The sequence below is a fragment of the Altererythrobacter sp. MTPC7 genome (assembly GCF_042851395.1).
Lineage (GTDB): Bacteria > Pseudomonadota > Alphaproteobacteria > Sphingomonadales > Sphingomonadaceae > CAJXSN01.
The window spans coordinates 113,550-169,320 of sequence record NZ_BTGS01000008.1; the positions used below are offsets into that span (position 1 = coordinate 113,550).

The 55,771-nt window shown below is 64.4% G+C and carries 55 protein-coding genes and 1 tRNA gene (2 of these 56 only partly in view); 37 read left to right on the plus strand and 19 right to left on the minus strand.

The genetic code is table 11. The features are described 5' to 3' along the window. A protein-coding gene (locus ACGHJ7_RS08890; RefSeq protein WP_390476481.1) for an AI-2E family transporter crosses the window boundary here: on the plus strand, positions 1–295 show its end. It extends 896 nt beyond the left edge of the window; the window shows 295 of its 1,191 coding nt (coding positions 897–1,191); its start codon lies beyond the left edge, outside the window; the stop codon is at positions 293–295. Positions 296–404: 109 nt separating this feature from the next. Here the strand turns inward: ACGHJ7_RS08890 and ACGHJ7_RS08895 are convergent, their stop codons facing one another. Both ACGHJ7_RS08895 and ACGHJ7_RS08900 read right to left on the minus strand, forming a co-directional pair. Further along, the gene (locus ACGHJ7_RS08895; protein ID WP_390476483.1) at positions 405–1,019 is read right to left on the minus strand and encodes a superoxide dismutase; all 615 of its coding nucleotides are present in this window, start codon (positions 1,017–1,019) and stop codon (positions 405–407) included. Between the two features lie 96 nt (positions 1,020–1,115). After that, on the minus strand, positions 1,116–2,360 hold the full coding sequence (locus tag ACGHJ7_RS08900) for a dicarboxylate/amino acid:cation symporter (protein WP_390476618.1): 1,245 nt from the start codon (positions 2,358–2,360) through the stop codon (positions 1,116–1,118). 192 nt (positions 2,361–2,552) lie between these two features. On the opposite strand from ACGHJ7_RS08900, the gene glmM reads away from it, so the two are divergent. From glmM to thiD, 3 genes are read left to right on the plus strand one after another with little or no spacing between them, the layout of a single operon-like run. Further along, complete coding sequence (gene glmM / locus ACGHJ7_RS08905) at positions 2,553–3,890, plus strand: phosphoglucosamine mutase (protein ID WP_390476485.1); 1,338 nt, start codon at positions 2,553–2,555, stop codon at positions 3,888–3,890. After that, on the plus strand, positions 3,890–4,114 hold the full coding sequence (locus ACGHJ7_RS08910) for a DUF1272 domain-containing protein (RefSeq protein WP_390476487.1): 225 nt from the start codon (positions 3,890–3,892) through the stop codon (positions 4,112–4,114). Before glmM ends, ACGHJ7_RS08910 begins: the two co-directional genes overlap by 1 nt. After that, positions 4,111–4,950 carry a bifunctional hydroxymethylpyrimidine kinase/phosphomethylpyrimidine kinase gene (thiD, locus tag ACGHJ7_RS08915; protein ID WP_390476489.1) on the plus strand — a complete coding sequence of 280 codons (840 nt, stop codon included), beginning with the start codon at positions 4,111–4,113 and terminating at the stop codon, positions 4,948–4,950. Before ACGHJ7_RS08910 ends, thiD begins: the two co-directional genes overlap by 4 nt. Positions 4,951–4,986: 36 nt before the next feature. Here thiD and ACGHJ7_RS08920 read toward each other — a convergent pair whose 3' ends face one another. After that, positions 4,987–5,859, minus strand: a complete 873-nt coding sequence (locus ACGHJ7_RS08920) for an LOG family protein (protein ID WP_390476491.1) — start codon at positions 5,857–5,859, stop codon at positions 4,987–4,989. A gap of 179 nt (positions 5,860–6,038) precedes the next feature. Between ACGHJ7_RS08920 and ACGHJ7_RS08925 the strand changes: the two genes are divergently transcribed. Further along, positions 6,039–6,896, plus strand: coding sequence for a DMT family transporter (locus ACGHJ7_RS08925; RefSeq protein WP_390476492.1), 858 nt, complete (start codon positions 6,039–6,041; stop codon positions 6,894–6,896). 183 nt (positions 6,897–7,079) lie between these two features. Here the strand turns inward: ACGHJ7_RS08925 and ACGHJ7_RS08930 are convergent, their stop codons facing one another. Beyond that, positions 7,080–7,577, minus strand: a complete 498-nt coding sequence (locus ACGHJ7_RS08930) for a lactoylglutathione lyase family protein (protein ID WP_390476494.1) — start codon at positions 7,575–7,577, stop codon at positions 7,080–7,082. A 95-nt stretch (positions 7,578–7,672) separates the two neighbouring features. Here ACGHJ7_RS08930 and ACGHJ7_RS08935 point away from each other — a divergent pair, with 95 nt between their 5' ends. Beyond that, complete coding sequence (locus tag ACGHJ7_RS08935; RefSeq protein WP_390476495.1) at positions 7,673–8,593, plus strand: LysR family transcriptional regulator; 921 nt, start codon at positions 7,673–7,675, stop codon at positions 8,591–8,593. Here ACGHJ7_RS08935 and ACGHJ7_RS08940 read toward each other — a convergent pair. Beyond that, positions 8,580–8,653 (minus strand) — tRNA-Gln (locus ACGHJ7_RS08940). The two genes, ACGHJ7_RS08935 and ACGHJ7_RS08940, sit on opposite strands and share 14 nt — an antisense overlap. 220 nt (positions 8,654–8,873) lie before the next feature. On the opposite strand from ACGHJ7_RS08940, the gene ACGHJ7_RS08945 reads away from it, so the two are divergent. Then, positions 8,874–10,109: a Ppx/GppA phosphatase family protein gene (locus ACGHJ7_RS08945; RefSeq protein WP_390476497.1), complete on the plus strand. Its 1,236-nt coding sequence runs from the start codon at positions 8,874–8,876 to the stop codon at positions 10,107–10,109. Next, positions 10,106–10,771, plus strand: coding sequence for an RlmE family RNA methyltransferase (locus tag ACGHJ7_RS08950; protein WP_390476498.1), 666 nt, complete (start codon positions 10,106–10,108; stop codon positions 10,769–10,771). The genes ACGHJ7_RS08945 and ACGHJ7_RS08950 overlap by 4 nt, the downstream gene beginning before the upstream one ends. A gap of 37 nt (positions 10,772–10,808) precedes the next feature. Here the strand turns inward: ACGHJ7_RS08950 and ACGHJ7_RS08955 are convergent, their stop codons facing one another. Next, the gene (locus ACGHJ7_RS08955) at positions 10,809–11,501 is read right to left on the minus strand and encodes a c-type cytochrome (protein ID WP_390476500.1); all 693 of its coding nucleotides are present in this window, start codon (positions 11,499–11,501) and stop codon (positions 10,809–10,811) included. Between the two features lie 198 nt (positions 11,502–11,699). Between ACGHJ7_RS08955 and ACGHJ7_RS08960 the strand changes: the two genes are divergently transcribed. Continuing rightward, on the plus strand, positions 11,700–12,602 hold the full coding sequence (locus ACGHJ7_RS08960) for a prephenate dehydratase (protein WP_390476620.1): 903 nt from the start codon (positions 11,700–11,702) through the stop codon (positions 12,600–12,602). Positions 12,603–12,628: 26 nt separating this feature from the next. On the opposite strand, the gene ACGHJ7_RS08965 is transcribed toward ACGHJ7_RS08960, so the two are convergent. Beyond that, the gene (locus ACGHJ7_RS08965; protein WP_390476502.1) at positions 12,629–13,744 is read right to left on the minus strand and encodes an isoaspartyl peptidase/L-asparaginase family protein; all 1,116 of its coding nucleotides are present in this window, start codon (positions 13,742–13,744) and stop codon (positions 12,629–12,631) included. 136 nt (positions 13,745–13,880) lie between these two features. Here ACGHJ7_RS08965 and ACGHJ7_RS08970 point away from each other — a divergent pair, with 136 nt between their 5' ends. The 10 genes from ACGHJ7_RS08970 to ACGHJ7_RS09015 all read left to right on the plus strand — a co-directional run bounded on the left by ACGHJ7_RS08970 (position 13,881) and on the right by ACGHJ7_RS09015 (position 21,535). Further along, positions 13,881–15,047: a mechanosensitive ion channel gene (locus tag ACGHJ7_RS08970; protein WP_390476504.1), complete on the plus strand. Its 1,167-nt coding sequence runs from the start codon at positions 13,881–13,883 to the stop codon at positions 15,045–15,047. A gap of 58 nt (positions 15,048–15,105) precedes the next feature. After that, on the plus strand, positions 15,106–15,654 hold the full coding sequence (locus ACGHJ7_RS08975) for a GNAT family N-acetyltransferase (RefSeq protein ID WP_390476506.1): 549 nt from the start codon (positions 15,106–15,108) through the stop codon (positions 15,652–15,654). A gap of 24 nt (positions 15,655–15,678) precedes the next feature. Beyond that, positions 15,679–16,647 (plus strand): SDR family NAD(P)-dependent oxidoreductase, encoded by a 969-nt coding sequence (locus tag ACGHJ7_RS08980; protein ID WP_390476508.1) that lies wholly within the window; start codon positions 15,679–15,681, stop codon positions 16,645–16,647. 116 nt (positions 16,648–16,763) lie between these two features. Then, positions 16,764–17,294 (plus strand): sigma-70 family RNA polymerase sigma factor, encoded by a 531-nt coding sequence (locus ACGHJ7_RS08985; protein WP_390476510.1) that lies wholly within the window; start codon positions 16,764–16,766, stop codon positions 17,292–17,294. Continuing rightward, positions 17,291–17,938: an NrsF family protein gene (locus ACGHJ7_RS08990; protein ID WP_390476512.1), complete on the plus strand. Its 648-nt coding sequence runs from the start codon at positions 17,291–17,293 to the stop codon at positions 17,936–17,938. The genes ACGHJ7_RS08985 and ACGHJ7_RS08990 overlap by 4 nt, the downstream gene beginning before the upstream one ends. Before the next feature lie 65 nt (positions 17,939–18,003). Beyond that, positions 18,004–18,279: a hypothetical protein gene (locus ACGHJ7_RS08995; protein WP_390476514.1), complete on the plus strand. Its 276-nt coding sequence runs from the start codon at positions 18,004–18,006 to the stop codon at positions 18,277–18,279. A gap of 67 nt (positions 18,280–18,346) precedes the next feature. Next, entirely contained in the window at positions 18,347–19,495 is a 1,149-nt protein-coding gene (ispG, locus tag ACGHJ7_RS09000; protein ID WP_390476516.1) for a flavodoxin-dependent (E)-4-hydroxy-3-methylbut-2-enyl-diphosphate synthase, read from the plus strand. Between the two features lie 7 nt (positions 19,496–19,502). Then, positions 19,503–20,048, plus strand: a complete 546-nt coding sequence (locus ACGHJ7_RS09005; protein ID WP_390476518.1) for an inorganic diphosphatase — start codon at positions 19,503–19,505, stop codon at positions 20,046–20,048. Between the two features lie 7 nt (positions 20,049–20,055). Continuing rightward, the gene (locus ACGHJ7_RS09010) at positions 20,056–20,967 is read left to right on the plus strand and encodes a histone deacetylase (protein WP_390476520.1); all 912 of its coding nucleotides are present in this window, start codon (positions 20,056–20,058) and stop codon (positions 20,965–20,967) included. 34 nt (positions 20,968–21,001) lie between these two features. After that, positions 21,002–21,535, plus strand: coding sequence for a TIGR02281 family clan AA aspartic protease (locus ACGHJ7_RS09015; protein WP_390476522.1), 534 nt, complete (start codon positions 21,002–21,004; stop codon positions 21,533–21,535). A gap of 37 nt (positions 21,536–21,572) precedes the next feature. Here ACGHJ7_RS09015 and ACGHJ7_RS09020 read toward each other — a convergent pair whose 3' ends face one another. Beyond that, a complete protein-coding gene (locus ACGHJ7_RS09020) occupies positions 21,573–22,133 on the minus strand; it encodes a hypothetical protein (RefSeq protein WP_390476524.1) in 561 nt (186 codons plus the stop codon). Positions 22,134–22,168: 35 nt separating this feature from the next. On the opposite strand from ACGHJ7_RS09020, the gene ACGHJ7_RS09025 reads away from it, so the two are divergent. Beyond that, positions 22,169–22,843: a murein L,D-transpeptidase catalytic domain-containing protein gene (locus ACGHJ7_RS09025; RefSeq protein WP_390476526.1), complete on the plus strand. Its 675-nt coding sequence runs from the start codon at positions 22,169–22,171 to the stop codon at positions 22,841–22,843. Positions 22,844–22,949: 106 nt separating this feature from the next. On the opposite strand, the gene ACGHJ7_RS09030 is transcribed toward ACGHJ7_RS09025, so the two are convergent. Then, positions 22,950–24,350, minus strand: a complete 1,401-nt coding sequence (locus tag ACGHJ7_RS09030) for a L,D-transpeptidase family protein (protein ID WP_390476528.1) — start codon at positions 24,348–24,350, stop codon at positions 22,950–22,952. 159 nt (positions 24,351–24,509) lie between these two features. Here ACGHJ7_RS09030 and ACGHJ7_RS09035 point away from each other — a divergent pair, with 159 nt between their 5' ends. From ACGHJ7_RS09035 to ACGHJ7_RS09050, 4 genes are all read left to right on the plus strand, one after another. Beyond that, positions 24,510–25,382, plus strand: coding sequence for a DMT family transporter (locus ACGHJ7_RS09035; protein WP_390476530.1), 873 nt, complete (start codon positions 24,510–24,512; stop codon positions 25,380–25,382). A 125-nt stretch (positions 25,383–25,507) separates the two neighbouring features. Next, positions 25,508–28,183, plus strand: coding sequence for an aconitate hydratase AcnA (gene acnA / locus ACGHJ7_RS09040; protein WP_390476532.1), 2,676 nt, complete (start codon positions 25,508–25,510; stop codon positions 28,181–28,183). Positions 28,184–28,209: 26 nt separating this feature from the next. After that, positions 28,210–28,632, plus strand: a complete 423-nt coding sequence (locus tag ACGHJ7_RS09045; RefSeq protein WP_390476534.1) for a rhodanese-like domain-containing protein — start codon at positions 28,210–28,212, stop codon at positions 28,630–28,632. Positions 28,633–28,801: 169 nt separating this feature from the next. After that, positions 28,802–30,052, plus strand: a complete 1,251-nt coding sequence (locus tag ACGHJ7_RS09050; RefSeq protein ID WP_390476536.1) for a hypothetical protein — start codon at positions 28,802–28,804, stop codon at positions 30,050–30,052. Between the two features lie 602 nt (positions 30,053–30,654). Here the strand turns inward: ACGHJ7_RS09050 and ruvB are convergent. From ruvB to ruvA, 3 genes are read right to left on the minus strand one after another with little or no spacing between them, the layout of a single operon-like run. Beyond that, positions 30,655–31,707 (minus strand): Holliday junction branch migration DNA helicase RuvB, encoded by a 1,053-nt coding sequence (ruvB, locus tag ACGHJ7_RS09055; RefSeq protein WP_390476538.1) that lies wholly within the window; start codon positions 31,705–31,707, stop codon positions 30,655–30,657. Continuing rightward, complete coding sequence (locus tag ACGHJ7_RS09060; RefSeq protein WP_390476540.1) at positions 31,707–32,258, minus strand: DsrE family protein; 552 nt, start codon at positions 32,256–32,258, stop codon at positions 31,707–31,709. Before ACGHJ7_RS09060 ends, ruvB begins: the two co-directional genes overlap by 1 nt. 4 nt (positions 32,259–32,262) lie before the next feature. Continuing rightward, a complete protein-coding gene (ruvA, locus tag ACGHJ7_RS09065) occupies positions 32,263–32,859 on the minus strand; it encodes a Holliday junction branch migration protein RuvA (RefSeq protein ID WP_390476542.1) in 597 nt (198 codons plus the stop codon). 111 nt (positions 32,860–32,970) lie between these two features. Here ruvA and aroC point away from each other — a divergent pair, with 111 nt between their 5' ends. The 5 genes from aroC to ACGHJ7_RS09090 all read left to right on the plus strand — a co-directional run bounded on the left by aroC (position 32,971) and on the right by ACGHJ7_RS09090 (position 40,844). After that, complete coding sequence (gene aroC, locus ACGHJ7_RS09070; protein ID WP_390476543.1) at positions 32,971–34,053, plus strand: chorismate synthase; 1,083 nt, start codon at positions 32,971–32,973, stop codon at positions 34,051–34,053. Between the two features lie 466 nt (positions 34,054–34,519). Next, positions 34,520–35,086, plus strand: a complete 567-nt coding sequence (gene ahpC, locus ACGHJ7_RS09075; protein ID WP_390476545.1) for an alkyl hydroperoxide reductase subunit C — start codon at positions 34,520–34,522, stop codon at positions 35,084–35,086. A 100-nt stretch (positions 35,087–35,186) separates the two neighbouring features. Further along, positions 35,187–36,776: an alkyl hydroperoxide reductase subunit F gene (ahpF, locus tag ACGHJ7_RS09080; RefSeq protein WP_390476547.1), complete on the plus strand. Its 1,590-nt coding sequence runs from the start codon at positions 35,187–35,189 to the stop codon at positions 36,774–36,776. Between the two features lie 176 nt (positions 36,777–36,952). Further along, a complete protein-coding gene (gene katG / locus ACGHJ7_RS09085) occupies positions 36,953–39,154 on the plus strand; it encodes a catalase/peroxidase HPI (protein WP_390476549.1) in 2,202 nt (733 codons plus the stop codon). A 136-nt stretch (positions 39,155–39,290) separates the two neighbouring features. Continuing rightward, entirely contained in the window at positions 39,291–40,844 is a 1,554-nt protein-coding gene (locus ACGHJ7_RS09090) for a catalase (protein ID WP_390476551.1), read from the plus strand. Positions 40,845–40,848: 4 nt separating this feature from the next. Here ACGHJ7_RS09090 and ACGHJ7_RS09095 read toward each other — a convergent pair whose 3' ends face one another. Genes ACGHJ7_RS09095 through ACGHJ7_RS09105 form a run of 3 tightly spaced genes read right to left on the minus strand, consistent with a single transcriptional unit; the run spans position 40,849 to position 43,355 of the window. Continuing rightward, positions 40,849–41,439, minus strand: a complete 591-nt coding sequence (locus ACGHJ7_RS09095; protein WP_390476553.1) for a Smr/MutS family protein — start codon at positions 41,437–41,439, stop codon at positions 40,849–40,851. A gap of 10 nt (positions 41,440–41,449) precedes the next feature. Then, positions 41,450–42,646 carry a murein transglycosylase A gene (locus ACGHJ7_RS09100; protein WP_390476555.1) on the minus strand — a complete coding sequence of 399 codons (1,197 nt, stop codon included), beginning with the start codon at positions 42,644–42,646 and terminating at the stop codon, positions 41,450–41,452. Positions 42,647–42,698: 52 nt separating this feature from the next. Further along, a complete protein-coding gene (locus ACGHJ7_RS09105; protein WP_390476557.1) occupies positions 42,699–43,355 on the minus strand; it encodes a Tim44/TimA family putative adaptor protein in 657 nt (218 codons plus the stop codon). Positions 43,356–43,619: 264 nt separating this feature from the next. Here ACGHJ7_RS09105 and secB point away from each other — a divergent pair, with 264 nt between their 5' ends. From secB to ACGHJ7_RS09125, 4 genes are all read left to right on the plus strand, one after another. Beyond that, positions 43,620–44,159 (plus strand): protein-export chaperone SecB, encoded by a 540-nt coding sequence (gene secB, locus ACGHJ7_RS09110; RefSeq protein ID WP_390476559.1) that lies wholly within the window; start codon positions 43,620–43,622, stop codon positions 44,157–44,159. 59 nt (positions 44,160–44,218) lie between these two features. Continuing rightward, positions 44,219–45,790 carry a murein biosynthesis integral membrane protein MurJ gene (murJ, locus tag ACGHJ7_RS09115; RefSeq protein ID WP_390476561.1) on the plus strand — a complete coding sequence of 524 codons (1,572 nt, stop codon included), beginning with the start codon at positions 44,219–44,221 and terminating at the stop codon, positions 45,788–45,790. A gap of 41 nt (positions 45,791–45,831) precedes the next feature. After that, positions 45,832–46,863 carry a tryptophan--tRNA ligase gene (trpS, locus tag ACGHJ7_RS09120; RefSeq protein ID WP_390476563.1) on the plus strand — a complete coding sequence of 344 codons (1,032 nt, stop codon included), beginning with the start codon at positions 45,832–45,834 and terminating at the stop codon, positions 46,861–46,863. Positions 46,864–47,036: 173 nt separating this feature from the next. Further along, the gene (locus ACGHJ7_RS09125; RefSeq protein WP_390476565.1) at positions 47,037–47,735 is read left to right on the plus strand and encodes a DUF4136 domain-containing protein; all 699 of its coding nucleotides are present in this window, start codon (positions 47,037–47,039) and stop codon (positions 47,733–47,735) included. A gap of 108 nt (positions 47,736–47,843) precedes the next feature. Here the strand turns inward: ACGHJ7_RS09125 and dut are convergent, their stop codons facing one another. Together dut and ACGHJ7_RS09135 are read right to left on the minus strand one after the other, a co-directional pair. Beyond that, a complete protein-coding gene (gene dut, locus ACGHJ7_RS09130; protein WP_390476567.1) occupies positions 47,844–48,302 on the minus strand; it encodes a dUTP diphosphatase in 459 nt (152 codons plus the stop codon). Further along, positions 48,295–50,016: a bifunctional phosphopantothenoylcysteine decarboxylase/phosphopantothenate synthase gene (locus ACGHJ7_RS09135; protein ID WP_390476569.1), complete on the minus strand. Its 1,722-nt coding sequence runs from the start codon at positions 50,014–50,016 to the stop codon at positions 48,295–48,297. The genes dut and ACGHJ7_RS09135 overlap by 8 nt, the downstream gene beginning before the upstream one ends. Positions 50,017–50,186: 170 nt before the next feature. On the opposite strand from ACGHJ7_RS09135, the gene ACGHJ7_RS09140 reads away from it, so the two are divergent. Then, positions 50,187–50,606, plus strand: a complete 420-nt coding sequence (locus ACGHJ7_RS09140; protein WP_390476570.1) for a DUF4345 family protein — start codon at positions 50,187–50,189, stop codon at positions 50,604–50,606. Here ACGHJ7_RS09140 and ubiB read toward each other — a convergent pair. Together ubiB and ACGHJ7_RS09150 are read right to left on the minus strand one after the other, a co-directional pair. Next, positions 50,603–52,165, minus strand: coding sequence for a 2-polyprenylphenol 6-hydroxylase (gene ubiB, locus ACGHJ7_RS09145; protein WP_390476572.1), 1,563 nt, complete (start codon positions 52,163–52,165; stop codon positions 50,603–50,605). The two genes, ACGHJ7_RS09140 and ubiB, sit on opposite strands and share 4 nt — an antisense overlap. A gap of 4 nt (positions 52,166–52,169) precedes the next feature. After that, positions 52,170–52,913, minus strand: a complete 744-nt coding sequence (locus ACGHJ7_RS09150; RefSeq protein WP_390476573.1) for a class I SAM-dependent methyltransferase — start codon at positions 52,911–52,913, stop codon at positions 52,170–52,172. A gap of 76 nt (positions 52,914–52,989) precedes the next feature. Here ACGHJ7_RS09150 and mutM point away from each other — a divergent pair, with 76 nt between their 5' ends. The 3 genes from mutM to dnaA all read left to right on the plus strand — a co-directional run. Beyond that, the gene (gene mutM, locus ACGHJ7_RS09155; protein WP_390476575.1) at positions 52,990–53,805 is read left to right on the plus strand and encodes a bifunctional DNA-formamidopyrimidine glycosylase/DNA-(apurinic or apyrimidinic site) lyase; all 816 of its coding nucleotides are present in this window, start codon (positions 52,990–52,992) and stop codon (positions 53,803–53,805) included. Positions 53,806–53,973: 168 nt separating this feature from the next. Further along, entirely contained in the window at positions 53,974–54,234 is a 261-nt protein-coding gene (gene rpsT, locus ACGHJ7_RS09160; protein WP_390476577.1) for a 30S ribosomal protein S20, read from the plus strand. 425 nt (positions 54,235–54,659) lie between these two features. Continuing rightward, positions 54,660–55,771: the 5' portion of a chromosomal replication initiator protein DnaA gene (gene dnaA / locus ACGHJ7_RS09165; RefSeq protein ID WP_390476622.1), read on the plus strand. The gene runs 346 nt beyond the window's last position; the window shows 1,112 of its 1,458 coding nt (coding positions 1–1,112); the start codon lies at positions 54,660–54,662; its stop codon lies off the right edge, out of view.

The following is a 55,771-nucleotide window of genomic DNA, read 5'->3' on the forward strand; positions in this document are numbered from 1 at the left end:
GGCTGCCGCCTATCTCGTCCTTCATACGATCGAGGCAAACATCGTAACGCCGTCGATCCTGGGGGCGCGCTTTACCATGAACCCGGTGATGATCCTGATCGCCTTTTCCTATTTCAGCTGGATCTGGGGTGTGTTCGGTGCGCTGCTGTCCGTGCCGATCCTGCTGATGCTGACCGCGTTCTTCGACCATGTCGGCAGGCCCAACCTGGTCGGCTTCGTGTTCGGGGAACCGCTGTTCAATCACGACATCATGACATTGGGCGAGGAACAGCCGGTACAGGACAAACCCGCCTGACCGCTACCGCACGGCCGCGTTGGCGGTGCCAGACCCCAGCCTGCTACGCACATGAAAAAGCCCGCCCGGATCGTCTCCGGGCGGGCTTTTCTCGATCAGTGGACGAGATTTAGCTGTTGTAGCTCCAGGTCGAACCGCGCGTCAGGTTCTCCGAGGCGAAGCTCCAGTTGAGCTTGTTCTCGGTCACGGCCTTCAGATAGGCCGGACGCGCATTCTGGTGATCGAGATAATAGGCGTGTTCCCACAGGTCGATCACGAGGAGCGGATTGACGCCGTCCTTGTCGGCCAGCGTGTCGCCGTCATGCGTTTCCTCGATCGTCAGCTTGCCGCCCTTCTCCGCGAGCCAGACCCAACCACTGGCGAAGTGACCGGCACCGCGTTCCTGCAGCTGGCTCTTGAGTTCGTCGACCGAGCCGAAGCTGTCGTCGATCATCGACTTCAACTCGTCGGTCGGCTCGCCGCCGTCGGCAGCCATGGAGTGCCAGTAGAAGCCGTGGTTCCAGCTCTGCGCACTGTTGTTGAACAGGCCCTGGTCGCTGCCGCGTGCGGCGGAGATGACTTCGATCAGGCTCTTGTCCGCGTGGTCCGTGCCCTCGATCGCGGTATTGGTCTTGTCGATATAAGCCTTGTGATGCTTGCCATGATGATAGCTCAGCGTTTCGGCCGATACGGCCGGAGCCAGTGCGGTATCTTCATAAGGCAGCGGAGTTACTTCGAAAGCCATGGATGGTTCTCCCTTGGTTTGATGGGCCCGTGGACTGAACGGGGATGAAAGGTTCGGGATAGCAACGCTCCGGAAGGCCGGTGGTTGCAGGTGGTCTCAATTTTCCTGTTCCGATACGCCGGTCTCTCCAGCGCCGCGATCGGTTGCCGCCGTCACTGCGACATTCATGGTCACATTGGCCAGTGTTCGCATGATGTCGGGCAGCATTTCCACCGCGACCAGCAGCGCCAGCGGTTCGATCGGCACGCCCATGGCCAGTGCGATGGGGCCGATCGAGATGACGAAGCTGATGGAGCCGGGCAGGCTGACCGAACCGACGCTGATGATAAAGGCTACCGCGATGCCCGTGGCCAGGGTCAGCGGGGTCAGTTCGATACCCACCAGCGTCGCGACATAGATCGCGACCGCCATGTTCATCGCCGGGCTGGTCGCACGGAAAATGGCGACCGCCAGAGGAAGGACGAAATCGGCCGTGTCTTCCCTCAGACGCAGCCGCCACGCACTGTCGAGCATGGCGGGCAGGCTGGCGAGAGAGCTTTGCGTGCTGATGGCGACCGCCTGCGCGGGCAGCACGGCGCGGGCAAATCGCACAGGCCCGATGCGTCCGATCGTCACCGCGAGACCATAGGCCGCCAGCAGCACGATCCCGCCCATGGCCGAAACGGTCAGGATGTAATGGATCAGCGTGGCGAAGGCACCGTCCCCGCCTGCACGCAGGGCAACGCCGAATGCCAGCGCGAACACGCCCAGCGGGGCGAGCCACAGGACCCAGCCGATGATGACCAGCATGGCGTTGCCGAGCGCCCGGAAAAAGCGCAGCAACACTTCGCCCTGCCCGTCCGGCAGGCGGGTGATAGCAATCGCCAGCACCGCGAAAAACAGCGTGAGTGGCAGCATCGCCGTCTCTGCCGCGGCGGCGAAAAGGTTGGGCGCGACGAGCGAGGAAACGAAATCGCCGAGGCCCGGAACTTCCTGAGCCTCCATGGCTGCGCCGTTGGCCAGCAGCGCCGTCGCGGCTTCGGAGATCGGGAAGGCATCCAGGAGCAGCGGCATGAACACGGCGCTGGCAAGGCCGCTGAACACCAGCATCACGAAGACCCAGCCGAGCATTCGCCGCGCTGTCGCCCCGGCGCGTGCCGCTGCGATCATCTGGGCGATCCCCATGACCAGCAGCGAGGCGACGAGCGGGATGATGGTCATCTGCAGGCCGCGCAGCCAGAGCGTTCCGACAGGCGCGGCTACGGACGCGGCCGCATCCTCTATCCCGCTTCCCTGCACCAGCCCGCCCAGCACCAGGCCGGCGACCAGTCCGCCGAATGTCCACCAGACGGGCAGCGTGATCCGGACGAGGCCGCCATCCTCGCCGGTTCCGGCAGCGGCGGGGTCGGCACCGGTCGGGGCAGCCTGCGCATGGCCCTGCCTGTCGTTCGTGCTTGCCAAAACTGCCCCTTCCCTCTTTCCTTTGTGCCTCGTCCGCGTCACAGCGCGGCAAAGCCAATGGCGCATCTGGAACGGGCCTTTGCAGGGGAACGCATGACACGCAAATATTTCGGTACCGACGGCATTCGCGGGGAAACCAACAAAGGCGCGATGACCGCGACCACAGCCATGCGCGTGGCGCAGGCTGCGGGCAACCATTTCCGCCGCGGCGATCACCGGCACCGTGTCGTGATCGGCAAGGATACCCGCCTGTCGGGCTACATGATGGAAAGCGCGCTGGTCGCAGGCTTCACCAGCGTCGGGGTGGATGTCATCATGACCGGCCCCCTGCCGACCCCGGCAGTTGCGCTGCTGACGCGGGAAATGCGGGCCGATCTGGGAGTCATGATCTCGGCCAGCCACAATCCCTATCAGGACAACGGCATCAAGCTGTTCGGTCCCACCGGGTTCAAGCTGGACGACGATACCGAAATGGCGATCGAGGCGCTGATCGACGAACAGCCGGACCTGGTTCCCGCCGGCGAGATCGGGCGGGCGCGCCGCATCGATGACGCCCGCGGCCGCTACATCCACGCGATCAAGCAATCGGTGGCCGACGATATCCGATTCGATGATCTGAAGGTCGTGATCGACTGCGCCAATGGCGCATCCTACCAGGTTGCACCGTCCGCCATCTGGGAACTGGGCGCGGAAGTCGTCACGCTGGGCGTGTCGCCCAACGGCACCAACATCAATGACGGCGTCGGCTCCACATCGCTCGACGCGATCAAGGCGAAGGTGGTGGAAGTGGGCGCGGATATCGGCATCGCGCTCGACGGGGATGCCGACCGCCTCATCGTGATCGACGAGAAGGGCAAGGAAGTCGATGGCGACCAGTTGATGGCCCTCATCACCACCCGCATGGCCGAACGCGGCAATCTGAAGGGCGGCGGCCTGGTCGCCACCGTAATGAGCAATCTGGGCCTGGAACGCTACCTCGAAGACAAGGGGCTGACGCTGGAGCGGACCAAGGTCGGCGACCGCTACGTGCTGGAACGCATGCGCAGCGGCGGCTTCAATGTCGGCGGCGAACAGTCGGGCCACATGATCCTGCTCGACCACGCGACCACCGGCGACGGATCGGTCGCCGCCCTGCGCGTCCTTGCCAGCCTCGTGCGTTCCGGCAAGCGGGCGAGCGAATTGCTGCATCAGTTCGAACCGGTGCCGCAGCTGCTGAAGAACGTGCGCTATTCCGGCGGTTCTCCGCTGGACGACGCGGCAGTCAAGGAATGCATCGCCGATGCCGAGGCGGAACTCGCCGGCGCAGGACGTCTCGTCATTCGCGCATCGGGGACGGAACCGCTGATCCGCGTCATGGCGGAAGGCGACGATGCAGCGCAGGTCGAAAGCGTCGTCGACCGTATCTGCGACGCGGTGAAGGACGCAGCCTGATGCTGCAGATGCGCCCCGATTGCGAACGCTGCGGAACGGACCTTCCGGCGGACGGCCCGGGCGCGTTCATTTGCAGCTTCGAATGCACGTTCTGCGCGCCGTGCGCCGATACGCTCGACGACTTGTGCCCCAATTGCGGGGGCGAGCTGACCGATCGCCCCATCCGCAGCCGTGCCCTGCTGGCCGACTACCCCGCCAGCAGCGAAAGAAAGCACGGGGCATGAAGGTGCAGGGTCTTCCCCCGCCCCGCATCCTGAGCATCGCCGGATCGGACAGTTCGGGCGGCGCGGGCATTCAGGCGGACGTGAAAACGATCACGATGCTTGGCGGCTACGCCATGACCGCGATCACCGCAGTCACCGCCCAGAACTCGATCGGAGTACAGGGCATTACGCCGCTGGAAGGCGAATTCGTTGCTGCGCAGATCCGGTCCTGCATCGACGATATCGGGGTCGATGCAATCAAGATCGGGATGCTGCAGAATGCGGATATCATCAGTCACGTCGCCGCCGTCCTTGAGGGGCTATCCGGCGACCTGCCCGTCATCCTCGACCCGGTAATGGTCGCCACATCCGGTGCGCGCCTGCTGGAAAGCGATGCGATCGACGTGATGCGCGCACGCCTCTTCCCGCTCGCCACGATGCTGACACCCAATTTGCCGGAACTGGAGCTGCTGTCAGGCCGCAAGCTGCGCGATACCTCTCTGGCCCGGGAAGCGGCACAGGAACTGGCGACGGCCCATGGCTGCGCGGTCCTCGCCAAGGGTGGGCATACCGGAGACGAAGAGAAGGAAGGCGCGCAGGTGATCGACCTGCTTCAGATGGCGGACGGGTCCATGGCCAGCTTCACCGATGCGCGGATCTACAGCCGCAATACGCATGGCACAGGCTGCACTTTGTCGGCTGCCATCGCCACCCTGCTGGGTCACGGCCAGAACGTGGAACACAGCGTCCGGCTCGCCCGGCAATTCGTCCGCGAGGCGATCTGGAAGGCGCCCGATTTCGGTAGCGGGGCCGGGCCGCTAGGGCATCAGGCGGTGCGGCTGGCCGGAGAGCACTGAGCCGCCCGGGAGCGGCTTTCCTTCAAAGTTAGGGCGTCAGCGATTCAGGTCGTAGAACTGCGAGATATGCGCCCACGCCTCGTCGGCGGTCTCAACCCAGGTGATGAGATCGAGGTCCTTCCTGGAAATCGTCCCTTCCTCGGCAATCGCTTCGAAATCGACGACACGCGTCCAGAAATCCTTGCCGAACAGCAGGATCGGCATCGGTTTCATCTTGCCGGTCTGGATCAGCGTCAGGAGCTCGAAAAATTCGTCGAACGTGCCGAAGCCGCCGGGGAAGACCGCGACCGCGCGCGCACGCAAGAGGAAATGCATCTTGCGCAGCGCGAAATAATGGAAATTGAGCGACAGATACGGCGTGACATAGGGGTTGGGCGCCTGTTCGTGCGGCAGGACGATGTTCAGCCCGATGCTCTCCGCACCGGCATCGCTGGCGCCGCGATTGCCGGCCTCCATGATCGACGGCCCGCCCCCTGTGCAGACGACGAACTGGCGCTTGCCTTCTTCCACAATGGACTTCTCGCTCACCAGCTTGGCCAGCTTGTGCGCCTCGGCATAATATTTCGCCTTGTCGGCCAGCCGCTGCGCGACCTTCTGCTCGAATTCGTCGCCATCCTTTGCCGCCTCCAGCCGGGCTTCGGCCTGTTCCGGAGAGGGAATGCGCGCAGAGCCATACATGACCATCGTCGACCCGACCCCGGCCTCGTCCAGCAGCATTTCCGGCTTCAGCAGTTCGAGCTGGAAACGCACCGGCCGCAATTCCTCGCGCAGGAGGAACTCGTCATCCTGGAAGGCGAGGCGATAGGCCGGATGGCGCGTCTGCGGCGTATCGTCGGGGCACGATTCGGAAAACTTCGCTTCCTGTTCGGCACGGTAGAAGCGGCGGTCTTTCAGGTCTTTCTCGGTCATGAGGCTCCACTAGGGCGCGCTGGGGCGGTGGGCAAGCCGCGGGACGTGATGTGCCAAGCCCCCCCCCTTCTTTTCGAACCCCATCTGTCCCGCAACGCAATCCTTGGCGACAAGCGCCCGGCTGTATAGCGGAGCATGAGGCCAATCCCGCCTGCCCGTCGAACGGAGCGAACGGCACCTTGCCCCCGAAACCGACAACCCTTGCAGCGCTCGTCTCCCTTTCCCTCCTCGCCTTTGCCGCGAATTCGGTTCTGGCGCGCGCTGCGATCGACGGCGCCGGAATGGATGCACTCGTCTTCACAGCGCTCCGGCTCGCATCGGGGGCGCTCATCCTGTTGCCCCTCGTCATTCGGGGGCAAGGCCTGGCCGCCTTGCGCAACCCCGATCCGGTGGGCGTGGCATCCCTCGCCGTCTATGCGGGCGCATTCGCGCTCGCATACGTCATGCTGGGCACGGGGACCGGCGCGCTCATCCTGTTTGCCGCCGTGCAGGTAACGATACTGGCGCACGGGTTCTTAGAGGAGCGATGCCTGCGCGCGCTTGATGTGGCAGGCGTCGGTCTTGCCATGTCGGGACTGGTCGTGCTGGTCGGCGGAGATGCGTTGCAGGCTGGCTCTACAGAGGCGGTCCTGACCATGGCCCTCGCCGGTGTGGCATGGGGGCTCTACACCGTCCGGGGGCGCAAATCGCAGGCTCCCGCACTGGCGACTGCCGCCAATTTCGCATGGGCGGCGCTGCTTCTTGGCCTGCCGATATTCGCCTGGGCGTTTGTGTCGGGAAGTTTGGGAAGCATCAGCGCAGGGGGACTGACGCTTGCGATCTCGTCCGGCGCGCTGGCCTCGGGCATCGGGTACACGATATGGTATCGCACCATTCCCTATCTGAGCCATGCCACCACCGGCGCCGTCCAGCTCGCCACCCCCGCGGTCGCGGCACTGGGCGCTGCGGCTTTTCTTGCCGAACCCATCGGCTGGCGGCTTGCTGCGGGGGGCGCGATAATCCTCGGCGGGATCGCCCTCACCCTGCGGCAGCGCTAGGCCGCAATCGAAGTCGCGCCCGGCCTCTCGCTGAGGGTGAACAGCAATTACACCAATTACCTCGACGAAACGCCGGTCGACGAACCGTTTCGGAAATTTGCCTGGGAGCTGTCCACGTCCCGGTAAGGCAGCAATAAAGGGGCAGCCGTGATGGCTGCCCCTCCTTCCGGTGCTACGGCGACCTCAGGAATAGGCGCCGGCCGAATAGGTCAGTTCGTAACTGTGGCTGTAGATCTCGAAGACGATGCCGAACGGGTCTTCGACATAAACCATGCGATAAGGCTTCTCGCCCGGGAAATATTCCCGGATCGGCATGCGTTGCTTGCCGCCAGCCGCCACGATCTTTTCGACCAGGGTTTCCAAGTCGGGATCCTGCACGCAGAAATGGAACGTGCCATGGCGCTTGTGGTCGAGGTTTTCGTCGGGCGCATGGTTGTCCGGAAATTCGAAAATCTCGATGCCGATCCGGTCAGCCGTGACAAGATGCGCGATCTTCAGCCGCTTCCAGTCGGGGCCGAACACGTCGGTGCACATGATGCCGACCGGGCTGTCGTCCTCGGTAATCTCGGTCGGTTCCATGATGACGTAGAGACCGAGAACCTCGGTGTAGAATTTCACGGCAGCGTCGAGGTCGGGCACTGACAGGCCGATATGCGAAAAGGTCTTGGGGGATGTGGTCATGCTAGTCTCCGTTTCGTGTCTCGATGCCCCCGACATGGTCCGCACGTCCGATTGTTGGAAATTATCGATACCGATGCCAGTCATCACATTTCGTTATGACTCCACTTGGTTCCCGTTGGCTGCACACGTTTCGCGTTCTTTGCGAAGAAGGCCATTTCACGCGGGCATCGAAACGCCTGAACATGATGCAGCCCGGCGTATCGCAGCATCTTGCCAAGCTGGAGGGACAGGTCGGCCAGCAACTGGTTTACCGGGACGCCCCTTCCTTCACCCTGACCGATACCGGCGCGGCCTTGCGCGAGCTTGCGGATAGACGCTGGCGTGAGGAGCAGGCGCTGCGGGAAACCTTGACTGCGGGGCACGAGGAGGCAGGCGTTGTTCGCGTGGCATCGTCCGGCAGCTTTGCCATGCTTCTCTATCCGTCGCTGATCCAGTGGATGGGCGAAGCGCCGGACCTTCGCGCCGAGCTTACCGCCGCCCCGGTCGACCGGATCTGCGCCGGCGTGGTGGATGGAGAGTTCGACCTTGGCATCGTCACCGGGTCCTTCCGGCACCCGCGTATCGAGACCGCCGTGCTCGGCCACGAGCCACTGGACCTGCTGCTGCCCGCAGCCTGGCAAGGAAGATCGCCGGACTTCGGCGAACTCCAGTCGCTGGGTTTCGTCGATCATCCCGACGGGAAGGCTTTTGCCGACATCCTCTTCGAGGCGAATTTTCCGTCCGCCTATGCTGGGTCCGAAGCCATCGCCGTTCGCACCGCCATCAACCAGATCGGGCAGATACCGGAGGCCGTCGCGGCGGGGCTGGGCTACACCATCCTGCCACGCAGCGGTGTGGTCACCTTTCCCCGTGCCGACCGGCTGTTCGTGCCCACCATGCCGCGCCCAAGCAGCCTCCCGCTGCAGGCCATCTGTTTGAATGGGCGAACGCGCATCCCGCGCCTGGCCAAGCTGATGCGCCTGGTGCGGGACCAGGTAGACCTGTTCGATCAACTAGAGAGAATGGATGCCCCGTGAGGATTCGAACCTCAATTGACGGAGTCAGAGTCCGTAGTCTTACCATTAGACGACGGGGCATTACCGGTATGCAGGATCAGAATCACTGCATTCGCAGACCTTGCTGCGAGGCGCGGCATCTATGGGCGGTCGCAGCGTAGGTCAAGTCCTGTCGCCACCCGTCACCATCATGCGCAGGGGCGGCACGCTTGCCGACAGGGCCTAGCCACGCTAGCATCGTCGACAGGTCCTCGCAGGGCGTCTGCCCGGCGAGAGGAAAAATTGAAAGAGACATGCGTAGATGGCGGACCATATTCCGCCGGACAAAGCCAGCAGGGCGAGCGCAGGTGGGAAGATAAAGTCCGGCAGCGTAGCCGATTTTCGCTACAAGCCTTCCCCGCCGCCCGACCAGAAGCCACCAGAACCACCTGCAACAGGTGCGCCCGGCACCGGCGCGCACACTCGCGCTGCGGCAAATGTGCGAGGCGGCCCTCCATCCCTCCCTTCACGGCAGGCGAACGGCCGTACCGGTCGGCATCGCGGCAGGCAGGCCTATGCGGCACTGGACCTCGGAACAAATAATTGCCGATTGCTGATCGCGCGCCCCTCCGGCGAGAACTTCACGGTCATCGACGCCTTCAGCCGCGTTGTGAAGCTGGGCGAGGGACTGGCCGTGTCGGGGCAGCTATCCGACAAGGCCATGGACCGCGCGCTGGGTGCGTTGACGATTTGCGCCGACAAGCTTCGGCGCCGCAACGTCTTCCTCGCCAGGTCGGTCGCGACGGAGGCGTGCCGGCGGGCCAGCAACGGACAGGATTTCATCGACCGTGTAAGGAAAGAGACCGGCATCGTCCTCGACATCATCAGCGCTCAGGAAGAAGCGCGCCTTGCCGTGCTGGGCTGCCACGTACTGCTGGAGCAGGGTCACGGACCCGCGGTCATCTTCGACATCGGCGGCGGCTCGACCGAACTGGTGCTGATCGAACCGGGCGAGAACGTGCCGCGCATTCTCGACTGGCAGAGCGTGCCGTGGGGCGTCGTCTCGCTCAGCGACACCGTCCCGCGGCGCGGCGACGACGATGCCAGCCGGCTGGGCCGCTATGCACAGATGCGCCAGCTGGTCAGCGACAGCTTCGCACCGTTCGCAGAGCGCGTCGCCCCGTGGAGGCGCAAGGCCGATCCGCGCCTTCTGGGAACCAGCGGCACCGTCACGACACTGGCGAGCCTCCATCTGGAATTGCCGCAATACGACCGGCAGGCGGTCGACGGGTTGATCGTGCCATCGGATTCGATGCGCGAGATATGCCAGCGCCTTGCCGGGATGACCTGGGCCGAGCGGTCGGACCTGCCCTGCATCGGCCACGACCGCGCCGAACTGGTCGTTGCAGGCTGCGCCATTCTTGAGGCCATTCTCGACCTGTGGCCAACGGCGGAACTCGGTGTGGCCGACAGGGGCATTCGCGAAGGCATCCTGCGCAGCCTGATGGCCGCCGACCTGACGCCGCCGCAAACAGCCGACCAGGGGTCCGCAGAATGAGCAGGTCCGGCAGGGATCCCGACAAGCGCGTTCGCAAGACGCGGGGCCGCACCGAATCGAGCCGCCGCTGGCTGGAGCGGCAGTTGAACGACCCTTACGTAAAACAGGCGAAGGCCGACGGCTATCGCAGCCGCGCCGCCTACAAGCTGCTGGAACTGGACGAGCGTTTCGCCATTCTCTCGCGCGCAAAACGGGTCGTTGACCTCGGCATTGCTCCGGGCGGCTGGGCGCAGGTAGTGCGCAAGAAGCGTCCCAAGGCCGGCATCGTCGGTATCGACCTGCTGGAAACGGAGCCGCTCGACGGCGTCACGATTTTCCAGATGGATTTCATGGACGATGCCGCACCCCAGCGGCTGGAAGCGGCGCTGGAAGGCCCACCGGATCTCGTCATGTCGGACATGGCCGCCAATACCGTGGGCCACAAGCAGACCGACCATCTGCGCACGATGGGTCTTGTCGAGGCCGCGGCATGGTTCGCGATCGAGACGCTGGACGAAGGCGGGACCTTCCTGGCCAAGGTTCTGGCAGGCGGCACGGATACCGAGCTGCTATCCCTGCTCAAGAAGCATTTCACCAGCGTCAAGCACGCCAAGCCGCCCGCGAGCCGCAAGGGTTCTTCGGAATGGTATGTTGTGGCGCAGGGGTTCAAGGGACGCAGCTAGGCGCCCCTCGATCCAACGCTGGATCGAACGATCAGTTTTACTGGGAGCCGTCGGCCTCGGTCACGGGGCTCTGGTCGACAACAGGCTGTTCGTCTCCCATCGCGCCGGCAGCCTCGACGGCGCTTGCCTCTGCACCTTCCGCTGGGCCGGGTCCTTCACCCGCGCCATCGATTTCGCCTTCGACGGCTGCTTCTTCGACTTCGGGTTCGGGCAGCGGCGGACCGCCACCATTGGCCAGCATGTAAAGCGTGACGTTCGCACGGTCTTCGATGCTGCCGAGACCGGCGAAGCTCATCTTCGTGCCGGCTGCAAAGCCGCGCGGGCTCTTCAGCCATTCGTTCATGGCGTCGTAGTCCCACACGCCGCCCTTCTCAGCGAGGGCGGAACTGTAGGCGAACCCGGCCGCGTGCTTGCCAATGGGCTTGCCCATGATGCCGTACAGGTTGGGACCGATACCGGCCGCGCCGCCCTGGTTGATCGTGTGGCAGGCGGTGCATTTCGCAAACACCTTCTCGCCCGCTTCGGCCGAACCGGCGGCGAGCGCCTGCGCGATAGTCGGACCGGATTCGGCGCCCGCACCCTCTTCAGGGGCGTCGATGAAATAGCCGGGCTGCTCAGGCGATTCGGGGCTGTCCGCGTGGAACACCTTGCTGCTGAGATAGGAAGAACCGAGCGCGATGATCCCTGCGAAGAGGATCCATCCAAAGGCGGTGTTGCGGTTGTCTTGCATGGGTAAGGCTATGTCCGGTGGATGCGGTCAAAGAATATCGCCTGCGCTCTAGTCAGCCTGCCCCCGTTTCGCAAGGGCGATAGCGACGGACCAAAGGCTGCCCCCCAAATCCGCGCGGGCGCCAACCGTGCCTTCACCGTGCCATATCGCAAGTGCGCTTGCCCCGTTCAGGGCGTGAGTATACCCGGCATGGCAGTCATGCGTAAATTTGCCGCCCCCGCCCGCGAGCTTGTCGAAACCATGCGCCTTGCCGCCAAGGCGTCGCCCGCCGACGCCGTGTCGTTCGGGGGCGCGCCAGGATCCAATTCGCACCGCGCAATGGGCCAGTACGCGCCGGATGGCCTGCCCCTCCCCTGCTACGGCTTCAACGATGCGATCGAGGCAGTGAAGACGGGCATCGCCGGACGCACGCTGATCCCGATCGAGAATTCGCAGCACGGCCGGGTGGCGGACATCCACTTCATGCTCCCCGAAAGCGGTCTCGCCATCGTGGCGGAACATTTCCTCCCGATCCATCACGCGCTGATGGTGCTGCCGGGGACGGACATGGGCGAACTGGAAGCGGTCTACAGTCATCCGCAGGCACTCGGGCAATCGCGTCACTTCCTTGCCGAGCGCGGTCTCGTGCCCCTTGCCCATGCCGATACGGCGGGCGCGGCGGCGTATGTTGCGGAAATGGGAGAGAAGCGCTTTGCCGCGATCGCCCCGGCCATTGCTGCCGAACTATACGGGCTGGAGATTGCCGAGAGCCGGGTGGAGGATGCATCCGACAACATGACGCGCTTTGTCGCGCTGGCGCAGGAGCAGCTGGACCCTGCGACGCTGGACCCCGCCAATACGATGACCACCTTCATCTTCGAGGTGAAGAACATTCCCGCCGCCCTGTACAAGGCGCTGGGCGGTTTCGCCACGAACGGCGTCAACATGACGAAGCTGGAAAGCTACCAGAAGGGCACGAGCTTTTCCGCCAGCATGTTCTACGCCGATATCCTGGGCGCACCCGGCGACCCCGCAGTCGACCGCGCGATGGAGGAACTCGCCTTCCACTGCCGCGAACTTCGCGTCCTGGGCAGCTACGCCGTCGCGCGCGAAAGGGGCTGACCGGCCAGGCCCGGTAAAACCTGCCGCTATTCGCCGGCTTCGCTGCCCGGTTCTTCGAAGATCGCGATTTCCCGCAAGCCATCGCTGTCCGCGCGGCCGCGATACATGCCGGACGTGTTGAAGCTGAAGACTTCCTCCCCGTCAGGCGTCACCAGGATCACGCCGCCATCCCCGCCCATCTCGGCAACTTCTGCCAGGACGGCGTCGGCAGTCTTGCGGACGTAGTTGGTGCTCCGCAGCCATTCGAGATGCGCTGCATCGTCCGCTCCGGCCAGTGACGCCTGTGGCCGCACCAGCCGCAGCCGCGAACATATTTCGCGCGCCACGCCGACCCGGATGAAATATTCGCCGTGCCCGGTCGCACTGACGGCGCAGGACCGATTGTCGGCATAGGTGCCCGCGCCGATGATCGGGGCATCGCCGATGCGGCCCCAGCGCTTGCCGGTCATTCCGCCGGTCGAGGTCCCTGCCGCGAGGTTTCCGGCCATGTCGCGCGCCACCGCGCCGACGGTGCCGAACTTCACGTCGACATCGATGGCCGAGAGGTTTTCCGCCTTCAGCCGCTCCAGCGATTCCAGGCGCCGCTCGGTCCCGAACCAGTCGGGCAGGACGGTTTCCAGCTGTTCGCCTTCCGGCAATTCGTCGGCAAAGGTTTCCGCGCCCTCGCCCGACAGGAAAACATGGCGCCCGTCCCGCCGCACGGCATCGGCCAGCAGGATCGGGTGACGGATCGTCGTCGTGCCCGTGGTCGCCCCGGCACTGCGGTCCGATCCATCCATGATCGCGGCATCGTGCTCGATCTGGCCGTCCCAGGTATAGACCGCGCCGCGCCCGGCGTTGAACAGCGGATCGTCCTCCATCAGCACGATTGCCGCCTTGATCGCATCCATGGCCGTCCCGCCGGCCGCCAGGATCCCGGTCCCAGCGTCGAGCGCCGCACCCAGCGAGGCGCGGTAGGCCGCTTCCTGTTCGTCGGTCAGGTTTTCCCGTTCGATGACGCCCGCCCCGCCATGGATGGCGAACGACCAGCCCGCGTCACGGTCCTCGCCCGCACCGCTGCCACCGGTGACGATCTCCTGCGCAGCGGCGCCTTGCGTGATTGCCAGCGCGAGCGCGCAGGCCAGGGGGGCAAATCGGGTCATGGCCTCATTCCTTCGTCGTGATGCGTCCCGCGACAGAACACCGTGTGCATCCGATACCTACACCCTTTGGCATGACAGCCAAGCGTGCTATGCTCCGAAGTGTATGCAGTAGAAATGCCAACAAGGGGGTATGCACATGCCAATAGGAAATTACAGGTTCGATCAGGGCCTGGCGATGGAACTTCTCGAGAAGGCGCTGCTGGCGATCGGCATCCTGATCGTCACCTGGATCCTCGCCAAGGCGGCCAAATGGGCCTTTGCCAAGCTCGTCGATGCGGTTCCGCTGCTCCAGCGCGGCACGGGCGGCGGCCAGAGCGTCGGCATGGCGCTTGGCAAGATCGTCTCGCTCTTCATCTGGCTGTTCGGCCTCCTCGCCATTCTGCAGGTCCTCGGCCTCAACGCCGTGGCCGGTCCGATCAATGCGCTGCTCGAAAACGTCGTCGCGTTCATCCCGAACCTGATCGGCGCGGGCATCCTGCTGTTCGTGGGCCTGATGATTGCCGGCATCGTGCGCGACATCGTCGTCACCGCCATGCAGACGATCGACCTCGACAAGTGGATGAACAAGGCGGGGGCAGACAATGTCACCGGCAACAGCGCGATCAGCAAGACGCTGGGCACCGTGGTCTACATCCTCATTGCCATCCCGGTCGCGATTGCGGCGCTGAACGTGCTGAACATCGAGTCGATCTCGCAGCCTGCCAGTGAAATGCTCGGCATGATCTTCGACGCGATCCCGCGCATTATCGCTGCCGCACTGCTGCTCGGCATCGGCTATGTCATCAGCAAGTTCGTGGTGAACATCTTGACCCAGCTTCTGACCGGCTTCGGCGTCGATCGCTCGATTGCAGCCACCGGTCTCGTCAGCGAAGGCACTAGCGCCAGCGGCATCATCGCCCGCGTCGTCCAGATCGCCATCCTGCTGTTCTTCGCCATTGCAGCGACGCGCATGCTCGGTTTCCCGGAACTGACCGCGATCCTGAACGAGGTGCTGGAACTGGCCGGACGCGTGGTGTTCGGGGCCGTCGTCATCGGCGCAGGCTTCCTGATCGCCAACATGCTGGGCAAGCTGATCGGCGGCACGGCGGGCACCATCGTGCGCTATGCCACGATCGTGATCTTCACCTTCATGGGCCTGAGCTACACCGGTGTCGGCGATATCATCACCGAAACCGCCTTCAGCGCCATCGTCATCGGCCTTGCCGTGGCAGGTGCGCTGGCCTTCGGTCTGGGTGGCCGCGAATGGGCCGGCCGCAAGCTGGAAGAATGGGACGCCAAGTCCAAGACGCCGCCCAAGGTGTAATCCGGCAGGCCAAGGCTTCACCTTCACGGGTGAACACGATACGGGGCGCAGGGTCGACATGATCCTGCGCCCCGCTTCCTTGGAGGACACCTCCGCCCTCGCCCGCCTTGGCCGCGAAAGCTTCTGCGCCGCGTTCGCGCATCTTTACCGCCAGGCCGATCTCGATGCCTTCCTCCAGCAGGTCTATTCCGAAGATGCCGTGGCGGAGGAAATCGCGGACGAGCACTGCATCCACCGCCTCGCGTGGGAGCATAGCGGTCGCGAAGGCACGGAGACTGCCGGACAGCGCGGCCGCCTGCTGGGTTTCGTCAAGCTGCGCCATCCCAGCTGGTATGCCGAGCACAGCGACGCGGCCGATCCCATCGCGCTCGGCCAGCTCTACACCCAGCCGGACGCCACCGGACGGGGCATCGGCGCTGCCCTGATGGACTGGGCCATTGCCGAGGCGCGCCAGCGCGGGCACGATGCCATCCAGCTATCGGTCTGGAGCGAGAACTACGGCGCACAGCGTTTCTACCACCGCTACGGCTTCGGCAAGATCGCGGATATCGACTTTCATGTCGGTGACCATGTCGACCACGAGTTCCTGTACGAGGCGAGACTTTAAGAACAAGGATTGGGAGACGTCACGATGAGCACCTACGGTTTCGAAAGCACGGCAGACGAGGTCCTGTCGGACATCGACCTCAGCGGCAAAACAGCGTTCATCACCGGCGGATATTCCGGGCTGGGCAAGGAAACCGCGCGCGCCATGGCGGCGCGCGGCGCCCACGTCATCATTGCCGGGCGCGACATGGACAAGGCGGACGCGGCAGCCGCGGAAATCCGCGAGGCGACCGGCAATGAAAGCATCGAGACGATCGAATGCGACCTCGGCTCGCAGCAGCAGCTCAAGGCTTGCGGGGCCGAGGCGCGCGAGCGGCTGTGCAAGATCGACCTGCTGATCAACAATGCCGGGGTGATGGCGTGCCCCTACGCCGAAACCGCCGACGGGTTCGAAATGCAGTTCGGCACCAATCATCTCGGCCATTTCACCCTGACCAACGAATTGCTGCCGCTGGTCGAGAACGCCGCGGGCGGCGACAGCCATCCGCGTATCGTCAACCTGTCCAGCCGCGGCCATCACTTCGCGCCGGTGAACATGGACGATCCCAATTTCGACAACCGCGATTACGAGAAATGGCAGGCATACGGCCATGCCAAGACGGCCAATATCCTTCACGCCGTCGGCCTGGAAAAGCGCCTGTCGGACAAGGGCATCCATGCCTATGCCGTCCACCCCGGCGGGATCATGACCAATCTGAGCCGCCACCTGACGCAGGACGACATGACCGCCCTGCGCGCACGGATAAAGAAGCGCGCAGAGGAAGCGGGCGAGGAGCCGGAAGGCTTCAAGACGATCCCGCAGGGCGCAGCCACTACCTGCTGGGTCGCCACCAGCGACGAACTGGAAGGCCGCGGCGGCCTCTATGCCGAGAATTGCCACGTCGCCGAAGTCGATGACGAAAACGCGGTAGGCGGTGTGCGCAGCTATGCGGTGGACGAAGGCAATGCCGAACAGCTCTGGCAATTGTCCGAAACGCTGGTCGCCCAGGCCTGAATTCGTCCGCCAGCCTTTCCTGCCGGTAGCGGCGCTGGTGAGAAAACGATTGTAACCTTCGGGCAGGTTCGTGCGAATTGCATCCACGGAACCTGCCCGAAGGACATGCGAACGCCATGATTGCCGACGAGAATACGATGGCGCACCTGATGCGCAAATCGCAGCTCGGCGACAAGCGAGCCTATGCCGTCCTGCTGGACGAATGCGCGGCATGGCTTCAGCGGTATTTCCGCAAGCGGGTTCCGCTGCACCAGCTCGACGACCTGGTGCAGGACGTGCTCGTCTCGCTCCATCGCAAGCGTGCCAGCTGGGATCCTGACCGGGCTTTCATGCCGTGGCTGGCCGCAATTGCACGCTATCGCTGGGTCGATCACCTGCGCCGGGTCTATCGCTCGGTGGAAGACGAGCTGGGCGATGCCGATGCTCCCCATGACAGCGAGGAAGAAGCCGTCATGGCGCGCATGAGCCTGGACCGGCTGTTCGTCCACCTCCCCGAAAAACAGGCGGATGTCATCGAACTGGTCAAGATCGAGGGTCTGTCCATCGCAGAGGCGTCGCGCAGGACGGGCCAGAGCGAAAGCCTCGTGAAGGTCAATATCCATCGCGGCCTGAAGAAGCTGTCCGCCATGGTTGAAAAGGCAGAATGACGATGAACCGTAGCCATGCCGCGCTGATCGCGCAGCTGTCGGATGAACTGGAGCCGGTGCGTCCGATGCGCGCGCGCGGCGGTTACCTGCTGATTGGACTGGCCGCCCTGGTGACTTTCCTGTGCGTCTGGGTCGCCGCCGGCCTGTGGGACGGCGTGATCACCGGAGAGGCGTCCCCCTTCTACATTATCGCCAACGGCTTGCTGCTGCTGGTCGCCCTTGCCAGCGTCAGCGCGACCATCGCGCTGGCGACCCCGTCGGTCGGAAACCGGCAGGATGGCCCACCCTGGACGCTGGCGATGCTGTGCGTCCTGCCGGTTTCGGCGCTGGTCGCTGCAGCGGTGCCGGGGGCGGGAATGACATCCGTAGTCGATCCGCATGCCCTGTCGTGCCTCGCGTCCGCCCTTGCTGCGGGCCTGCTCGTTTTTGCCGGTCTCGCCATCTGGCTCAGGCGCGGGGCGCCCGTATCGATCGCGCTGGCGGGAACCAGTGCCGGGATCGCGGCAGGTGCGGCGGGCAGTTTCCTCTACGGCCTTTCCTGCCCCGTCGACACCCTGACCCACCTTGGCATCTGGCACGTCGCGCCGGTCCTGCTGGGCGGTTTTCTGGGACGGATCTCGCTACCGCGCATCATCAGGTGGTGAGGATTTGTCACCGCGGCCGACTTGGTGCTAGCTCCTGATACGACAGGTGCAATCGGGGGATTCGCATGACGCAGCCAATGTCCGACGAGCAGCGCATCGCGCAGCTTCTCCATTCGGCGAACAATTGCCGCCAGATGCTGGCCGCGGTGGATCGCAAGCTCGCCGAGGCGCTGCAGCGTGTCTATGACGGCGACATCGCCCAGTGCCGCGACATGCTGGAAGAATTGAGCAGGGCCCTGCCCGAAGCAATGGCCATCATCGAATTCGAAGAAGACATGAGCACTTCCTCATCCAGGCCAGAGCCCGGCGAAAGAGCGGACCGGGACGACAGCCAAAGTTGACCGGCGCCGCCTTTCCCTGACCCTTGGGCTGTTCCTACGCCTGCCCGGCAGTGCTAAGGGACGCTGCATGAACACGAACACCATTCGCCCCTGGCGCTCCATCGAGCGTCGCCAGTCCCGCCAGATCATGGTCGGCAGCGTGCCCGTGGGCGGCGATGCACCCATTTCGGTCCAGACGATGACCAATACGCCGACAGAGGATGTCGGCGCGACCATCGACCAGATTCGCCGGTGCGAGGATGTGGGCGCGGACATCATCCGCGTGTCCTGCCCGACCGAGGAATCGACCGAGCATTTCGACCAGATCACGAAGGCGGCCCAGGTCCCAATCGTCGCCGACATCCATTTCCATTACAAGCGCGCGCTGGAAGCAGCGGACAAGGGCGCTGCCTGCCTGCGGATCAATCCCGGCAATATCGGCAGCAGCGAACGCGTGGCCGAAGTCGTCCGCGCGGCGAAGGCCAATGGCTGCGCGATCCGCATCGGGGTCAATGCGGGGTCGCTGGAACGCGACCTGCTGGAAAAATACGGCGAGCCTTGCCCCGAAGCGCTGGTGGAAAGCGCGCTCGACCATATCAAGCTGTTGCAGGACCACGATTTCCACGAGTTCAAGGTCGCGGTGAAAGCGTCCGACGTGTTCCTTGCCGTCGCTGCCTATCATGCGCTGGCAGAGACGGTGGACTGTCCGCTCCATCTCGGCATTACCGAAGCGGGCGGCCTGATCGGCGGGACGGTCAAGTCCTCCATCGGCATCGGCAGCCTGCTGTGGGCCGGCATCGGCGACACGATCCGCGTGTCCCTGTCGGCAGAGCCGGAGCAGGAAGTGAAAGTCGGCTTCGAGATGCTGAAGGCGCTGGGCCTGCGCACGCGCGGCGTCCGCGTCGTCTCGTGCCCCAGCTGCTCGCGCCAGGGCTTCGATGTCATCCGCACGGTCGAGGCGCTGGAGGCGCGGCTGGAGCACATCAAGACGCCAATGAGCCTTTCGGTCCTCGGCTGTGTGGTCAACGGCCCCGGCGAAGCGCGCGAGACCGATATCGGCCTGACAGGCGGCGGTAACGGCAAGCACATGGTCTATCTCTCGGGCGTGAAGGACCACCATATCGAGAGCGAGGACATGCTCAGCCACATCGTGAAGCTGGTGGAGGAAAAGGCCGCTGCCATCGAGGCAGGCGAAGCACAGGCGTTCGATCCGCATACGGCCGAGGCGGCGGAATAGGCCGCTCATGATCGACGCGGAACATCTGGCCCGCCTTCCGGCGCGAAGCGAGGACGGCCTGCTTCACGGATTCATCGAATGCCCCAAGGGCAACACCCACAAGATTGATCTCGACAAGAAGCTCGGTATTTTTCGATGGGCGCTCGAATTGCCTGAAGGGCTGACTTTCCCGGCCAATTTCGGCTTCATCCCTGCGACGCTCGCTGAGGATGGGGACGCACTCGACGTCATGGTTCTGACGGGCAGCCCCCTGCCTTCCGGTACGCTGGTCGGTGTGCGGCCAGTTGCCATTCTTCGAATGGAGCAGGAAGAGAACGGCGAGATGGTCCGCAATGACCGCCTGATCGGCGTACCACCGCTCAGCCAGACATTCGGCCACGTCGAGCGCTTGGACGAACTACGCGATACGATGCTGTGGGAACTGGGCGTTTTCTTCCGGACCTATAACGAGCTGATAAATCGAAAGGTCGCGATCCTCGATCCGGGTGACGAAGAAGACGCTGCGAGATTGGCCGATACGGCAATCGCGGCGAAAGGCGACCGGCACGGCTGAAGCAGGAATGCTCCACGTCGTCCATCACGTCGATTACATGGCCCCGCCGCCCGAGCGCGGGACATTCCGGTTCGACAAGTACCAGCTTGTCATGCGCCTGCTGCGGGAAAGCGGGGCGGCGATCACCGAACACGCGCCCGAGCCGTGCCCGCGCGAATGGCTGGAGGCGGTGCACGACCCGGACTATGTCGAACAGGTCCTGACCCAGACCGTGCCGCGAGAGAAGGAGCGGCGCATCGGCTTTCCGGTCACCGCGCATATCTCGCAAAGGGTGCAGCATACGAATGGCGGCACATGGCTCGCCGCGCAGCTTGCAATGCGGCATGGCTATGCCGCCAACAGCGCAGCGGGCAGCCATCACGCACTTTACGATACCGGCGCGGGTTATTGCGTATTCAACGATCTGGCGGTGACGGCGAACAGGCTCATCGCGCAAGGGGACGCCGCGCGCGTCCTGATCGTGGATCTCGACGTCCACCAGGGCGACGGCACGGCCAGCCTGACTGCGGGGCGCGAGGACATCGTCACCTTCTCCATGCACGCGCAGAAGAACTTCCCCGTCCGCAAGGCACGTTCAGACCTCGACGTCGGCCTGCCCGACGGAACGGATGATGCGGCCTATCTGGAAGCGCTGGCGCAGCATCTCCCGCGTCTAGTCGCCAGCGTGCAACCCGACATCGTGCTGTACCAGGCCGGGGTGGACCCGTACGAAGGCGACCGGCTCGGGCGACTGTCCCTCACGGGAGAGGGACTGGAGGCGCGGGACCGCTATGTCGTGGCGCAGGTCCGGCAGCGCGGCTTGCCGATCGCCAGCGCCCTTGGCGGCGGTTACGGACAGGATTCCGCGGAGGTCGCGGGACGCCATGCCCGGTCCATGCTGGCGATGGCTGAAGAGAATACGCGCTTCGGTCCTCTTTAGGTCCGCTTAAGCACCCCGGCGCTAGGGTCGCCCTATGATCGGACGTTCACTCCTGCTGGTTTTCGGGGTCTGCGCGGTGACGGCCGCGCTCATTCCCTCTGCCGACGCACCGGGCGGAGACGCCGGGGAAAACGGCCCACCGGCTGCGAACATGCCGTATGCGCAGGGTGCCGAAGCCCCGCCCGCATCGTGGTATCAGGGCGACCATTCGCTGAACCGCGAAAGCGACGGCCATTTCTATGCCGACGTCACCGTGTCCGGCGCACCGCTGCGTATGATGATCGATACCGGTGCCAGCGTCATCGCCCTGACCGCGCCGGATGCGCTGGCGGCAGGGCTCGACTGGTCGCCCGCCGATGTGCGCGTCATCGGAAGGGGCGCGAGCGGAGACGTGATGGGCGTGCCGGCCATGCTGACGGAGGTGGATGTAGGCGGCATCACCGCACGCGGCGTGCAGGCGGTCATCGTGCCAGAGGGCCTCGATGTGTCATTGCTCGGCCAGTCCTACCTTTCCTCGGTCGGAAATGTCGCGATTGCCGAAGACCGGATGGTGCTGAGCGCACAATAGCCCGGTTCGCGCATAGGTCGGTCGGCGGGTCGGACCCTCAGAAATAGATGTCGATGTAATCGGTCAGCCCGTCGCACCATTCGAATTCGCGCAGGCGGTAATATTTGTGCCCCTGCGTCGCCTCGAACCGCCAGGTCCTGTTGTCGTAGCATTCGCGGTCCGGGTCCGGCGCATAGGCGATCTGGATGAGGCCGTCGAAGAGGAAATAGTCGGGCCCGATTTCCGTGATCCGGCCCAGCACGATCAGCAATTCGCCCTTCGGCCCCTCCTGCCGCCCGTACAGGCGATAGGTGCCGAACGCATCGACGCCGACGGTGGCATCACCGCGTTCGTCCCAGCCGATCCATTGCAGCGTGATGCCGGAGTTCTGCCGCAGCCTGATCGCGTCCGCCGCGCTCAGGACGGTCGTGGGGACCGGTTTTCCATCGTCAATCTCGCTGGCCTCGGCAGCTTCCTCTTCCGCCTGGACGGGCGGAGACGGTACTTGCGTCGCATCGGCTCCCTCCCCTTGCGCGAAGACGCAGGCGGCGGTCAGATGGAGGCAGCAATAAGACGCATGGTGGGCTCCTTCGTCGATTCCGGCGGTTTCCCGCTTCAAGCCGCGATTAAGCTTGGCTATGATAGGCAGCAAGAATGAACAGACGCGATCTTATCAAGGGCACTCTAGCGGCAGGCGCCCTGGCCGCCGCACCCGGCCGCGCGCTGGCGACGACCTTCGCCCAGCCGAAGACCGGCAGTTTGCGCGACCGCGCCCTGTTCGACATCGCCAAGCGCGAGCTGGACAAGGCCGGCAGCGTCATCTGGAAGAAGGACATCGTCGGCATTGCCGATTACGGCCTGCGATCCAGCGAACCGCGCTTCCATTTCGTCAATCTGGGCCTTGGCGAAGTGCAATCCTATCATGTCAGTCACGGCACCGGGTCCGATCCGGAACATGACGGCTGGCTCAATTCCTATTCGAATGTCGAAGGCTCCAATGCGACCAGCAAGGGGGCCTATGTCACGTGGGAATGGTACAAGGGGCGCTACGGCACATCGGTCCGCCTCGGCGGTCTCGACAGCACGAACGACAATGCGCTGCGACGCTATATCGTGATGCACCGGGCCGCCTATGCGGAACAGTCCCACCTCGAACGCTGGGGACGTCTCGGCCGCAGCAATGGCTGTTTCGCCATGGGCGAGGAACAGTTCCGCATCGCGCTGCTGAACCTGTCGGGCGGACGCCTGCTATACGCCGACAGCCTGGGTCTGGGCGAGGATGGCAGCACGATTGCCGCGCCTGGCTCGCAACTATCCGTACGATTCTAGAATCTCGGCGCGCCGGAATATCCGGTTCCGATCTGGCGTAAGGAGCCTGCGGACCTGAACGACCGGCCCGCAGGTTGTTCCTTCTCGTGCGCGATCGGCTGGTGCGTCAGGTAGCCCTCGGATCGTCCTCGATCACGATAATCTGTTCGTCGGTAACGCGGCTGCGATTGGCAACGCGGGGTGCATCGAGCGAATCGAGCACTGCCTGGTCGCGGCCGTAGATGTCCTTGAACGTCGTCAGCTTGCCGTCGATGTCCTGCGCCATCGTGAAATAGGTGATGTAGGCGGGCATCTTCTTCTCGAAGCCGACGCGGGTGTACTTGCCGCTCGCCAGCTTCTCCACACCCTCTTCCGCGGTCAGGCCCGCCTGCAGGATGGCCAGCGTCAGCGCCAGCTCGTCTGCCCGTTCGGTACGGATGCAGCCATGGCTGAGCGCACGCTGCGCGTTCTTGAACAGGCCGCGCGAAGGCGTGCCGTGGAAGAAGATCGCATGCTTGTTCGGCATGTCGAGCTTCATCTTGCCGAGCGAATTGGTCGGCCCCGGCTGCTGCACGACCGATACCCAGCCATTCGCACCCTTGGTCGCGGTATAGCCCTTGGCCTTGGCCCACGCAGGATTGCCCAGCACACGCGCGCCCAGCCCTTCGCCCTTCACGATGCTCTGCGGCACGGTCCAGGTGGGGTTGAGGATCACGCCCTCCACGCTTTCGGCCAGCTGCGGGGTTGCCGTGCGCCCCGGCTTGCCAACGATGGTGCGATAGGTACGCACGATGTTGTCGTTCACCGTCAGCCGCAGCTGGTATTCCGGGACATTGGTGATGAGGTACTGGCTGCCCAGATCCCGCGGAAGCCAGCGCCAGCGATCCATGTTCGCGCGGATCAGCTTGCCACGGGCAGAGCCGGCATCGACCTTCGCCAGTTCCTGCCGCAGGCGGGCGTAATCGGGATGCTCCGGCGCGATCGACTGAAGCGCCGCCTCAAGGTCGCCGGAGGAAAGCGCCTGCGCCATGATATCGCCCGTGCGGTAGCGGTCGGCATCGGGGTCCATCACAAACCATTGCTTGCGCGCGGCCATCGGCGTGCGTCCGTCGCGCATGTCCTCGACCAGCCAGGCAAAACGCTTGCTTGCCTCGGCATTGAGCTGCGCCCCCGGTCCCTGCAGCGCAATCGCCCGCAAACCGGCAATATCGTAGTCGGCGGGATCGAGACCTTCCGCGCCGATGCCGTCGAGAAGATCGGCGAGAGCCATCGCATGTTCGACGGGCCATACCTGAACGTCGGACGCCACCTGCTGCACGGTCTGCATCTCGTCCGCAGCCGCGGGCTGCGCGGCGGGAACCGCGAGCGCCGTCCCCGTGGTCGGCGTATCGTAATCGGGATCACCGGCGAAGGATTCCGCGACCGTCTTCGGCTTTTCATCCGGTAGCAGATTGGCCGGCGAGCCCTGCGCGGCGGCAGTAAAGGGAAGCGCGAGAGCCGCGCTTGCAAGGAGGAGGTGTGTTTTCATCGTCATCGTTCGCATGGTTGGTCCCACCTGTTGCGGCCATTTTGCCGCGTCGTTGTGCTGCCATCAAGCACCTGCGCTTAGCGCAAGCTGAATTATCGCCACCTGCGCCCGGTTTGCATCGGTGACCTGCGCCTCCTCCATCGCTAGGGCAGGCGGGAGATGACGAGAAACCTTGCCCTGCTGCCCGTACTGGCGACCTTTGCGGCGGTGGGCTCCCTGGCCCTGATGGATGCGCTGATGAAAGGCGCGGCGCTGGCAGCGGGCGTTTACAGTGCCACCCTGATGCGCGCCGCGCTGTCCGCCGCCATGGCCGCGCCCATCTGGCTCGGCACGGGCGGTCGCTGGCCGGGGAAGCGGGCGCTGCGCCTCCACCTGCTGCGCGGCGGCGTGTCGGCGTGCATGGCGCTCACGTTCTTCTACGCGATCACCGCCCTGCCCATTGCAGAGGCTATCGCGATCTCCTTCGTCGCGCCGCTCATCGCGCTCTATCTTGCCGCGCTGGTTCTGAAGGAAACCGTCCGGCGCGAGGCCGTCTACGCATCGATACTGGGATTTGCCGGGACCATCGTGATCGTGTCCGGCAGGCTGGGACAGGGCGATGCGGGCGACGATACCGTTCTCGGGATCGCCGCCATACTGGTGTCCGCGATCCTGTACGCGGTCAATTTCATCATTATCCGCCTGCAGTCGCAGGCCGCAGGCCCGGCGGAGGTCGCGACGTTCCACGGCGGCGTTTCCGCCATCCTGATTGCGCTGGCCGCACCGTGGCTGTTCGTGATGCCCGGCTGGCCCGCCATGGCGGACATTGCAGGCGCCGCTGTCCTGACGGTGGCTGGCGCCATGCTGCTTGCCTGGGCCTATGCCCGGGCAGAGGCACAGGTTTTGGTCCCGATAGAGTATTCGGGCTTCCTGTGGGCCGTCCTGTTCGGGTGGCTGTTCTTTGCAGAGCAGGTCACGGTCACGACTCTGCTGGGAACCGGCCTGATCGTCGTCGGCAGTTTCATCGCAGCGCGGCGAAAAAGGGCTGTTTGAAGGGCTTTTCACCGCCTGCAACCCTTGACGAAACGGGCTTCGTGTCGCAGGTGCGCGGCACATTCGGTGCGCCCGTCCGTTACGGGTGAGAGGCCCCGGAAGATTCGCTTTTCGAAAGGACGCATATGACCCAGGTCGGCAAGGACACGCTCGGCACCCGCAGCACGCTCAACGTAGATGGCAAGGAATACGCCTACTACTCCTTCAAGAAGGCGTCGGAGAAACTGGGCGACGTATCGCGCCTGCCGTTCAGCCTGAAGGTCCTGCTGGAAAACATGCTCCGCTTCGAGGATGGTGGCCACACCGTGTCGACCGACCACGCGCAGGCGATCGTCGACTGGATGAAGAACCCGACCACCGGCGATGAAATCCAGTACCGGCCTGCCCGCGTCCTGCTGCAGGATTTCACCGGCGTTCCCTGCGTGGTCGACCTTGCCGCCATGCGCGATGCCATCTCCGCGCTCGGCGGCGACACCAACAAGATCAACCCGCAGGTTCCCGTGAACCTCGTGATCGACCACTCGGTCATGGTCGACGAGTTCGGCCACCCCAAGGCGTTCGAGAAGAACGTCGAGCTGGAATATGCCCGTAATGCAGAGCGTTACGACTTCCTGAAATGGGGCTCCAAGAGCTTCGAGAATTTCTCCGCCGTGCCTCCGGGCACGGGCATCTGCCACCAGGTCAACCTGGAACACATCGGCAAGACCGTGTGGTCGAGCAAGGATCAGGACGGCAACCTCACCGCCTATCCGGACACCTGCGTCGGTACGGACAGCCACACCACGATGATCAACGGCCTCGGCGTGCTCGGTTGGGGCGTTGGCGGGATCGAAGCCGAAGCAGCGATGCTCGGCCAGCCCATTTCCATGCTGATCCCCAAGGTGGTCGGCTTCAAACTTGAAAACGCGCTCGCCGAAGGGGTGACCGCGACCGACCTCGTGCTGACCTGCGTGCAGATGCTGCGCGAAGTCGGCGTGGTCGGCAGCTTCGTCGAATTCTACGGCCCGGGCGTCGGCAATCTCAGCCTCGCCGACCGTGCCACCATTGCCAACATGGCGCCGGAATACGGCGCGACTTGCGGCTTCTTCGGTGTCGATGACAAGACGCTCGACTACCTGCGCCTGACGGGCCGCGAAGAGCACCAGATCGCTCTCGTCGAAGCCTATTGCCGCGAACAGGGCATGTGGATCGAACCGGACAACGAGCCGATCTTCACCGAAACCCTCAGCCTCGACATGGCAAGCGTCGTCCCGAGCCTCGCCGGGCCCAAGCGTCCGCAGGACAAGGTCGCGCTTCCCGATGTGGACGAGCTTTTCAACGCCGACCTCAAGTCGCTCTACGGCAAGGACACGCCGCACCGCGTCGATGTGGAGAATACGGACCACGATATCGGCGACGGCGACGTCGTGATTGCCGCCATCACCAGCTGCACCAACACCTCCAACCCGGACGTGCTGATTGCTGCCGGTCTGGTCGCCAAGAAGGCGCACGAAAAGGGCCTGAAGCCCAAGCCGTGGGTCAAGACCTCGCTCGCACCGGGTTCGCAGGTCGTTACCGATTATCTCGTGAAATCGGGCCTTCAGGACGATCTGAACGCGATGGGCTTCGATCTCGTCGGCTATGGCTGCACCACCTGTATCGGCAATTCCGGCCCGTTGGCCGCGCCGATCAGCAAAGCGATCAACGGCAACGATATCGTCGCCGCCTCCGTACTGTCTGGCAACCGCAACTTCGAAGGCCGCGTTTCCCCGGACGTGCGCGCCAACTTCCTCGCCAGCCCGCCGCTGGTGGTCGCCTATTCCGTCCTCGGCACCGTGACCGAAGACATCACCACGACGCCGCTTGGTCAGGACCAGGACGGGAACGACGTGATGCTGGCCGATGTATGGCCCAGCAATCAGGAAATTGCCGAGCACCGCGCCGCCAATATCGACCGCTCGATGTTCGTGAAGCGCTACGCCAACGTCTATGACGGTGACGAGCATTGGCAGGCGGTGAAGGTCACGGCGTCCGACACGTACCAGTGGAACCCGGGCAGCACCTATATCGCCAGCCCGCCCTTCTTCGAGGGCATGGAGATGACCCCGGCGCCGATCACCGACATCACCAATGCGAAGCCGCTGGCGATCCTCGGCGATTCGACGACGACCGACCACATTTCGCCCGCCGGTTCGATCAAGGAAGATAGCCCCGCAGGCGAATATCTCCGTGATCATCAGGTCGCGAAGGCCGACTTCAACTCCTACGGTTCGCGCCGTGGAAACCACGACGTGATGATGCGCGGCACCTTTGCCAATATCCGCATCCGCAACGAGATGGTTCCGGGCGTCGAAGGCGGTTTCACCACCTATAATGGCGAGCAGATGGCGATTTACGACGCCGCCATGAAGCACAAGGAAGACGGCACGCCGCTGGTGGTCGTCGCGGGCAAGGAGTACGGCACCGGCTCCAGCCGCGACTGGGCGGCCAAGGGCACGATCCTGCTGGGTGTGCGCGCCGTGATCGTCGAAAGCTTCGAACGTATCCACCGCTCCAACCTGATCGGCATGGGCGTGCTACCCTTGCAGTTCAAGGATGGCGATACCCGCGAAACGCTGGGTCTGGGTGCGAATGATACATTCTCGATCAAGGGACTGACCGGCCTCAACCCGCGCCAGGACGTCGAAGTCGAAGTCACCCGCGAGGATGGCACGACCTTCAACTTCACCGCGCTGTGCCGCATCGATACCGAGAACGAGCTGGATTATTACCGCAATGGCGGCATCCTCCAGTACGTGATCCGCAAGTTGGCTGCCGATTGAGGCTGACTGCACTTCTTGCGCTGCCATTGGCAGCAAGTGTCGGGGGCTGCGCCGGTTATGGTGCAGCCCCCGCTGCGCATGGAACAGGCGACACGTCGCAAGTCATCGGCGCTCCGATACCGGGCGAGGTCGCCACGCTGACCGCGGCCGAACTCGCGCCCCTGGTAAGCGCTGGCACTATCGTGCTCGTCGATGTCCGCACGCCGGCGGAATACGCCTCCGGCCATATCGCCGGCGCGGTCAACCGGCCGCTGGCCGGTTTCGATCCCTTCGCCCTGCCCGATCCCGATGACGGCGAGATAATTCTCTATTGCCGGTCGAGCGCGCGTTCCGGCGAAGCGGCGAGGCAGTATTTAGAGGCGACCGGGCTATCCATCCGGCACCTGGAGGGCGGTATTCTCGCATGGAAGGATGCGGGGCTGCCGGTAGTCATTCCAGAAGAGCGATAAAGCAGGCTGGTTCCGGCCGCTCCTCGGCCCGGCAGCCGGATCATCCCAGACCGGACAGCAAAAGGGCGGCCCCTCCGCTTGGAGGAGCCGCCCTTTGCTTTGTGACGTGAGGCCGAGGCGTTAAGCGGCTTTCGCGGCCTTCTTCACGGCCCATTTCCGGCGACCGAGGATGGCGGCAGCCGCAGCGCCGAACAGGATCGTCATCGGCGGAGCGGGGACCGGGGTACCGCTCGTGCTGCCGCTCGAACTGCTCGAGGACGAGCTGGAGCTGCTCGAGCTGGAGCTGGAGCTGGAACTGGACGAACTGCTGCTCGACGAACTGGAACTGCTCGAGGAGCTCGTGCTCGACGTCAGCACGCCGGACGTACCGCCGCTCGACGAGGAAGAGCTGGAACTGCTGCCGGACGACGAACTGCTGCCACTGGACGTCGCGCCGCCCGTCGTGCCGCCGGAGCTGGAGCTGGAGCCCGAGGACGACGAGCTGCTGGAGGACGAACCGCTGCTGCCGCTCGACGTCGCGCCGCCACTCGTACCGCCCGAGCTTGAGCTGGAACCAGAGGACGACGAGCTACTGGAGGACGAGCTGCTGCCGGAGCTGCCGCTTCCGCCCGAGCCGCCGCTGCCACCGGAACTGCCGCTGGAAGAAGAGGACGAAGATGAGCTCGAAGAGCTGCCCGAGGAGCCGGAGCCGCCGGAGGACGAACCCGAACCGCCGCTCGTGGTCGGCGGATGCGGGTCCATGCCGCCGCTGGTCGTCGTGCCGGACGTACCTCCACCGGAGCTGGAAGAGCTCGAGCTGGACGACGATGAAGACGAGGACGACGACGAGCTCGAAGAAGACGACGAGGAACTGACATTCCCCGACGAGCTGGAGACGTTGCCCGACGAGCTGGAAACGTTGCCCGAGCTGGACGAAACGTTGCCCGAAGAACTGGAAACGTTGCCGGACGAGCTGGAAACATTACCGGAAGAACTGGACACGTTGCCGGACGAGCTGGAGACGTTCCCCGAGGTCGATGTGCTGGAGATCCCGCCGGTCGAGGTGCTTACCCCGCCGGTCGACGTGCTGACGCCGCCAGTGGTCGTGGTGCTTCCGCCGGAGGTGTTGTCGATGTCGATATCGATATTGATACCATCGCCGTCATTCCCGCTCGACGAGCTGGTCCCGCCCGAACTGCTGGAGGAGCTGCCGGACGTGCCGCCGCCCGACGTCGTGGTCGTGGAGCTGACGACGACGCTGCCGCCGCTCGACCCGCCGCCACCGAAGAAGCCACCGAAGAAGCCGCCGCCGACACCGCCGCCGAAGCCGCCGCTTCCGCCAATGACCGTCACGCCGCCATCACCGCCACTGCCGCCAACGAACGGAGGCGCTGCAGGAAGGGGGATCGCGGTCGGAACGACGGCAACCGAAGTCGCGTAGGCACAGCCGTTTTCGTCGTAGCCGATCTGGCCGCCATGCGCGCCGTAGCCATAGGCTCCGCCGGCAATCGGCGCACCATGCTGGGCACCCGCTGCCGCGCCATGATGAGCCATGCCTGCGCCGCCGAGCCTGCCGACGGGTTCGCATTCGACCACGCGCTTCACGATCCGACGCTTGCGCTTGACGGTCTTGGGCACACGGCGCTCCACCGTGGTGCGTTCCTTGACGTACTTGACGGGCTGGGCCTTCACGGACTTCGTCGAAGACTTATACTGCGGATTGTCCGTGATGGGCTTCTCCGCGACGTGCACTGCACCGCCTGCGAGAAGGGCACCGCCCGCGGCAGTCGCGGACAATTTCGCCAGGGCCATTTTTACCGACATGGGCAAACTCTCTGTTCCAACTGGGGCTTTCCCATCAGCCGGCGGGTCCGGCCTTGGGTGTATCCCCGTGCTCTTCTAGGAACAGCCCACACGCCTAAGCGGCAATGCGGTTAACTATGAATATCCGCGTGGCAGGCGAAATAAATGACCTGAAAACCGCATGCCGGGCCAACATGTCCCGTTCTGGAACCGTTCAGGCGGCGAATCTTGCTTCGGCGGTTAACCTTCCTTGTCGAACAAGCCTGTTTGCGACGGCCCGGCGGCGCGCTGAGTCGGCCCTGGCGGCGTTCTGTCCAAGTGCGTCCACCCACGGTCGTTGAGGCAGCGCCCCCGCGCCGTGCGCGCGACCAGGCCCAGCTGGATCAGGAACGGTTCGACCACTTCCTCGATCGTGTCGCGCGGCTCTGCAAGGCCGGCTGCCAGCGTCTCCACGCCCACGGGCCCGCCCTTGTAGATGTCTGCGATCATGGCGAGATAGCGGCGGTCCATGGCATCGAGGCCGAGCGAATCCACTTCCAGCCGGGTCAGAGCCTCATCGGCTATCCGGGCGGTCACGGTATCGGCGCTGGCGACTTCCGCGAAATCGCGCACCCGGCGCAGCAGGCGACCTGCAACGCGGGGGGTGCCACGGCTGCGGCGGGCGATTTCGCGCGCGCCTGCAGGTTCGATCGGCAGGCCCATCAATCCAGCCCCCCTGGTGACGACGCGTTCCAGCTCTTCCTCGGTATAGAAGCTGAGCCGCACCGGGATACCGAAGCGGTCGCGCAGCGGCGTGGTCAACAGGCCCTGCCGCGTGGTGGCGCCTATCAGGGTGAAGGGCGACAGGTCGATCCGCACGCTGCGCGCCGCCGGTCCCTCGCCGATGATGATGTCGAGTGCGCGGTCCTCCATCGCCGGGTAGAGCACTTCCTCGACCACCGGATTGAGGCGGTGGATCTCGTCGATGAACAGGACATCGTGCGGTTCGAGATTGGTCAGCAGCGCGGCCAGGTCGCCCGCCTTGGCCACCACCGGACCCGAGGTGGCACGAAAACCGACGCCCAGTTCCTTCGCCACGATCTGCGCCAGCGTCGTCTTGCCGAGCCCCGGGGGCCCGAAGAACAGCGTATGGTCCATCGCCTCGCCGCGCTTCCTGGCGGCCTCGATGAAGACGCGAAGATTCTCCCGCGCGCCCTGCTGCCCAACGAACTCGCCGAGCGACTTCGGCCGCAGCGCCGCATCCGGGTCCTCCGGCTGGCGGTCTGGTGTGTGGAGGGGGATGGGGTCGGTCACTAAAACGGGTTCACCGTGTAGCCGTCCTGTTGGAGGAGGGCGTGGGCAGTCATGGCGCTCAATGCGACTTCGACGCCCGGCAGCAGGTCGGCGGTTTCGTCGAGGCCGAGGCCCGCGGCGCTCTGGCCGCACAAGATGATGCGCACGCCCTCGCCCACAAGCGCAGCGATCAGCGGCGCGTTTGGGTTGGCCGCGCCGTCGAAGCGGGAGGCATAGGCTTCAGCAGTCAACAGGTCCTGCGCTGCCTGCCCGTGGACCACCACCGCCAGCGCCATGTTCTCGCGCGGGACACCGGCAGCGGCGTGCATGTTGAGGAAACGCGCAGCAGCAATAAGCGTGCGGTTCTGGCCGTCTTCCGCCCGCTCCGACCCGTCGAAGCTGTGCTTGAACACCGTGCCTTCGGGGATGATAACGTCCGCCGCGACCGACGCATGCGGTCCATGGCCTGCAAACACCGGGCCATAGCCGAAGCGGCTCGCATCCGGCGTTTGCGCCAGCGCTGCACCCGATGCGGCCAGTGCCGCAATTGCCATGAACAGCTTCATCGCCATCACCCTATCCTGCTGCCTTTTTGAGCGCGATGCGAATGAGTTCACCCTCGCCCGCGCCTTCACCCAATTCGCCTTGCGCTGCAGCGACGGCCTGCGCCGCCACAGCCGGTTTGAAGCCCAGATTTTCCAGCGCCGAAACGGCATCCGCGCTCGCCCCGCCCTTGGGAGCCAAGACCACGCCCCCTTCGCCTGCGGGCAATCCGCCGGCCTTGTCCTTCAATTCGTTCACGATGCGGCCGGCCAGTTTCGGGCCCACGCCATTTGCCCGCGCAACCATCGCTGCATCGCCGCCTGCGCAGGCCTGCTGCACTTCGGCCGTGGACAAGGCGGAAAGGATGGCCAGGGCCACCTTGCTGCCCACGCCTTGCACGCTGGTCAGCAGGCGGAACCAGTCCCGCTCGCTCCCTTCGGCAAAACCCAGCAGGCGCATGTCGTTTTCGCTCACCTGCAGGTCGGTGTAGACCGTGCACGCTTCCCCGGTTTCGCCCAGCGCGCTCAGCGTGCGGGCGGAACAATGGACGAGATAGCCCACGCCGCCGACATCAATGACGGCCCAGTCGGTTCCGGTTTCGTCCAGCAGGCCTTTCAGCTTTGCAATCATGTCGTCTTTCCGGGCATGGTTTGTTCTTGGGGCACAAGAGAAGTTTGGTCCAGCAGGAATGGACAGGCTCCCACAATTGTGGGCAAGAGGCGCTGGTTTCAGGGAGCTGGCATGAGCTGGAATACATTCGGACGCGTCCTGCGCTTCACCACCTGGGGGGAAAGCCACGGGCCGGCAATCGGTGTCGTACTGGACGGATGCCCCCCGGGTATCGCCTTGTCGGAAGACGACATCCAGCCGTTCCTCGACGCGCGCAAGCCGGGGCAGAACAAGTTCACCACGCAGCGACAGGAACCGGACGCGGTCCGCATCCTGTCCGGCGTGTTCGAGGGGCAGGACGGAACACAGCGCACCACGGGCACGTCGCTGTCGCTGCTGATCGAGAACACCGACCAGCGCAGCAAGGACTATTCCGAAATCGCGAACACCTACCGCCCCGGCCATGCCGATTATGCCTATGACGCGAAATACGGCTTTCGCGACTATCGCGGCGGCGGGCGGTCGAGCGCGCGTGAAACCGCCATGCGCGTGGCGGCCGGTGCGGTTGCGCGCAAGGTCATCGGTGACGTGTCGATCCTGGCCTATGTCAGCGAAATCGGCGGAGACCGGATCGACCCGGCCAATTTCGACGCTGGGGAAATTGTCCGCAACCCCTTCTGGTGCCCCGATGCGGACGCGGCCAGGCGATGGGAGGCCCTGGTGGACGACGCGCGCAAGGCCGGATCCTCTCTCGGCGCGGTGGTCGAATGCGTGGCCACGGGCGTACCCGCCGGATGGGGCGCCCCGATCTATGCGAAACTCGACAGCGATCTTGCCTCAGGAATGATGAGCATCAACGCGGTCAAGGGTGTTGAAATCGGCGACGGCTTCGACGCGGCACGCCTGACCGGCGAGGAAAACGCGGACGCCATGTCGCCGGGCGCGAACGGCGTGGAGTTCGCCGCCAACCATGCAGGCGGGGTCGCGGGCGGAATTTCTACCGGCCAGCCGGTCGTGTGCCGCGTCGCTTTCAAGCCGACCAGTTCGATCCTGACGCCCACCCCCAGCATCGACCGCGAAGGCAATGCGAGACAGGTCCGCACGAAAGGCCGCCACGATCCGTGCGTCGGCATCCGCGGCACTCCGGTCGTGGAAGCGATGATGGCCCTTGTCCTGGCCGATCACAAACTGCTGCACCGCGCGCAGTGCGGCTAGCGGACCGTCGGCTAGCGAACCGGTTGCGGACGTTCAACGCTTCTGACAGTCTACCCGTAAGCGAACACGGTTTCGCCATTGAAGAGAATGATGAGAAACATGGCATTTGAACCATTCGGCTATGGCAACCGCTGGTATGACCGAGTTGGTAGTAAGCTGAAGTTGAAAGAATTCGCGGCCGTATGCCTCGTCGTCATAGCGGTGCTCGTTATCTGGCAGCTTGCCGGGTAGCTCGCCCAAGAGCAGACATTTCGCTTCCCACCCAATTCCAGTCATTCTTTCCCATAAAGTACGCCCCCGATGATGCGCCTGACGCAAGAGACGCGTCGTTCTGTTGCGCTTTTCGAAAGTTCCAATTTCTAGATTGAAAATTTCGATGTTCGCAATCGCAACATCTCGCTTTTGTGCGCTGCAACAGCCCCTATCTGGTTCTGACGAGTTTCAACCCGACTATTGGAGAACACCCATGGGTATCATCGGAAGCCAGATCAAACCGTTCACCGCCACCGCCTTCCAGAAGGGCAAGGACTTCTTCGACGTCACGGACGAGGACGTGAAGGGCAAGTGGGCCGTCTTCTTCTTCTATCCGGCCGACTTCACCTTCGTCTGCCCGACCGAGCTGGAAAACCTTGGCGAGCAGTATGCCATGCTCCAGAAGATGGACGTCGAAGTCTACGGCGTGTCGACCGATACGCACTTCAGTCACAAGGCATGGCACGACACGTCCGAAAAGATCGGCAAGCTGGAATTCCCGTTCCTCGGCGACCAGAACCACGTTCTTGCCCGTAATTTCGACGTTCTGCGCGAAGGCGTCGGGCTCGCCGACCGTGCAACCTTCGTCGTCGATCCCGACGGCGTGATCCAGATCATGGAACAGACCTGCGAAGGCGTGGGCCGCAATGCCAACGAACTCGCCCGCAAGATCAAGGCTGCTCAGTATGTCCGCGCCAACCCCGGCCAGGTCTGCCCGGCCGCATGGGAAGAAGGCAGCGACACGCTGGCCCCCTCGCTCGACCTCGTCGGCAAGATCTAAGCGGTAAACGCTGAAGGAAAGGGGCGGCGCGCATGGTGTCGCGCCGCCCCTTTTTCCTGCCCGCCCCCTCCCGTTCCCCGCCATTTCTCCAGGAGTTCCCATGCTCGACCAGACGATGACCCAGCAGCTCAAGACCTATCTCGCCAATCTGCGCGAGCCGGTAACGCTGATCGCCACTCTCGGCGACGATGCGAAGTCGCAGCAGACACGCGAATTGCTCGAAGAGATCGCGGCCCTGCACGATCAAGTGGAGGCGAAGTTCGATGGTGACGATGCGCGGGTTCCCAGCTTCCTGATCCGGCGCGGCGAGGATGCGGACCGGCAGGTACGCTTTGCCGGCCTGCCGATGGGGCATGAATTTACCTCGCTGGTGCTCGCCCTGCTATGGGCTGGCGGCCATCCGCCGAAGGTCGAGCAGGACCTGATCGACCAGGCACGCGCACTGGAAGGTCGCTTCGATTTCGATATGTATTTCTCGCTCAGCTGTCACAACTGCCCGGATGTCGTGCAGGCGCTGACCCTGATGGCGCTGGAAAATCCGGGCGTTACGGCCACGCTGATCGAAGGCGGCACGTTCCAGGACGAGGTCGATGCGCGCGACGTGATGGCCGTGCCCGCGACCTACCTGAACGGCGAGACCTTCTTCAACGGCAAGATGACGCTGGCCGAGATCCTCGCCAAGGTGGACACTGGCGCAGCGGACCGCGCAGCGGCGAAGCTCGACGCGCTCGATCCGTATGAAGTGCTCGTCATCGGCGGCGGTCCCTCGGGCGTCGCCGCTTCCGTCTACACGGCGCGCAAGGGTTTTCGCACCGGCATCGCAGCAGAGCGTTTCGGCGGTCAGTTGAACGACACGCTGGGCATCGAGAACCTTCCCGGCACGATTTACACGGAAGGGCCCAAACTGGCCGACGAACTGCGCCGGCAGGTCGGCGACAACAGCATCGAACTGCTGGAAATGGCCGGGGCGAAGAAGCTCGTGCCCGCGACCAATGACGGCGGAATGCACCGGGTCGAACTGGAAAACGGCGCTGCGCTCGAAGCGCGCTCGATTATCCTTGCCACCGGTGCCCGCTGGCGCTCGCTCGGCGTGCCGGGCGAGGACGAGTATCGGAACAAGGGCGTTGCCTATTGCCCCCACTGCGACGGCCCCCTGTTCAAGGGCAAGGACATTGCAGTCATCGGAGGCGGCAATTCCGGTGTCGAGGCGGCCATCGACCTCGCCAATATCGTGGGCAGCGTGACCCTGATCGAATATGACAGCCAGCTTCGCGCGGACGAGGTTCTGCAGCGCAAATTGCGTGAATTCGACAATGTTACCATCCTGACCTCCGCCCGCACGACCGAAATCACGGGCGACGGAACGCGGATGAGCGGTCTGACCTATGAAAACCGCGAAACCGGCGAAATGCACACGCTGGACCTGGCAGGTGCGTTCATCCAGATCGGTCTCGTCCCCAATACCGAGTGGCTGAAGGACGGCGCGTTGCAGCTCTCGCCGCATGGCGAGATCGTGGTTGATGAACGCGGGGCGACAAATGTACCCGGCGTCTTCGCCTCGGGCGATTGCACCACCGTTCCCTACAAGCAGATCGTGGTCGCCATGGGTGGCGGATCGACGGCGGCCCTGTCCGCCTTCGACTACCTGATCCGCACTGAGCCTGCCGAAAAGATTGCGCAAGCAGCCTGATTTCTCCCGCTGGACGAAAACAGGAGCGCGGATGGTTCGGCCATTCGCGCCCTTTTTCATGTCCGGACAATCAGTAATCCGATGATAACCGCCAGTTTAATCGATTGGACTAATCATACTGCGAGTCGCATACCATCTCCATCACAGATACGATTCCGAGCGAATGGAGAACGATAATGGATGCTAAGACAGGCGATATCAGCGGTGGCTGCCCCTTCACCGGCAATGGCGGAGTTCGCGACCTTCTGGGCCGGACCAACCGCGACTGGTGGCCGGACTCGCTGCAGCTCGACATCCTCACGCAGGGTGGCAAGGGCATCGACCCGATGGGCGAAGACTTCAATTACGTCGAGGCTTTCAATGCCCTCGACTACGATGCGCTGAAGGCTGACCTGAAGGCGCTGATGACCGACAGCCAGGCCTGGTGGCCGGCGGATTACGGCCATTACGGCCCGTTCTTCATCCGTATGGCATGGCACGCAGCCGGCACCTATCGCACGGGCGACGGGCGCGGCGGTTCGTCGAGCGGGCAGCAGCGTTTTGCCCCGCTCAACAGCTGGCCGGATAACGGCAACCTCGACAAGGCGCGCCGCCTGTTGTGGCCGATCAAGCAGAAATACGGCAAGCATATCAGCTGGGCCGACCTCTTCATCCTGACCGGCAATGTCGCCATTGAAAGCATGGGCGGCCCGGTCTTCGGCTTCGGCGGCGGCCGCGCCGACGTGTTCGAGCCTGAAACCACCTATTGGGGCACGGAAGAGGAATGGGTCGACGAAGGCGTCGAGACCCGCATCATCCCCGATGAAGGCAAGGCGCTGGAAAACCCGCTCGCGGCGATCCAGATGGGTCTCATCTACGTCAACCCCGAAGGTCCGGGCGGCAATCCGCACGATCCCGAAGGAATGGCCCGCGACATGCGCGAAACCTTCGCCCGCATGGCCATGAACGACGAGGAAACCGTCGCGCTGACCGCCGGCGGTCACGCCTTCGGCAAGTGCCACGGCGCGGCCCCGTCCGACACCTTCGGCAAGGCGCCCGAAGGCGAGAAGCTGCACACGATGGGCTTCGGCTGGCTGACCGACCCCGAGGAAATCGGCAAGGGCCACATCACCACTTCGGGCATCGAGGGTGCGTGGACGCCCAACCCGACCGAGTGGGGCAATGACTATTTCCGCCTGCTGTTCAAGTACGAATACGAGCTGACCCAGTCGCCCGCCGGGGCCAACCAGTGGACCCCGATCGACCCGGAAGAAGCCGACATGGCCCCCGATGCTCGCGACCCGTCCAAGAAGGTCCCGACCATCATGACGACGGCCGACATGGCGCTGAAGCGCGACCCGGAATACCGCAAGATTTCCGAGCGTTTCCGCGACGACCAGGCGGCGCTGGACGATGCCTTCGCCCGCGCTTGGTTCAAGCTGTGCCACCGCGACCTGGGCCCCAAGGCCCGCTACCACGGTCCCGAAGTGCCGGAAGAGGACCTGATCTGGCAGGATCCGGTCCCGGCCGGCACGAAGCCCTCGGACAGCGCGGTTTCCGACTTCAAGTCGAAGGTGATGGATAGCGGCCTGACCGTCTCGGAGCTCGTGAAGGCAGCATGGGCTTCGGCCTCGACCTATCGCAATTCGGACCACCGCGGCGGTGCCAACGGTGCCCGCGTCCGACTCGCTCCGCAGAAGGGCTGGGCGGTCAACGACCCCGAGGAATTGTCGAAGGTCCTCTCGAAGCTGGACGCCATTCGCGGCGACCTGTCGATGGCCGATGCCATCGTGCTGGCCGGTGCAGCGGCAATCGAGAAGGCGGCCAAGGATGGCGGCCACTCGGTCGGCGTGGATGTGACGACCGGCCGCGGCGATGCGACCGACGAGCACACCGATGCGGAGAGCTTCGAGCCGCTCGAGCCTTTCGCCGACGGGTTCCGCAACTACCTCAAGACCAAGGCGAGCGTGAAGACCGAGGACATGCTGATCGACCGGGCGCACCTGCTCGGCCTCAGCATCCCCGAGATGACAGCGCTGCTCGGCGGCATGCGCGTGCTGGGTGCGAACAGCAACCACTCGGTCCACGGTGCCAAGCTCGGCGTCCTGACCGACCGCGTCGGCACGCTCAGCAACGATTTCTTCGTCAACCTGCTCTCCATGGGCACGGTCTGGGAAGTCGTAGACGAGAGCGGCGACGAGGAATTCGTCGGCAAGGAACGTGCGTCGGGCGAGGAAAAGTACCGCGCCACGCGTACGGATCTCGTCTTCGGATCGAATTCCCAGCTGCGCGCGGTTGCGGAAACCTATGCCGAAACCGGCGGCGAGGAACGCTTCGTGCGCGACTTCGTTAGTGCCTGGACAAAGGTCATGGATGCCGATCGTTTCGACATTGCGTGATCGACCTTCCTGAAGGGAAAACCCTCGGGTCGCAGAAAGCCCTCGGCGTTTACGCCGGGGGCTTTTTTATGCGCCGGTCGGACCCAAAGAGGCCTTGCCGCGTTAATCCCGGTACTCGCGATAGAAGGTTCAAATCATGAGCAAAAAGACCGTCCCGCCCACGACCACGGATGCTGGAATCCGGGTCCAGAGCGAAGAGCATTCCCTGACCGTCGGAAGCGATGGCCCCATCGTCCTGAACGACCATTACCTGCTGGAGCAGATGGCGAATTTCAATCGGGAACGCATTCCCGAGCGCCAGCCCCATGCGAAGGGTTCGGGCGCGTTCGGCTATTTCGAAACCACGCAGGACGTGTCGAAATACACCAAGGCCGCACTTTTCCAGAAGGGTGTGAAGACCGATGTCGCGATGCGCTTCTCGACCGTCGCCGGGGAACGCGGCAGCCCCGATACGTGGCGCGATCCTCGCGGCTTTTCGGTCAAGTTCTATACCGAGGACGGAAATTTCGACATGGTCGGCAACAACACGCCGATCTTCTTCATCCGCGACCCGCTGAAGTTCCAGAACTTCATCCGCAGCCAGAAACGGCGCGCCGACAATGGTCTGCGCGATCACGACATGATGTGGGATTTCTGGACGCTCAGCCCGGAAAGCGCGCACCAGGTTACCTATCTGATGGGCGATCGCGGCGTACCGAAGAACTGGCGCGAGATGAACGGCTATGGCAGCCACACCTACAGCCTGGTGAATGCCGACGGCGAGAAATTCTGGGTCAAGTTCCACTTCCACACCGATGTCGGCGATCAGTCGGGCAATGCCCATCTGACGCAGGAAGAGGCCGTGAAGAAAGCGGGCGAAGACAGCGACTATCATCGCCGCGACCTGTTCGACGCCATCCACGAGGGCAACTATCCCAGCTGGACGCTGAAATGGCAGATCATGCCGTGGGACGATGCGAAGACCTACGACATCAACCCGTTCGATCTGACCAAGACGTGGCCGCACGCGGATTATCCGCTGATGGAGGTCGGCAAGCTGGTGCTGAACGAAAATCCGGTCGACTGGGATACGCAGATCGAACAGCTTGCATTCGAAGTGAACAACATGGTGCCTGGCATCGGCCTCAGCCCCGACAAGATGCTGCTGGCACGCGGGTTCAGCTATGCCGACGCGCACCGCCACCGTCTGGGTGTCAATTACAAGCAGATCCCCGTGAACGCGGCGCGCAATGCGAAGGTCAATTCCTATTCGCGGGCCGGCGCCATGCGGACTGTCAACGCAGTTGATCCGGTCTATTCGCCCAATTCCTATGGCGGCCCTGCTGCCCAGCCCGATACCGGCCCGGAAGCAGGACTATGGCACGCCGATGGCGACATGGTTCGCACGGCCTACAAGCTGCGACCGAAGGACGACGACTGGTCGCAGGCGGGCATTCTGGTGCGCGAGGTCATGGACGACGAACAGCGCGACCGTTTCGTCTCCAACGTGTCCGGCCACCTTGCTGACGGCGTTTCGGAGAAGGTGCTGGTCCGGGCGTTCGACTACTGGAAGAACGTCGATGCCGACATCGGCGAGCGGATCGAGAAGACGGTCCGCGACATGATCGGCGGAAAATCCGAAGCGCCCGGCATGGCGAGCGCGCTATCCATCTCCGGTGAAGGCGCCGCCATGAAGGAAGCTGCCGAGTAGACCCTCAGCTTCCGCGCTTAAGGACGATGTAGAGCGCACCGTCGCCCCCGTGGCGGCGGTGCGCCTTTCGTATGGCGGCGATGGACGCGCCATGTTCGCTCGCCGCGAGCCAGTCGAGGATTTTCGCCCGGATGGCGCCGCGGCTGGTCCCCCTGTCGGCCGCATCGACGGGACGCGGCTTGCCGGTCACGATCATCACGACCCGCGCCCCGGTAGCGCGCGCCTGGAACATGCCGTCCATCAGGCGCCTGCACGCAGCGTCGAGGCCGTGCCCGTGCAGGTCCAGGGAGAAATCCGGCACGATGTCGCCGCTCTTGAGCTTGCGGTCCCAGTGCGAGTCCAGATTGCCGCGCGGGCTCCGCCCCGCAGCGGAAGGAGGTGAAGACATCGGCGTATTCGCTGACTTGCCGGACGATGGCAGGCGGCGGGCCGGCTTCACGAATTTCGGCGGTGTCTTGACGATACGGCCCGGTGTCCCGCCGCCTTCTGTCGCCGTGGACTTTTGCGAAACGCGGGGGTGCAGGGGCACCACTGTCTTCGCCAGCTTCTCCCACGCTTCCGCCTCGGACTGGCTCAGGCCTCCCGGATGGGTCACGCCGAGCGCCTCAGCGCGCCAGCAGGCGTGCGACCGAGCCCTTGGGCAGCAGGATCAGCGCCTGTCCGCCGCTTGACATACCGCCGGCGATGCGGCGCGCATCGGCACCATTGCCCCAGAAGGTGTCGAACCGGTTCGCGCCCTTGATCGCGCCGCCCGTGTCCTGCGCAACCCACAGGCCGTCGGCCACATCGCTGTCCATATCGAGAAATACCGGCGCGCCGTAAGGCACGAACCGCGGGTCCACGGCCACGCTGTCGCGGCCCCGCACCGGCACGGCAATGGAGCCGAGCGGACCGTCCGTCGCCAGCTCGCGGAAGAATATCCAGCTCTGGTTCTCGCGCATGACACCGGGCGCCTGTGCGGGATGATCGCGCAGCCAATCGATGATGCCCTGCATGCTGACGGCATAGTCCGTGCCTTCGCCGATCTCGCCGCGATCTTTCAGCGTGCGCCCGATGGCGGTATATCCGCGTCCGTTCTGGTCGGCATAGCCGATACGCATCAGCGACCCGTCCGGCAGGCGCAGCAGGCCAGAACCCTGTATCTGCAGGAAGAAGAACTCGATCGCATCGGCAGCCCAGGCAATCTCCAGACCCCGTCCGGCGAGCGCGCCCAGCTCGATGGCCTCGCGGTCCCAATAGGGCACGAAGGCGCCGGTCTCGTCAAAGCGGCCCCGCGGAGGGCTGCCCGTCCGCTCGGCCGCCGCCATGTCCGCTGGCCATGCGCGCGTCAGGTCGTCCGGCACGCGGTAGACCGGTACGTCGTAGCCCGGCGCGCGGGTCCGGCTGCCGCGCAGTTCCGGCTCGAAATATCCGGTGGCGAATGCCTCGCCATTGCCGATACGCACGGTGTCGAAGTGTTCTGCGAAGAATGCGCGGCCCCGGTCGTATCGGGCGGTCCGCGCCGCAGTGCAGGCAGCCTGCCAGTCGGCAGGTCGCGTCAGTCCGCTCTTGTCGTCCTTGCCCGTTGCCCAGCTACAGCTTTCGAGGAACGCGGCCAGCGCGGCATTGGCGTCGGCATCGGTGACCGGCAGGCTCGACACAGCCGGCCCGCGCTCCACGCCGAGAAACGCGGCGCTCTGCACTTCGGGGACAGGTGGCGGCGCGATGACCGGACTTGGCGGTTTCGGATCGGTCCCGGCACCGACACAGCTGACGAGCCCCGCCAGCGCTGCCAGTGCCAGACCATTCAGCGCGTGACGCATAGTCCCAGGGGCCCCTCGTTCAATTCCGGCTCCTATGGAGCCTGGCCTTGCCTCAGCCCTCGTCGGTTTCGACGAGCTGCCAGTCGGGACCGGCGGCATCGACATTGCGGGCGAAGGTCCAGATGTCGCGGCTTTCGATCGCATCGTCGAGCGAGCCGGCCACCAGATTGCCGTCGCGATCGCGCGTGACGGCGGCAATATCCGAGACGAAGCGCATGGTAACGCGCGCTTCGCGGCCATCCAGCTCGGCGTCGCGAATGGTCGCGTCCTCGATCCGGATCAGCGTATTGTCCATCGTTTCGCCCGCTTCGGTCCGCGCGTCGATCGCCCCTGCGAAGCCTGCATAGACGTCGTCGTCGCACAGCTCGCGCAGCGTTTCCTTGTCGCCGGTCCAGAACGCCTCGAGGATCATGCCATAGGCGCCCTTGGCCCCTTCGATGAAGCCGAGCACGTCGAAATTGCGGTCTGCTGCGGAAATCGCGCGCACGCCCTGCTCGACAACCGGTAGCATCGCCGTGGCAGGCTGTTCGTCGGTTACCGCAGGCTTCAGCTGGACGACGGGGGGATTGTCTTTCGCAAGCTCGTCACCGGCATCGAACCGGCGCGGGATCGCCTCTTCCTCGTGCTCGGCACGGTTACCCAGCACGGAATAGAGCCGCAATCCCAGGAAGGCGGCAATCATGGCAAGGATTACGATCTCGACAATCACTGTTTACCCTTAACTTTCATCGCCCAATCGCAGGCCGGGCGGCAGCCACTCGGGCCTTTGCCCGCAGACCCTCCATACATAGGGAATGGTGACAATTCCACAACGTGAACTATTGGCCGTGCGGACGGGGCGTGGCGCGCACCGGATGGGCGGGCCGACGGCGCACCGACCGGCCAGCGCGAATTGTTGCCGCCCCCGCTGCATGGTGCTAGGCGCGCAGGCCATTCCAGACCACCAGAACACCCAGAAGAAAGCGAACAAGCCATGGCCGACCAAGGCGACGTCCTCACCGATCTCGATCTCGATCCCGCAGCGACCGGCAACGGCGCGGACAACCAGCCTTCGGTTGGGTTCCTGACCCAGTATATCAAGGACTTCTCGGTCGAGAATCCGAACGCGCCGACATCCTTCCAGTGGAACGAGCAGCCGCAGATCGACCTGCAGCTCAATATCGGCGCGAACGAAGCGGGCGACGGCGTCCACGAAGTCGAACTGAAGCTGAATGCCAGCGCGCGGTCCAACAGCGGCGTCCTGTACGCGATCGAACTGGTCTATGCCGGCCTCGTTGCCATCCGCAACGTTCCCGACGAACAGGCCCACGCTTTCCTTTATGCAGAGGCGCCGCGCATCCTGTTCCCCTTCGCCCGTGCCATCATTTCCGACGCCTCGCGCGATGCCGGTTTCCAGCCGCTGATGCTGGATCCCATCGATTTCAACGCGCTCTACATGCAGCGCCTCGACGAAAAGGCGCGCGAGGAAGCGGCTGCGGGCGGCGAAACCGCCCCGCCGGCCGGGCAGGCCTGATCCGGGCCGCCTGACGCGCCCCCGCTTCCACAACCGCCCACCGCGAGAGGCGTAAGGCCATGAGCCTGCTCAAGAATGTCGGAACCATCGGCGGCCTGACCATGGTCAGCCGCGTCTTCGGTTTCGTGCGCGACGTCATGCTGGCCCGCGTGCTGGGCGCGGGCGGCGTGGCCGATGCGTGGCAGCTGGCGTTCCAGCTGCCCAACATCTTCCGCCGCCTGTTCGCGGAAGGCGCCTTTGCCAGCGCTTTCGTGCCGCTGTTCAACCGGCACATGAAGGAAGGCGACGACTGGTCCGACGCGGAACGGTTCGCCAGCCAGGTGCTCGCCGTGCTGTTGCCAATCCTGGTCGTGTTCGGCGCGCTCATGATGCTGGCAATGCCGTGGGTGCTGCAGGCCTTTGCCAGCGACGAGCTGAGAGCCGACGGGCAGAACTGGGAACTGGCCGTCACGATGGGCCGGATCGCCTTCCCGTATTTGCTGTTCATGAGCCTTGCGACGCTGGTGGGCGCCACGCTCAATTCCCTGTCGCGCTTCGGCGCAGCGGCGGCAGCACCGATCCTCCTCAACATCTGCCTGATCAGCGCGCTTGCTTGGGGCGCCTTGCAATCGGACAGCGAAGCAACGCGCCAGTCCACGGGTCTTTTCCTCAGCGTGGCGGTATCCGTTTCCGGCCTGCTGCAATTGCTGTGGCTGGGATACTGGATGAGGAAGGCGGGCTTCCATATCCGCCTTGCCCGTCCCCGCATAACAGGGGATGTGAAGCAGCTGGGCATCCTGATCCTGCCGGCCGTGTTCGGCGCCGGGGTCTACCAGATCAGCCGCTTCATCGACCTGTTCTTCCTGGGCCAGTTGCCCGAAGGGTCGATCACCTACCTCGCCATGGCCGACAGGTGGAACCAGTTGCCTCTCGGCATCATCGGCATCGCATTGGGCACGGCGATCCTGCCTGCGCTCAGCCGCCATGTCAGCCGCGACGAAGGCGACGAGGCGCAGCGCCTGCAATCCAACGCGGTGGAGCTGGCGATGCTGCTGACCCTGCCGAGCGCGGTCGCTCTGTTCATCACCGGCAGCGCGTTTACTCGCGTTTTCTTCGTCGGCGGGGCGTTCACGCTGGAAGATGCGCTGGTCACGGGCACGGTCGTCTCCGGCCTCGTCATCGGGCTGCCGGCCTATGTGCTGGTAAAGGTGCTGACGCCGAATTTCTTCGCGCGCAAGGATACGCGCACACCGGTCTATACCGCGGCCGCATCGCTGGTTGTGACGGTCGCGCTCAACATCTATCTCGTGCCCCGCATCGGCGTGCTGGCGCTGGCCGTCGCAGGCTCGATCGGGGCGTGGGTGAACGTCGCCCTGCTTTACGCTATCCTCAACAGGCGCGGCTTCTTCCGGCTCCAGTCGATGATCCTCTGGCGACTGGCCCGCATCGCGCTGTCGGCGCTGGCAATGGGCGTCGTCCTGTGGTTCGCCATGCCCTACGGCGAAGGCCTGTTCACAGGCTCCGCGCTGGAACGTGCAGGTGCCATCATCGGCATCATGCTGGTCGGCCTCGTCAGCTTCGTGCTGGCGGCTGCGGCCCTGCGCGTTCTCGACAAGGCGACGGTCCTGCGCCTAATGCGCCGGCAGACCTGAGCTCAAACAGCCCTTCGAACGGATTTTCCATGCGCCCCACAATGCGAGTCGTCTCCGGCATCCAGCCCACCGGCAATCTGCATCTCGGAAACTATCTCGGCGCAATCCGCAACTGGGTGCGGATGCAGGACGAGCTGGAGGACGGGCAGGAATGCTTCTTCTTCCTCGCCGACCTGCACGCCATCAGCATGCCGCACGACCCGGCAGAGCTGAAAAGCGGCACGCTGGAAATGGCCGCCGCGCTGGTGGCCTGCGGAATCGATCCGGCCCGCTCGACCCTGTTCAACCAGGCGCAGGTGCCTGCCCATGCAGAGCTACAATGGCTGCTGAACGGAACCGCCCGGATGGGCTGGCTCAACCGCATGACGCAGTTCAAGGACAAGAGCGGCAAGAACCGCGAAGGAGCGAGCGCGGCCCTGTTCACCTATCCCGTGCTGCAGGCGGCCGACGTGCTGCTGTACCAGGCGACCCACGTGCCGGTGGGCGAGGACCAGAAGCAGCATCTGGAACTGGCGCGCGATATCGCGGCCAAGTTCAATCACGACTTCGCACCGCACGATGCGGACGGGAACGAGGCCCCGGTCTTCACCCTGCCCGAACCGATCAATCCGCCGCAGGCCGCCCGGATCATGAGCCTGCGCGACGGATCGAAGAAGATGAGCAAGTCCGATGTCTCGGAAATGAGCCGGATCGAACTGGTCGACGATGCCGACACCGTCATGAAGAAGGTGAAGAAGGCCAAGACCGATCCGGAACCGTTGCCGTCCGAGCTGGGCGGGCTTGCCGATCGGCCCGAGGCGCTGAACCTCGTCACGATCTACGCCGCTCTCGCCGATACGACGCCCGAAGGTGTCTTGGCGGATTTCGGCGGCGAGGGTTTCGGCAAGTTCAAGCCTGCCCTGGGCGAATTGATGGTCGAGACGCTGAAGCCCATTTCGGGCAGGCTCAACGACCTGCTGGACGACCGCGAAGCGCTCGATGCGATCCTCGCCCGCGGTGCCGCCCGCGCCCGCGAGGCCGCTGCGCCTACCCTGTCGGCGGCCTATGAGGCGCTGGGCCTGCTTCGCCCCTGATCCATGGCATTGAAATCACTTGTATTTTCCGGACCGCGGGAAACATTTGATAGGCCGTGGGTTCAATAGGGGTTCAGGCCGCTTCGCGTAGACCAGCACCAGTTCAAGGGTAAGTCGACGCCGGGCGGGGGGAAGCCAGGCGTCCTGCCTGTTTCTTTTTCGAGGGCCGTGTCATGAATTCGATTTCCAGAAAACGCCTGATGCAGTTTGCCGCCGCACCCCTGATGCTGGCCGGCCTGTCCGCCTGTGCGACCGGCTTCAATGCCGATGTTTCGCGCTTCGCCACCCAGCTCCCCGCGCCGCAGGGACAGACCTATGCGGTCGTGGCGGACGATCCGTCGCTCGCCAGCGGCCTCGAGTTCTCGCAGTATGCGTCTCTCGTGGGCGAGGAGATGAGTGCGCTGGGTTATACCCCTGCAGCATCGCCGGAAACCGCCAGCCTTCTGGTACGGTTCGACTACGGTGTCGATAACGGGCGGGAGCGGGTTCGCTCCACCGGCTTCGCACGCGATCCGTTCTTCGATCCGTGGTACGGGCACAGCCCCTATTACCGCACCCGCCTCTATCGCCATCGCGGCTTCTATCGCCCGACCGCGGCATGGGGATACGGGTATTACGATCCGTGGTTCGGCGCGAACGATGTTCGCAGCTACACCGTCTATACCAGCGGTATCGATATGAAGATCGACGATACGGCCAGCGGCGAGCGCCTGTTCGAAGGCAAGGCGCAGGCCCTGTCGACCAGCAACCGCCTGCAATACCTGGTCCCGAACCTCGTCGAAGCTATGTTCACAGATTTTCCCGGCCGCTCTGGCGAAACGCTTCGTATTTCGATAAAGCCGGAAGAGACAAAGGTTCGCCGCGTCGATTGAGACAAGGCGGAACTCGAGCGCTTCGGGTCGCACCTAAGCGTTAGGGGGAGCGGGTCCATCGCAAGATGGGCCCGCTCTTACCCTTTCTGGCAGGCTATTCCGTAGCGATCAGAGGGCTGCCGAGCCGCCGGTCGAACCGAAGCCGCCCGTCCCCCGCGCCGTATCGTCCAGGCTTTCGACCTCTTCCCATGCGGCGCGCGTGACAGGTGTCAGCACGAGCTGCGCGATCCGGTCGCCGCGCTCGACATTGAAGACCTCTTCCCCGTGATTGATCACGATGATCTTCACTTCCCCCCGGTAGTCGGAATCGACCGTGCCGGGCGCATTGGGCACGCTGATACCGTGTTTCAACGCCAAGCCGGAGCGTGGGCGAACCTGGATTTCGTATCCGGCAGGGATGGCGATGGACAGGCCGGTTGCCACGGCGTGCCGGTGGCCGGGGGCGAGTGCGACCGTCTCGGCCGACACCACGTCCATGCCGGCCGCACCGTCCGTGGCATAAGCGGGCAGGTCCAGCCCTTCCCCGTGGGGCAGGCGCTTGATCCGGACATGTATGGTGTCAGTCATTGCCCGTATCCCCTTCCAATGTCTTTGCAATGCGATCGACCAGTTGCCGGGCGACCTCATCCTTCGGCATTTCGGGCAGAGCCTCCACCCCCTGCCCCCGCACGATGTGAACGGCATTGTGGCTGCCGCCCATGACGCTTTCCCCGACGGGGCCGGACACGTCGTTGGCCACGATCCAGTCCACACCCTTGCGCTTGCGCTTGGCCTTCGCGTTCTGGATCACGTCATTGGTTTCGGCGGCGAAGCCGATCAGCAATTCGGGGCGCTGCTTGTGCGCGGCCAGGTTGGCAAGGATGTCGGGATTTTCCTCCAGCAGCAGAGCGGGCGGCGCGGACCCGCGCTTTTTCATCTTCTCGCCCGCGACATCGCGGGTGCGCCAGTCGGCCACGGCGGCGACCATCACCGCGACATCGCACGGCAGGGAGCTGCGCACTGCGTCGTTCATCTCCCGCGCGGATTCGACATCGATCCGGTCGACGCCGGGAGGTGTCTCGAGATGCACCGGGCCTGCCACCAGAGTGACCCGGGCCCCTGCCGCAGCGGCGGCGGCTGCAATGGCAAAGCCCTGCTTCCCGCTTGACCGGTTGGCGATGTAGCGGACCGGGTCGATGGCCTCGCGTGTGGGGCCCGCCGTGATGAGGACATGCCGGCCGAATAGCGGACGATGGTCCGGTTCGGCCTCGAAATCGGGTTGCCCGGCCAGCGGATCCGCTTCCAGCGGTGTTTCCTCGACCAGCGGCCCTTCGAGCGATGGATTTTCCGCCGAAAATGGCTGCGGCGCCTGGCCACCAGTGCCGGTCGCGACCTCGTGATTGATGGCATGCCGGTCCGTCGGCGGTGCGGAAAGCGCCTTGCCCTTGGGCGCGAGAAGGGGCGCTGCCGGTGCGGGGGCCGGAACCGGATCGGGGACCGGAACCGGCGGCTCTTCGACCAGGCCCTCTTCCTGTTCGCCGGGATCCGGCGTGTCAGTCGCTTCTTGCTCGGCCGGCTGTTCCCAATCGGCCTCGATTTCCTCGGCAGAGCGCCTGCGGGTCGTGCGAGGGATGATGGAAGACAGCAATCCGCCCAAGCCGCCCCGCGCCGGTGGCTCGACCTCCGGTTCCGGCTCCAGCGCCTCGACTTCGTAGACCTCTTGCCCGGCCGGACCATCGCCCGGCTCCATATCCAGCTGGCGCGCGATTTCCCGCCAGACATCGACCGGTTCCGGCAGGCGTCCGGGGCCGAATTCGCCGCAGGCCATGGCACCCGTGTCCGGCTCCATCACGGCCACGCCCGCCTCGCGCAGCCACCCGATATTGCGCTGTGTCGCCTCGTGCTGCCACATGCGCACGTTCATGGCCGGCACGGCCAGCACCGGCTTGTCGGTCGCAAGGATCAGCGTGGTGGCCAGATCGTCGGCGATCCCGGCACTCATCTTTGCAAGCATGTTCGCGGTTGCCGGGCACACCACCACCAGGTCCGCCTCGCGGCTGAGCTGGATATGCCCCATCTCGACTTCGTTTTTCAGGTCCCACAGCGTGGTATGGACCTCGTTCTCGCTAAGGGCGGCGAGGGCCATCGGGGTCACGAATTGCGCCCCGCCTTCTGTCAGGACGCAGGTGACATGGCCGCCATTCTTGCGGATCAGGCGCACCAGCTCGCACGATTTATACGCCGCGATGCCTCCGCCGATCACCAGCAGGATACGGGGCCCCGCCCCGGTCATGGTCGCCATTCCAATGTCATTGTTCGGGTCCACGGCGGGACCGCCCCCTTTGTCAGTCTTGCCGTCCATGCCTAGCGGCAGCGCGCATTCGGGGGAAGGCCTGCCCTTCCAATGGTTACGATTTGCCTAGCATGACCCCATCCGAGGCTTTAGAACAGCCCGCGATAAAGGGGGGAACGATGCGTTTGATACTGTCCGCTGTCCTGTTCGTGATGGGGCTGTTCTACCTTTTCGTGGGCGCCGGGTTCATCGTCAATCCGGTCGCGGCCGGCATCGATTTCGGACTGACCGGCGATGGCGCGAAAGGCCTCTCGACCATGAGGGCCGACATGACCGCCTTTTTCTATGTCGGGGGCGGTGCCATGATCTGGGGCGCATGGAAACGGCGCGGCGACCCGCTGCTGGTTTCGGCGGCCCTGTTCGGCATCGCCTTCATCGGACGCCTCGTCAGCTATTTCGCGGACGGACCCTACCCTGCATGGACGGGACCGATGCTGATCGAACTGGTGACCGTCGTCGTCTGCCTGGCGGCGTGGTGGATCCTTCCCGATCGCAAACCGGCGGGCGACCTGCTGCGTCAGGACCGGTCCGGGTTCTAGCCGACCCAGCCCAGCGCCAGCGCGCCGGCAACGGCGCCCGCGCCCAGTGCGGCTGATACGATGTAGCCGGCCCAGCCGCGCGACCTGGCCTCACGTTGCCGCCGTTCCCAGATGAGCTCGATCTCGGGCAGGGGCGCCGCTTCGGGCGCGCCGCCACGGGGCGGGAAACGCTCTTCCACCCGGCGCACCAGGTCCGGCAGTCGCAGCAGGGTGGACAGGTTTTCCTTCAGCGCATCGGCCAGCGCCGCCTCCGGCCCCAATTCGTCGCGGATCCAGCTGCGGACGTAGGGCGCGCTGACGTCCCACATATTGATCTGCGGGTTGAGCGAGGTCGCGATGCCTTCGACCATCACCATCGTCTTCTGCAAGAGCAGCAGATGCGGCTGCGTCTGCATGTCGAAATCGCGGGTGATGGCGAACAGTCCGTCCAGCATCTGGCCGACCGACAACTCGCTCACCGGCTTGCCGCGCATCGGTTCGCCCACCGCGCGAAGGGCGGTCGCAAATTCGCCGACATCGTGATGGCTGGGGACGTATTGTGCCTCGAAATGGATTTCCGCGACCCGGCGGTAATTGCCCGTCGTCAGGCCATAGAGGATTTCCGCCAGCCACTGCCGCGCGCGCCGGTCGATGCGGCCCATGATCCCGAAATCAATCGCGGCAATGGTGCCGTCCGCCTGCACGAACAGATTGCCCTGGTGCATGTCGGCGTGAAAGAAACCGCCGCTGATGGCCTGCGTCAGGAAGGCCAGCACCAGCCGTTCTGCCAGTTCGGCGGGATCGTGACCGGCGGCGATCAGATCCTCGCGGCGGGATATCTTGATACCGTCGATCCACTCGACCGTCATCACCCGGCCATTGGTGCGGTCCCAGTCGATCGCAGGCACGCGAAAGCCTTCAAAACCGTGCATCGCCTCGGCCAGTTCGCTGGCGGAGGCAGCCTCTCGCCGCAGGTCGAGTTCGGAATTGGTCCAGCGCTTGAAATTGGCGATCGTCAGCGCCGGGCGCAGGCGCGCGGCTTCGCCGCCCATCGCCTCCAGATGCGCAGCCGCCCATTCGTAGGTCGCGATATCGCGGGCGAATTTCTCGCGTATGCCGGGCCGCAGCACTTTGAGCGCGACCTGCCGCCCGTCGCTCGTCACAGCCCGGTGGACCTGCGCGATGGAAGCTGCACCGACGGGATCGGGATCGATCTCCGAAAACAGCGTATCCAGCGGCTGCTCGAACGTGGCTGCCACGGCAGCCTCGATTTCGGAAAAGGGAACAGGTGGCAGATTGTCCTGCAGCGAAAGCAGGTTCTGCGCCGCCTCGTCCCCGACAAGGTCGGGCCGGGTCGCGAGGGACTGGCCCAGCTTGATCGCGGCAGGTCCGATCTCGCGAAACGCCCCGGCATAGTCGGGCGATTTGGGCTGGATCGTCCCGAGCCGCGCGATACGGGTCAGCCGGCGAACCGGATCGGGCGTATTGGGATCGCTCTCGATACCGCGCAGGGCACCGTGCCGCGCGGCGGTCCGGCCCCATTTCAGGAGCCGCCAAATATGGGTCGCTGGCCGTGTCACCCGGTCAGATCTTCCAGCCGGAATGGATTGCGACCGCCCCGCCGAGGATCGGTTCCACCCGCGTCTGCGCGAAACCGGCATCGCGGATCATGCCCTCGAACGCCTCCATCGATGGGAAACGCCGGATCGATTCGGCGAGATAGCGGTAGCTGTCCTCGTCATCGGCGATGACCTTGCCGATCTTGGGCATCAGGCGATGCGAATAGGCATCGTAGATTTCCTTGAAGCCCGGCCATTTCGTGCCGTTGAATTCGAGGCAATAGAAGCGCCCGCCATGCTTAAGGACACGGTATGCCTCGGCCAGCGCACGGTCGATACGGGTCACGTTCCTGATGCCGAAGGCGATGGTGTAGGCATCGAACTGCCGGTCGCCATAGGCCAGTTGCTCGGCATCCTGCCGCGACCAGACGAGGCCTGAAATACCCCGGTCCATCGCCCGCTCGACCCCCACGTCCAGCATTTCCTGGTTGATGTCGGCGACGGTGATGTCCGCCCCCTTCGCCGCCATGCGAAAGGCGATGTCGCCCGTCCCGCCCGCCATGTCGAGGATGGCTTCGCCCGGCTGCGGCTTCACGCGGCGCACGAAGCGGTCCTTCCACAGCCGGTGCATCCCGCCAGACATGGCGTCGTTCATGATGTCGTACTTGGCAGCGACGTTCGAGAAGACTTCGCCGACACGGCCGGCCTTCTCCTCGGCGGCGATGTCTTCATAGCCGAACGAGACGGTTTCTTTCGGGGCTTGGCTCATGGGCAGCGCCTTAGGAGAGAATGCGGTGGCGTCATAGTGTTTTGCCGGTTTGCATGCGTGCCTGTAAGGGGAGGACATGCCCGAACTTCCGGAAGTAGAAACAACGGTCCGCGGTCTTGCGCGGTTCCTAGAAGGCGAACGGATCGTGCAGGTCCGCGTCAACCGGCCCGACATGCGCCGCCCCTTCCCCCCCGATCTCGTCCAGGCACTGACGGGCGCACGCATCGATTCGCTGGGGCGGCGGGCGAAATACGGGCTGCTTCATACCGACAGAGACCGGACGATGATCTTCCACCTGGGGATGAGCGGGCGCTGGCGAATCGATCCGGAGGAACCGGACAGGCATGATCACCTGGTGCTGGAAACGCAGGATCACCGCTTCGCCCTGTGCGACCCGCGGCGATTCGGCTGGGTCGACCTGGTGGATACAGCGGCGCTCGACCAATGGCCTTCCTTTGCAGGGATGGGCCCCGAACCGCTGGGCGATGCGCTGACCGCACGGCACCTGCGCAGCGCGCTTGCCGGACGCAAGCAGGCGATAAAGCTGATGCTGCTCGACCAGTCGGTCGTGGCCGGGCTCGGCAACATATATGTGTGCGAGGCGCTGTGGCGCGCCCGGATCAATCCGAAGAAGGCGGGTGGGCGGGTGTCGCTGGCCGCGCTGGAGCGGCTGGTGCCGGAAATCCGGTCCGTGCTCGAACAATCGATTCGCGATGGAGGATCGTCTCTGCGGGACTACGCCCGGCCCGATGGGGAGCTCGGCTATTTCGCGACGCGCTTCGACGTATACGGACGGGAGGGCCAGCCCTGCCACCGGGCGGATGGCGGCGTCATACGGCGTTTTGCGCAAGGCGGGCGAAGCACGTGGTATTGCCCCCGCTGCCAGCGATAGGCATAAATGGTGCGAACGCAGGCGGGGCGCACCACGCAAAGATTCATTGACGCAGCGCCCCTTGCCACTTATGTGGCGCACTTCACGGCGTTTCGGCGCCGCCTTTTTCGTATTCACGAACCAGTTTCATCGGGCCGACCATTTGACGGCCAGAGATCAAGGACGACCATGGCCAATACGCCGCAAGCTCGCAAACGCATCCGTCGCAACAATCGCCGTGCCGAAATCAACGGCGCGCGCATGAGCCGCATCCGTTCGTACCTCAAGCAGGTCGAAACCGCGCTCGAAAGCGGCGACAAGAAAGCGGCTGCCGATGCGCTGCACACCGCCCAGCCGGAACTGATGCGCGGCGTGGCACGCGGCGTCCTGCACAAGAACACGGCCGCCCGGAAGATGAGCCGCCTGAGCAAGCGGGTCGCCGCTCTCTAAAACCGGGCCCGCGGCACCTTGCCGCAGGTTATATTCGAAGGGGTCGCAAGCCGGTGGTTTGCGGCCCCTTCGCGTTTGTTACGGTCATGTTTCAAGTACTGTCACAAAACTCCAGGGTTTCCCGCGATTCGCAGAGCGGGGATGCTCAAAACTGTTGGTAAACAGCTGTTTAAACGGACGCCTGCGGGGTTGCGCCGAGTCAATTTCTTTATTTCAGATTTTTTACCTCCCGCGCCTTGCGACTCACGCCGCTTGCCTCTCTAAAGGTGTTCGAGCCGACCACGGGACAGGATCGGTTCTTGCAGATTCGAGTAATGGGGGAAGGTCCGGAAACCTGGTTTCCGGTCTGAGGCGAAGCCTTGCCTTTCACGGATGGATTGATGCGCCGGATCATCGTGATTCCGGCGGCGGAAGAGGTGTGCGTAATGGCGAACGGCAATGGCAACGGTGCAGCAAGGCGCAAGGGCGATGCGCCGGAAGACCAGGACGCGATCAATCTCGCTGCCGACTGGTCCGACATCAGCCAGGGCCTGCGCAAGGATCTGGGCCACCAGCTTTACAGCCAATGGATCAAGCCGATCCAGCTTGGCGGCATCGATCCCGAAACCGGCGTCCTCGACCTCTATCTGCCGACCGAGTTCAGCGCGAACTGGGTTAACGACCGCTTTGCCGATCGCCTGACGCTGGCATGGAAAATCGCCCGCAGCGAGATTCGCAGCGTGAAGATCCAGGTTCACCCCGGACGCCAGAAGCTGGCCGACCTGCCGGTGGGCGATGGTCGCCGCCCGGCCAATGACGGGCTCGACATCGGGTCGATGCTGGCAGGGGCCGGCACTATCGGCCAGTCGGGCTTCACCAGCTCCGTCGGGCTCGACCAGTCGCTGACGCTGGCGGCTTTCGTGACGGGCGAGACCAACATTCTCGGCTACAATGCCGCGCAGCGCATGGCCGCGGTCGAAACGCCGCAATTCAGCCCGCTTTACCTGAAAGCGGCGACCGGACAGGGCAAGACGCACCTGCTGCACGCCATCGGCCACCAGTATCTCGCCAGCCATCCGCGCGCCCGCATCTTCTATTGCAGCGCCGAACGGTTCATGGTCGAATTCGTCCAGGCGCTGAAGTCGAACCAGACGATCGAGTTCAAGGCCCGCTTGCGCAGCTTCGACCTGCTGCTGGTCGACGACATCCAGTTCATCATCGGCAAGGCCTCGGCGCAGGAAGAGCTGCTCTACACGATCGACGCCCTGCTGGCCGAGGGCAAGCGGCTGGTCTTCGCCGCCGACCGCGCACCTCAGGCGCTGGACGGGGTGGAACCGCGCCTGCTCAGCCGCCTGTCGATGGGCCTCGTCGCCGACATCGCGCCCGCCGATATCGAGCTGCGCAAGAAGATCCTCGAAAGCAAGCTGACCCGCTTCGCCCCGCTCAACGTGCCGGAAGACGTGATCGACTTCCTCGCCCGGACCATCACGCGCAATGTTCGCGAGCTGGTCGGCGGCCTGAACAAGCTTATCGCCTATGCGCAGCTGACCGGCCAGGT

Coding starts and splice junctions, on each gene's coding strand:
- ACGHJ7_RS09150 (WP_390476573.1), bottom strand. CDS start 52,913: ATGAGCCAAGCCCCGAAAGAAACCGTCTCGTTCGGCTATGAAGACATC.
- glmM (WP_390476485.1), top strand. CDS start 2,553: ATGACACGCAAATATTTCGGTACCGACGGCATTCGCGGGGAAACCAAC.
- ACGHJ7_RS09140 (WP_390476570.1), top strand. CDS start 50,187: ATGCGTTTGATACTGTCCGCTGTCCTGTTCGTGATGGGGCTGTTCTAC.
- ACGHJ7_RS08995 (WP_390476514.1), top strand. CDS start 18,004: ATGACGCAGCCAATGTCCGACGAGCAGCGCATCGCGCAGCTTCTCCAT.
- ACGHJ7_RS08960 (WP_390476620.1), top strand. CDS start 11,700: ATGCGTAAATTTGCCGCCCCCGCCCGCGAGCTTGTCGAAACCATGCGC.
- trpS (WP_390476563.1), top strand. CDS start 45,832: ATGCGAGTCGTCTCCGGCATCCAGCCCACCGGCAATCTGCATCTCGGA.
- ACGHJ7_RS09090 (WP_390476551.1), top strand. CDS start 39,291: ATGAGCAAAAAGACCGTCCCGCCCACGACCACGGATGCTGGAATCCGG.
- katG (WP_390476549.1), top strand. CDS start 36,953: ATGGATGCTAAGACAGGCGATATCAGCGGTGGCTGCCCCTTCACCGGC.
- ispG (WP_390476516.1), top strand. CDS start 18,347: ATGAACACGAACACCATTCGCCCCTGGCGCTCCATCGAGCGTCGCCAG.
- ACGHJ7_RS08975 (WP_390476506.1), top strand. CDS start 15,106: ATGATCCTGCGCCCCGCTTCCTTGGAGGACACCTCCGCCCTCGCCCGC.
- ACGHJ7_RS09050 (WP_390476536.1), top strand. CDS start 28,802: ATGGCGGCAGCCGCAGCGCCGAACAGGATCGTCATCGGCGGAGCGGGG.
- ACGHJ7_RS08910 (WP_390476487.1), top strand. CDS start 3,890: ATGCTGCAGATGCGCCCCGATTGCGAACGCTGCGGAACGGACCTTCCG.
- secB (WP_390476559.1), top strand. CDS start 43,620: ATGGCCGACCAAGGCGACGTCCTCACCGATCTCGATCTCGATCCCGCA.
- murJ (WP_390476561.1), top strand. CDS start 44,219: ATGAGCCTGCTCAAGAATGTCGGAACCATCGGCGGCCTGACCATGGTC.
- ACGHJ7_RS08985 (WP_390476510.1), top strand. CDS start 16,764: ATGATTGCCGACGAGAATACGATGGCGCACCTGATGCGCAAATCGCAG.
- ACGHJ7_RS08930 (WP_390476494.1), bottom strand. CDS start 7,577: ATGACCACATCCCCCAAGACCTTTTCGCATATCGGCCTGTCAGTGCCC.
- ACGHJ7_RS08945 (WP_390476497.1), top strand. CDS start 8,874: ATGGCGGACCATATTCCGCCGGACAAAGCCAGCAGGGCGAGCGCAGGT.
- aroC (WP_390476543.1), top strand. CDS start 32,971: ATGAGCTGGAATACATTCGGACGCGTCCTGCGCTTCACCACCTGGGGG.
- ACGHJ7_RS08920 (WP_390476491.1), bottom strand. CDS start 5,859: ATGACCGAGAAAGACCTGAAAGACCGCCGCTTCTACCGTGCCGAACAG.
- ACGHJ7_RS08980 (WP_390476508.1), top strand. CDS start 15,679: ATGAGCACCTACGGTTTCGAAAGCACGGCAGACGAGGTCCTGTCGGAC.
- ACGHJ7_RS09135 (WP_390476569.1), bottom strand. CDS start 50,016: ATGGCGACCATGACCGGGGCGGGGCCCCGTATCCTGCTGGTGATCGGC.
- ACGHJ7_RS09010 (WP_390476520.1), top strand. CDS start 20,056: ATGCTCCACGTCGTCCATCACGTCGATTACATGGCCCCGCCGCCCGAG.
- ruvA (WP_390476542.1), bottom strand. CDS start 32,859: ATGATTGCAAAGCTGAAAGGCCTGCTGGACGAAACCGGAACCGACTGG.
- dut (WP_390476567.1), bottom strand. CDS start 48,302: ATGACTGACACCATACATGTCCGGATCAAGCGCCTGCCCCACGGGGAA.
- rpsT (WP_390476577.1), top strand. CDS start 53,974: ATGGCCAATACGCCGCAAGCTCGCAAACGCATCCGTCGCAACAATCGC.
- thiD (WP_390476489.1), top strand. CDS start 4,111: ATGAAGGTGCAGGGTCTTCCCCCGCCCCGCATCCTGAGCATCGCCGGA.
- ACGHJ7_RS09125 (WP_390476565.1), top strand. CDS start 47,037: ATGAATTCGATTTCCAGAAAACGCCTGATGCAGTTTGCCGCCGCACCC.
- ACGHJ7_RS08970 (WP_390476504.1), top strand. CDS start 13,881: ATGCCAATAGGAAATTACAGGTTCGATCAGGGCCTGGCGATGGAACTT.
- ACGHJ7_RS09005 (WP_390476518.1), top strand. CDS start 19,503: ATGATCGACGCGGAACATCTGGCCCGCCTTCCGGCGCGAAGCGAGGAC.
- ACGHJ7_RS08990 (WP_390476512.1), top strand. CDS start 17,291: ATGACGATGAACCGTAGCCATGCCGCGCTGATCGCGCAGCTGTCGGAT.
- ACGHJ7_RS09030 (WP_390476528.1), bottom strand. CDS start 24,350: ATGAAAACACACCTCCTCCTTGCAAGCGCGGCTCTCGCGCTTCCCTTT.
- ACGHJ7_RS08935 (WP_390476495.1), top strand. CDS start 7,673: ATGACTCCACTTGGTTCCCGTTGGCTGCACACGTTTCGCGTTCTTTGC.
- ACGHJ7_RS09060 (WP_390476540.1), bottom strand. CDS start 32,258: ATGGCGATGAAGCTGTTCATGGCAATTGCGGCACTGGCCGCATCGGGT.
- mutM (WP_390476575.1), top strand. CDS start 52,990: ATGCCCGAACTTCCGGAAGTAGAAACAACGGTCCGCGGTCTTGCGCGG.
- ACGHJ7_RS08895 (WP_390476483.1), bottom strand. CDS start 1,019: ATGGCTTTCGAAGTAACTCCGCTGCCTTATGAAGATACCGCACTGGCT.
- ACGHJ7_RS08955 (WP_390476500.1), bottom strand. CDS start 11,501: ATGCAAGACAACCGCAACACCGCCTTTGGATGGATCCTCTTCGCAGGG.
- ahpC (WP_390476545.1), top strand. CDS start 34,520: ATGGGTATCATCGGAAGCCAGATCAAACCGTTCACCGCCACCGCCTTC.
- ACGHJ7_RS08965 (WP_390476502.1), bottom strand. CDS start 13,744: ATGACCCGATTTGCCCCCCTGGCCTGCGCGCTCGCGCTGGCAATCACG.
- ACGHJ7_RS09100 (WP_390476555.1), bottom strand. CDS start 42,646: ATGCGTCACGCGCTGAATGGTCTGGCACTGGCAGCGCTGGCGGGGCTC.
- ACGHJ7_RS08950 (WP_390476498.1), top strand. CDS start 10,106: ATGAGCAGGTCCGGCAGGGATCCCGACAAGCGCGTTCGCAAGACGCGG.
- ACGHJ7_RS09035 (WP_390476530.1), top strand. CDS start 24,510: ATGACGAGAAACCTTGCCCTGCTGCCCGTACTGGCGACCTTTGCGGCG.
- ahpF (WP_390476547.1), top strand. CDS start 35,187: ATGCTCGACCAGACGATGACCCAGCAGCTCAAGACCTATCTCGCCAAT.
- ACGHJ7_RS09015 (WP_390476522.1), top strand. CDS start 21,002: ATGATCGGACGTTCACTCCTGCTGGTTTTCGGGGTCTGCGCGGTGACG.
- ACGHJ7_RS09025 (WP_390476526.1), top strand. CDS start 22,169: ATGAACAGACGCGATCTTATCAAGGGCACTCTAGCGGCAGGCGCCCTG.
- acnA (WP_390476532.1), top strand. CDS start 25,508: ATGACCCAGGTCGGCAAGGACACGCTCGGCACCCGCAGCACGCTCAAC.